We start from the raw sequence: 57,345 nt of genomic DNA on the forward strand, positions 1-57,345 counted from the left end.
CCTGGCCCTTCTCCCCTTCGGTCACGCTCATCTCGACAGCGACGAAGGGCGCATCGACGATGCGGATGCCGACTTTTTCCACAGGAGTAACGAGATAGGTGCGCCCATCCTCGTCCTTGCGCAAAACGGTGGAAAACAGCCTGACCAAGGGCTGCCGACCGATCGGTGTGCCCAGATAGAACCAGGTTCCGTCGGCGCGGATCTCCATGTCGATGTCGCCGCAGAACGGCGGATTCCAACGGTCCACCGGCGGCAGGCCGCGCGCCTTTTCGCCGGTCTGCCCGGCGGCACGCGCAATCAATGCCGCCAGTCCGGCGGCATCGCCGGTTTGCTGAATTTCGGCTTCTGCCATTGTTCCGTCCCGTTTGACCTCGATTTTGCATCGAGACCTTTGATATCTCACGAGATAGTGCGTCGGCGCCGACTTGTCAGCCGTCCGGCAGGGTCTAAATTGGAATTTGGCGACTGAAATCCCGGTATAGGGCGATTCGGTTTAACAACGGGCGACCGGGGAGTACGACCATGACTGTGATGAAGGGCGCGACCGACGCGATCGACGAGAAGGCGATTGTCGCTGCGGCGGAAAGCGCGCTCGCGGAAATCGCCCGGGTGCGTGCGGAAGTCGGAAAGGTCATCTTCGGCCAGGAAAGCGTAGTCGAGCAGACCCTGCTCGCCGTCCTCTCCGGCGGCCATGCCCTGCTCGTCGGCGTTCCAGGCCTTGCCAAGACGAAGCTCGTCGCCACGCTCGGCACCGTGCTCGGGCTCAATTCGAGCCGCGTGCAGTTCACGCCCGACCTGATGCCCTCCGACATCCTCGGCTCGGAAGTCATGGACCAGGATGCAGCCGGCCATCGCTCGTTCCGCTTCATTCCCGGCCCGATCTTCACGCAATTGCTGATGGCCGACGAAATCAACCGCGCCTCGCCGCGCACGCAATCGGCGCTCTTGCAGGCGATGCAGGAGTATCACATCACCGTGGCCGGAGCGCGCAAGGACCTGCCGCAGCCCTTCCATGTGCTCGCCACTCAGAACCCGCTGGAACAGGAAGGCACCTATCCCCTGCCCGAGGCGCAGCTCGACCGCTTCCTGATGCAGGTCGACGTCGGCTATCCCGATCTCGCCGCCGAACGGCAGATCCTGCTCGAAACCACCGGCGTCGGCGAAGCCACCGCCCATCCCGTCATCGATGCCACCCGTCTTCAGCAGATCCAGGGCCTCATCCGCCAGATGCCGGTTAGCGAAAAGGTGGTCGACGCGATCCTGGCGCTGGTGCGCTCGGCCCGCCCCGGCAATGGCAATGCCGCCACCGACAAGAATGTCGCCTGGGGTCCGGGCCCGCGCGCCGGCCAGGCGCTGATGCTCTGCGCCCGCGCCCGTGCGCTTTATGACGGCCGCCTGGCACCATCGATCGACGACATTCTGGCCCTTGCCGAGCCCGTTCTTCAGCACCGCATGGCGCTCACCTTCGCCGCCCGCGCCGAAGGCATGACCGTGCGCGACGTCATCGCCGACCTGGTGAAACAGGCCAGAGGCTGACGAATGGCCACCGTCGGGCACATAGTCTCGCGTACTCCCGCCAGTGAAGTGCTTTCACGTGCGCAGCAGCGTGCCATGCTCGTTCCCGATTGCCTGGTCGAGGCGCGCCGGATCGCCAACACCGTGATCTCCGGCTGGCACGGCCGGCGCAAGCGCGGCATCGGCGAGAACTTCTGGCAGTTCCGGCCCTATTCGGACGGCGAAAGCATGTCGCGCATCGATTGGCGGCGCTCAGCCCGCGACGACCATACCTATGTGCGCGACCGCGAATGGGAGGCGGCGCATACCATCTGGCTGTGGGCCGATCTTTCGCCGTCGATGATGTACAAATCGAAGCTCGGCGCCGTCTCCAAGGAAAGCCGCGCGCTCGTGCTGATGCTGGCGCTCGCCGAGATCCTCGCCCGCTCCGGCGAACGCATCGGCTGCCCGGGCATCATGGAGCCGATCTCGGCCCGCAACGCCGCCGAACGGCTGGCGACCGCAATCATGCTGAGCCCGCTGGCGGAGGGCCTTCCCGAGACCGGGATGATCCGCAGCGCCAGCGATCTGGTGCTGATCGGCGACTTTCTCGATCCGGCGGAAAAGATCATGGATCGCCTGGGTCCGCTGGCCAAGCGCGGCCTGCGCGGCCATGTGGTCGAGATCGCGGACCCCGCGGAAGAGGTATTCCCCTATACCGGCCGCACCGAGTTCACCGACCCGGAGACCGGCTTGAAGCTGACGGCCGGCCGCGCCGAAGTGCTGCGTGATGACTATCAGCGCGCCTATGTCAGCCGCCGCGACAGCCTGGGCGTGACGCTCCGTCATCTTGGCTGGACCTTCAGCCCGCACAGGACCGACCGGCCCGCCTCCGAAGCGCTCGTCGCCGTGCACACCTATCTCTCCGGCATGCCGGGACGCGCGACGCACGGGGGCCAGCTATGAGCAGCCTGCCCTTCCTCTTCACCAACCCCGCCATCCTGGCCGCCCTGGTTGCCCTGCCGGTGATCTGGTGGCTGCTGCGCATGACGCCGCCAAGGCCCGCTGCCGAAGTCTTCCCGCCGCTGCGCATCCTGGCGTCCGTGATGAAGCGCGAGGAAACCCCGGCGCAAAGCCCCTGGTGGCTGACGCTGCTGCGCATGCTGCTGGCCGCCGCTGTGATCCTGGCGATCGCCGATCCGGTGTTCAATCCGCGGCAGAACACGCTTTCGTCCGCCGGCCCGCTCGCGCTCGTCATCGACAACAGTTGGGCGACCGTCTCCGACTGGGATCGGCGGGTCGAGGCTGCCAATGCGCTCATCGACGATGCGGAAGCCAAGGATCTGCCGGTCTCGATCGTCTTTACGACCGACCGCCAGCACGATGCGACGCCGGCCTCGGCCACCACCGCACGAGACCGTCTCGCGGCGGCACAGCCGCAACCTCTTCCGGCCGTGCGCGATCGCGCGCTTGCCGCCATGAAAGCCGCCCTCTCGGGCTCGCCGCCCGGAACGCTCGCCTTCCTCAGCGACGGGATCGAGGCCGGCGACGGCCAGACGATGCGTCAGGTCGCGGAGATCGGTGCTGCCAATGTCCGCCGGATCGAAGGCAATGCGGAAAGCGCCATCGCACTGACGTCTGCAACCAATGAAAACGAGGGCATGCGGGTCACCGCATCGCGGCTGCCGATCGGCGAGCCGCGCGCCTACTACGTCTTTGCCCGCGACGCGCGCGGCACCGCGATTGCCGAAGGTGAACTTCGCTTCGGCGCCGGCGCCACGACGGCAAATGCTCTCCTGAAAGCACCCTTCGAGCTGCGCAACGACTTCGCGCGTCTGACGATCGAGGGGCAGGCAACGGCCGGTGGCATCCACCTCCTCGACGACGGCAACCGCCGCCGCCGCGTGGCGCTTCTCAGCGGCGAGGTTCACCAGTCGCAGCCGCTGCTATCGCCGCTCTATTACATCAAGCGGGCGCTCGAACCGCATGCCGACCTGATCGAACCCAGAGAGGAAGCGATCAGCAAGGCGATAGCCGAGCTTCTCGCGCAAAATCCGTCGATCCTGGTGATGGCCGACGTCGGCCGGCTGCCGGATGAAAGCTATCCTGTGGTGACGCGCTGGCTGGAAAATGGCGGCATGCTCGTTCGCTTCGCCGGCCCACGGCTAGCGGGCGCCCCTGCCGACGACCCGCTCGTCCCGGTCGTGCTGAGGCAGGGCGAACGGTCCCTCGACGGCGCACTCTCCTGGTCGGAGCCGCAGCCGCTCGCTGACTATCCGTCGTCCAGCCCCTTTGCCGGCCTCGAGCATCCGCGCGACGTCCTCGTCAAGCGCCAGGTTCTGGCGCAGCCGACACCGGACCTCGCGGAACGGACCTGGGCAAATCTCGCCGATGGCACGCCTTTGGTCACGACGGCCGAACGCGGGCGTGGCCGCATCGTGCTCTTCCATGTGAGCGCCGATCCGAGCTGGTCGAACCTGCCGATCTCGGGCTCCTTCGTCGACATGCTGCGCCGGTCCATTCAGCTTTCGCGCGCGGGCGGCGTTGCCGGCGACCAGACGAGCAAGGCGCAGACTCTGCCGCCCTATCGACTGCTGAACGCCCGAGGCGAACTGACCACGGAAACAGGCAGCGCCCGTCCGCTCGAGATCGCCCCCGGAGTTCCGCCGACCGTGTCGGCTGACACGCCGCCCGGCCTCTACGGCTCGGAGGAGGGTTTCGTTGCCAACAATCTGCTCCCGGACGGCGGCAGTCTTGCTCCGATCAGAGGCAGTCTCGTCAGCGAGCGCGCGGAAGGACTGGAAGGTGTGCGCCCATTCTCGATCCGCCCCTACCTCTTCGGGCTCGCGCTGATGCTTTTCCTGATCGACACGCTGATCGTGCTCTATATGGCAGGCGGCCTCACCGGGTTGCGCGGTCGTGGAAGCCGTGGCGCCGCCGCGGCCACCGTTCTGGCCACCCTCGGCCTTGCGACGCTTGGCTTCGCGGCGCTCGCCCCCACGGTTGCTCACGCGCAGGACAGCCAGCCGAGCGACGAGCAGACACTGCAGCGGCTCGACACGACCCACCTCGCCTATGTCATCACCGGCGAGGCCGAGGTCGACCGTCTGTCCGAGCAGGGCCTTCTTGGCCTCAGCAATTACCTGACCTATCGCACGGCCCTGGAACCGGGAGCGCCCGTCGGCGTCGATCTGGAACAGGACGAACTGGCGTTCTATCCGATCATCTATTGGCCGGTTTCGGCCACGGCGCCGATGCCGAGCAGCCGGGTGATGAGCCGGATCGACGCCTATATGCGCAACGGCGGGACCGTGCTCTTCGATACGCGCGACCAGTTCTCGTCGCTGACGCCTTCGGCCGCCGGCGACAGCCCCAATGTGCAGCGCCTGCAGGAAATGCTAAATGGCCTCGACATTCCGCCGCTGGAACCTGTGCCCTCCGACCACGTGCTGACGAAGGCCTTCTACCTGCTTACGAATTTTCCCGGCCGCTATTCCGAGAGCCAGTTGTGGGTGGAAGCCGCTCCCAATGGCGCCGAGGAACAGAGCAACCGGCCGGTGCGTGGCGGCGATGGCGTGACGCCGATCATGATCACCGGCAACGACTTCGCCGGCGCCTGGGCTGTGGATGCCAACGGCGCGCCGCTTCTGCCGACGGTACCGCCAGACGAAATGCAACGCGAATATGCCTATCGCGCGGGCGTCAACATCATGATGTATATGCTGACCGGCAACTACAAGTCCGATCAGGTGCATGTGCCGGACCTCCTCCAGAGGCTTGGGCAGTGAGGGCTGATCGATGACTTATGGATTTGCTCCGCTGCTTCCGCTGATGTTCTTCGTGCCGCTGCTGGTCGTCGCGGCCCTGTTCATCGGCTTCGGCCTGTGGCGAAAGATACGTGGCGCCTGGCTGCGCGCCCTCGCCTTGGCGGCACTTGCCCTGGCGATCGCCAATCCCTCCATCTTCGTCGAACTGCGTGACCCGCTCTCGACGATTGTTGCGATTGTCGTCGACCGCAGCCAGAGCCAGCAGAATGGCGACCGCACCGCGCAGACCGATCGTGCGGTCGAGGGCTTGAAGGCGCGACTGGCGGCGATACCGCTGATCGAGCCCCGCATCGTCGAGGCCAAGTCGGATCCGGCGAGCGTGTCGCCGGCGACCAATCTCTTCTCCACCCTTGCCACATCGCTCTCCGACGTCCCGCCCGCACGCATCGGCGGCGCCATTTTCGTGACCGATGGCCAGATCCATGACGTGCCGGATGTCAGCCGCAAGCTCGGCTTCGACGCCCCGGTCCATGGCCTGATCACCGGCAAGCCTGATGAGTTCGACCGGCGCGTCGAGCTCATCAACCCGCCGCGCTTCGGCATCGTCGGCGAAGAGCAGAAGCTCTCCTTCCGGGTTGTCGACGATGGTGCCGCCCCCGGCGGGACCGCGGAAGTCAGCATCCGCCTCAACGGCAACGAGATCGCCCGGGAACGGGCCGAGCCGGGCACCGACGTTCCCTTCAGCTTCAAGGTTCCGCGCGGCGGCAACAACGTGCTCGAATTTGCGGTGGATGCCGTTCCAGGCGAAGTGACCACGACCAACAACCGCGCGGTCCACGTGCTCGACGGTATTCGCGAAAATCTGCGCGTTCTGCTCGTCTCCGGCGAACCGCATGCCGGTGAACGTGCCTGGCGCAACCTCTTGAAATCCGACGCGGCGGTCGATCTGGTGCACTTCACCATTCTGCGTCCGCAGGAAAAGCAGGACGGCACCCCGATCAACGAGCTGTCGCTGATCGCCTTCCCGACCCGCGAACTGTTCGTCGACAAGATCAATGAGTTCGACCTGATCATCCTCGATCGCTACCAGCATCGCGGCCTCTTGCCGATCCTCTACTACGACAACATCGCGCAATATGTGGAGAATGGCGGCGCGCTGCTGATTGCAGCCGGGCCGGAACATGCCGGCGACGACTCGATCGCCGCAACGCCGCTTTCGGCCGTGCTTCCGGCCGCGCCCACGGGCGTGATGAACGAGAAGGCGTTCTTCCCCCGCCTGTCGGAGGAAGGCAAGAAGCACCCGGTCACCCGCGGTCTCGAAGGCTCCGACAGCGAGCCGCCGCACTGGGGCCGCTGGTTCCGCACGGTCGATGTCGACAGGCCGCAGGGCAACACGGTGATGGAAGCCGCCGACGGCAAGCCGCTGCTGGTACTCAACCGCGTGGGCAAGGGCCGCGTCGCGATGCTCCTCTCAGACCAGGGCTGGCTCTGGGCGCGCGGCTTCGAAGGCGGCGGTCCGCATGTCTCGCTCTACCGCCGCACCGCCCACTGGCTGATGCAGGAACCCTCGCTTGAGGAAGAAGCGCTGACCGCGCGCGCCAGAGGCCGGACGCTTGAAATTACCCGCCAGACGATCGACGGCGACCCCGGCCCCGTTTCCCTCGTTTCGCCCTCGGGCCAGAAGCAGGACGTGAAGCTGACCGAGCGCCAGCCGGGTCTCTACTCGGCCGAACTCGCCACGACCGAGACCGGACTGTTCGAGATGACCAACGGCGAACTCACGGCGCTCGCCCATGTCGGCGATCCCAATGCGCCGGAGTTCAAGGCAGCGATCTCGACTGAGGACAAGCTGCGCCCCTGGGCGCAGAAGACCAAGGGCCTGGTGCGGCGTCTCGCCAGCGCCGACGGCCCGCTCGATCTGCCGACGGTGCTGCCGGTCAGAGGCTCGATACGCTCGGCCGACGATCAGCGCCTCTCCATCCGCATGACCGACGAGACCGTGTTGAAGGGCATCAACTCGCTGCCGCTGTTTACCGGGCTTCTCGGGCTTGCCGCCCTGCTCTTCCTGATCTCGGCCACCTGGTATCGCGAGGGACGATGACCGATCAGACCATTGTCGTCAGCGACCTCCGCGACGCACCACATTTCTTTGACTCCGTCGCCGACCGCGTCTGGCGTGCCTGGTGGGAACCGCACGGCTTCCCGCTGGACCACATCACCGGCCTGCTCCGGGCGAGCCTTGCCGAAGACGAGGAGCAACTCTGCCTCGTCGCGCATGCCGGAGATCGCTTCGTCGGCACGGCCTCGGTCATTGCTTCGGATCTCGAAGAGCGGCCGGACCTCACCCCTTGGGTGGCAGCCGTCTGGGTCGATCCACCCTTCCGCAGAGCAGGCGTCGGCGGTGACATCGTGTTGAAGGCCGCCCATGCCGCTCTCGATACCGGCGCAGATACCGTCCATCTCTGCGCCCTCCCCGGCAAGCGTGCCTTCTATGAGCGTCTCGGCTGGCGGCTCGACGAAAGCGACGTGGGCGAAGACCGGCTCGACGTCTTCAGCATGGGCCGCGGCTCGCATCGCCGCGCATCTATCTAGGGATTTCGATGTTTACGGTAACGGACGCGCCTCCGCCCGAGGCGTTGGAAGCGATCGGCAACGGCCTCACCGCCTTCAACGCCGCCGATGTCGGCCCGTCGGAGCGGCGACCACTCGCCGTTCTCGTCGGCGGCTTCGAGGCACAAGGGAAACGCGGCGGGCTGAACGGCTACACCGGTTGGGGCTGGCTCTTCGTGCAATGGCTGTGGCTGCCGGAGGATCTCCGTGGACAGGGCCTTGCCGGCAAACTGCTGCAGGCGGCAGAAGACGAAGCTCGACGCCGCGGTTGCCACAGTGCCTGGATCGACACTTTCAACCCGCAGGCCCGGCGCGCCTACGAACGCCAGGGCTACGCGGCCTTCGGCGAATTGCCGGACTTCCCCATCGGCCGCACCCGGGTCTTCCTGAAGAAATCCCTCGCCACAGGCTAATGTCAGACGGCGAGCGGCAGCTCGAGCGGCGCGGCAAGCGCCAGAGCGTCGTCCCGCCAGCCGATGATGCCGGCAAGGCCCGCGTGTACGCCCTCGGCCATCGGCACGACGAGCACCCGCGCGGGATCGACCGGCCCCGGAAACTCGAGCGCTCCGTAACGCACCTTTTCGAAACCGAGCGGCTGATAATAGGGCGGGTCGCCGACGAGGATCACCGCTTCCGAACCGTTCCGCCGCGCCGCCTCGACGGCGATGCGTACCAGTTCCCGGCCGATGCCCATGTTCTTGTGCGACGGCCGCACGGCGAGCGGCCCGAGCAGATGGCCCTTAATCGAGCCGGCCATTACAGGCGTCATGCGAACCGACGCGATCGTCTCGCCGTTGTCGGCGCAGATGAAAGAGAGAGACCGGTCATGCGGCCCCTGCTCCCGAATACGCGCGGCCGCCCGCGCAAACCGGCCGGGGCCAAAGGCTTCTTCATTGATGATTTCGATGGCGGCGTCATGGGACGCGTCTTCGGTCAGGTAGACGAGATCGTGCTTTTTCATGGGATCGAGAAACCAGGCATGCGGACAGACATAGGGATGGCTTCGCCCGATGAGGGCGTTGGCAGCATCAGCGTCGTCGCAGGTTTCCCGAGAGCATCATCTGTGTGGATTCTTCCAGACACGAAAAAAGTTGTGAGATCGCCGATAGCAGAAAAATGCCCTCTGTCAAAGCCTAAAACGCACTGTTCTGAATTCGCCATCTATCGGACGCCGCCGGAAGCGCTATCTATTGACGCAACGATCACGAAGGAGTTTTCCAATGGGTAGATTGGTGGACGGCGTCTGGCAGGACGTCTGGTACGACACCGTGGCAACGAACGGCCACTTCAAGCGCAGCGCTTCGCAGTTCCGCAACTGGGTGACCGCGGACGGTTCGGCCGGCCCGAGCGGCGACGCCGGCTTCAAGGCAGAGGCCGGTCGCTATCACCTCTATGTCTCGCTCGCCTGTCCCTGGGCACACCGCACGCTGATCTTCCGCAAGCTGAAGAAGCTCGAGGAGCTGATCCCCGTTTCGGTCGTCGATCCGCTGATGCTCGCCCAGGGCTGGGAATTCAAGGACGGCGGCATCGGCACAGGAGACCACCTCTTCGGCTCGAAGGCGCTGTGGCAGCTCTACACCCGCGCCGACGCCAACTATTCCGGCCGCGTGACCGTGCCCGTCCTCTGGGACAAGAAGCAGAATACCATCGTCTCGAATGAATCCTCCGAAATCATCCGGATGTTCAATTCCGCCTTCGATGGCCTCACCGGCTCGACGCTCGATTTCTATCCGGAAGAGCTGCGCGGCGAGATCGATGCCTTGAACACCGACGTCTACAACGACGTCAACAACGGCGTCTACAAGGCCGGCTTTGCCACCACGCAAGGCGCCTACGAGGAAAGCGTTGCCGCCCTCTTCGCTCGTCTCGACAAGCTGGAGGAACGCCTCGCCTCGCACCGCTACCTGACCGGCAGCCGCCTCACCGAGGCTGACTGGCGACTGTTCACGACGCTGGTGCGCTTCGATCCTGTCTATGTCGGTCACTTCAAGTGCAATATCCGCCGCATCGCCGACTATCCGAACCTGCAGGGTTACCTCAGGGAGCTCTACCAGGTGCCTGGCGTGGCCGAGACGGTCGACATGCGCCACATCAAGGAGCACTACTACCGCAGCCACACGACCATCAACCCGACGGGTGTCGTACCGGTGGGTCCAGTGCTAGACCTCACCGCCCCGCATGGGCGTGAGGCTCTGTAGATCGACAATGAAACGGAAAGTCGGTCGTGCCTACCAGTAGCGATCGATAGCAATGCTGCCGGCGAGCTCCGCAAGCCGGCGGCGGGTCGCCGGCGTGGTATCCTCCGGCAGCGCATCGAGCGCGAAGAAGCCACTTTCGGCAATTTCGAGATCGGGCGTCTTCGGCGCGCTCTGCCTGACACCGTCGCAGCGGTAGAAGACGACATGGTCGCGGCGGCTGGTGCGCCGGTTGTAGTAGACCTGGATGAGCACCGGTGGCACCGTCGTCTCCAGATTTCCCTCTTCGCGCAATTCGCGCAGCAAACCGTCGAGCGAGGCTTCGTCGCGGTCGAGGCCCCCGCCTGGCAGATGCCAGCCCGGCAGATAGGAATGGCGCACAAGGAAGACCCGGCCCTCGTCGTCGAAACAGGCAGCCCGCACGCCCATCGTCATGCCGCGCGCCATTGCATAGTAGGCGTGCGCGAGCCGCATCAGGAGCCGCAGATACCAGCGCCGCATCTCCGGTGGCCGATCCTGTTCCAGACGCCTTGCCCTTCCTTTTCCCGGCCGCACGCGATTCATCGGGCGACCTGATTCCCCTCGGCCGGAATATGCGCTAGACGGAGGCGATGTTCAAATTTGCCCATATCTCCGATGTCCACCTCGGCCCTCTGCCCGAGCTATCCCTGAGGGAACTTGCGTCCAAGCGCATCACCGGCTTCGTCAACTGGCACCGCAATCGCAGCCGGCACCTCTTCACCGGCACGCTCGACACCCTTCTTGCGGATATCGAGAAGAAGGACCCTGACCATCTGGCGATGACAGGTGATCTCGTGAACCTCGCGTCGTCGCTCGAGATCAAGGCCGTCACCGAATGGCTGGAGGACGCGGGCAAGCCGGAGAACATTTCCATCGTTCCGGGCAACCATGACGCCTATGTGCCGGGTGCCTACGAAAAGACGACCCGCGCCTGGTATCCCTATATGCGCGGCGACGATGCGCCCGCCCATTGGCATGAGCGGCACCATTGCTTTCCCTATATGCGGGTGCGCGGACCAGTCGCCCTGATCGGCTGCTCGACCGCCGTTGCGACGCCGCCATTTGCCGCCAGCGGATATTTCGGCCAGAGGCAGGCGCGCGCAACCGTCAACATGCTCAGGGCCGCCGGCGAAGCGGGTCTCTTTCGCATCGTCATGATCCATCACCCTCCGATCCGCGGCGCAGCCCCGATGCATAAGCGCATGATCGGCATCCGCCGCTTTGCCGCGACGATCTCGTCAGGCGGCGCGGAGCTCGTCATCCACGGCCACACCCATCTCAACACCGTCTACTGGCTGAAGGGCCCGCAGGCTCCGGTCCCGGTCGTCGGCATCGCCTCCGCCTCGCAGGGCCCGGGTGGTCACAAGCCGCCGGCCGCCTACAACCTCTTCACCGTGGTGGGTGAGCCTGGAAACTGGCACCTGACGCGCGAGCGCTATGCGCTGAACGGCGACGGCGCCACCGTGACGCTCGCCGAAACGACGCGTTTCTGAGGCGACTGGGCGGACCTGCTTCGCAGAATATTCATCGCCCGGCGAATAATTTCCCGCATTCATGCGTCATACCCCGGTCGCGCTGCATGCTGGTGGCGCGCACCGTCTTCTGGCATGCTTCGTGGGTGGATCAGCCGATGGCGGTCTCCTTTCGAAGCGTCGACGACACGCGATCAGTTTGAAACCACGCGCGAGCCTTCGCGGGCATGCGCGAGAAACGGGAGATGGCATGATGTATCGGAAAAACCTGCTTTGTGCCCTGTTTGTGGCCGGCGCAACCAGCTTCATGGCGCAGGCCGTGATGGCCGCCGGCGAAGATACCAGCGAACCGCCCAAGAAGACCAAGACGACCAGCGAGTGCACTGGTGGCAAGGTCTGGGACGCGAAGAAGAATGCTTGCGTCAACGCCAAGAAGAGCGACCTCAGCGACGATATCCTGTTCCAGGCCGCCCGCGAGCTCGCCTATGACGGCCAGTATGAAAATTCCATCAAGGTGCTCGGCGCTGTCAAGGATCAGAAGAGCGCCCGCGTGCTCAACTATCTCGGCTATTCCAACCGCAAGGCCGGCCGCATGGAACTTGGCATGCAATACTACAAGCGCGCGCTGCAGGCCGACGAGAACTACATCCTCGCCCGCTCCTATATGGGCCAGGCCCTTATCGAACAGGGACGCGTCGAGGAAGCCCGCGTGCAGCTCGTCGAGATCCGCGATCGCGGCGGCGAAAACACCTGGGCCTACCGCGCGCTGCTGCAATCACTCGGCGGCGTGCGCCAGTACTGACCGGGCGATAATATGGACGGGCGGCGCCGTGCGCCGCCTCGATCCGAGGTGCCACGGACACGCACCGGGACGCTAGGTCTTCTTCGGCCCGCTTGCCGTCGGCCCGCTCTTCTTGGGCTCGCTTCCCTTCGTCCCGCCTACCGTGGCACCGCTTCCCGCAGTGTCATCAGCAATCGACTTTGCATCGTTCTTCTTCTCCGACCACTCCGGCGGCAAGCCGAGCGCGCCGCCGGCGATGCCACCGAGGCCGGATCCCTTGCCGAACACCGCGCAATCGGGATCGGTGGGCTTGCCGGTCACCGCATAGGCGACGCTGTTCTTGACGTTCTTCATCGACGGCAGCTCGAAATCGGACTTCATCGGGTCGCTCGATTTTTCCAGAAGCGCGCTGAAATCGTCGGAGAAGTCGCCGGCGAGTTCGAATGCATCGGCGGCAGTCGATGCGCGCGAACCATTGGTGAGGATGTTGGCGCCCCGCGCCCATGTCATCCCGGCAATCTGCTTGCCCCTCGTGTCGAAGGCCTCGGCCTCGACTGCAAGGCTTCCAAGACCGATCGGAATCCGCGGAACCGGAACGGGAGCGACCGCAGAGGTGACGGTCGACACACCCGCGACAACGGCATTTGTCGATTTGACCTTGCTGATCACGGAGCGAACGGCCATATCGGCCGGCTTCGATATGGGCACGACATCGAATTGTGCACTCAAGGCTTCGCAGAGCGAACGGTCGATCGCGGTGGCCACCAGCTTCTGCTGCGGATCGCCAAGCTTGTCGAGATCCGCAGTGGCCGCAAAGGTCGTCGGGATCACATGCACTGTCTTCACGTTCTTGGTCGCGGCGGCATCCACCCGATACTTGGTCTTGGTCACCATCCCGTCGCTGGCAACGAAATCCTTGTAGGACGATAGCGATCCGGTTTCGATGACCTGAGCGCTCTGGCATGCGGCGAGCCCCGCAAGCAGAGGAACGACCGCGCCAATGCGTATGGCCACGGCCCCTCGCCGAAACTGGCCCCGGCCCCATCGATCGCCCGTAATCCGAGCGACATTCATTCTCTTGCTACGATGCTGTCCGTTCATTGGTGTGTCCCCGACATCGACCTGCAGTTGTGCGATGAGGTCCGGCCAGATTCGGGCCGAACTTTGACGCGATCTCGGGGCAGCGCTGCAGTTTACGGTAACGAAGCGCGTGGTTAACGGGCGCCGGCAAGCAAAAGCTTTTTGGGAAAAGACGCCATGAAGCAGCAGAATTTGCTTTCCGTTCCGGCGCTTCCCTTGCAGACTAAGGGGCAAATGTTTCATATCATCCGCCTCGTGCCCCACACCGCGAATAAACGCACGATCCGGCACGTTTCATTTGGAAGAGCAATGCGTCCAGCGGCAGAAACGAAGGACTTCAGACGCGACTTGGTCGGCCTCCTGCCCAAATTGCGTCGGTTCGCGATGACGTTGACGCGCAATGCCAATGATGCCGACGATCTGGTTCAGGAAGCCTGCGAGCGCGCGATCACGCGCAGCCACCTCTGGAACGGAGAAGGCCGGCTGGAAAGCTGGGTCTATGCGATGACGCGCAACCTCTGGGTCGACGAGATCCGCAAGCGCAAGGTCCGCGCCGGTAGCGGTACGGTCGACGCACTCGGCCAGGAGGAGCTCAGCATCGAGCCTTCGGCCGAAAAAGCCGTCTACGCCAATCAGTTGCAGAAGATGATCCTGTCTATGCCCGAAGGCCTGGCGAGCGTGTTCCTGCTGGTCAACGTCGAAGGCCATAGCTACCGCGAGACGGCCGACATCCTCGGTATTCCGATCGGCACTGTGATGAGCAGGCTATCGACTGCGCGCCTCAGGCTTGCCGCCATGGTCTCCGAGAATTCCGAAAGGAGGGCCTGACCGTTGCAACAGACAAAGGGGCACGCACTCGAAGTTCGTCTATCCGCCTATATCGACGGCGAGATCGGCGAAGCCGAACGACATGAACTCGAAGCGCTTCTCGCCCGCGACGACGACGCCAAGGCCTTGTTCGAAAAGCTGAAGGCCGGCAGCAGCTTCGGCGATACCGCCTTCGAGGATTTTCTGCATGATCCCGTGCCGTTGGCCCTGGTTCGGCAGATCAAGCAAGGTCCCGGCGCCAGTCCCAAGACCGAGCGCGTGACGGCGACAGCCGCCAGCGTCAGAAACGTACGCATCTGGCCGCGCGTGCTTGCGGCATCGGTGGCGCTCATGCTGCTCGGCGGTTCGGCCGGCTTCCTCATCGGCGCGGCCAACAACGCAGGCCAACAGGCCGAGTTGGCGGCCGCCCGTGGCTGGCTTGACGATATCGCCGACTACCACCGCGTCTACTCGCGACAGAAGGACCATCTCGTCGAGGTCCCCGCCTCCGAAGCACCCAAGATCGAGACCTGGCTTTCAGCCAGCGTTGGCGTTCCCTTCAAGATCCCGCAGCTTGGCGGCAAGGGCCTGACCTTCGAAGGCGCCCGCCTGCTGGTGGCCGACGGCAAGCCCGTGGCGCAGCTGGTCTACCGCAGTGCAGATGGGGAGATCTTCGCGATCTGTTTCCTCAAGAATACGACTGGCCCGCAGCCGGTCGATTTCGACGAGAGCATCCGCGACGATCTCGGCATGGTTTCCTGGCAGAGAGGCGGCGCCGCCTTCGTGCTCGTCGGCCCTTCCGCCCATGTCGGGATGCAGGATATCGCCGAGGCCGCCGCCGCGGCGATCTGACGGCGCTAGTCGAATTTCAGACATGAAAAAGGCCGCACCGGATTGCCGGTGCGGCCTAATTACTTGCTCGCCGATGCTCCGATCAGTCGCGCTTCATGTCCAGGACGCGGTTTGCCGCCGAAACGATCGCTTCGAGCGAGGCAGCAACGATGTTGGTGTTGATGCCGGCGCCGAAGAGCTTTCCGTCCGGATGCTCCATCTCGACATAGGCGATGGCCGCCGCGTTGGAACCGTGCTGCAGCGAGTGCTCGGAATAGTCAGCGACCGAAAGATCGATGCCCAGATAGATCGACAGTGCGTTGATGAAGCCGTCGATCGGGCCTGTGCCCTTGCCTTCGATCCGCTTCACCTCGCCGTTGTCGGTGATCTCGGCAGCGACCACGCGCACGCCCTTGTGCTCGCCCACCGGATAGGTGTGGTGGTCGACAAACTTGATGCGCGCGCCGGGCTGCTCGACATAACGCTCGATGAAGCGCTCGTAGATGCGCTTCGAAGGCAGTTCCTTGCCTTCCTCGTCGGTGATGCGCTGGATGTCTTCACGGAACTCTACCTGGAGGTTGCGCGGCAGGTTGATGCCGTAGTCCTCCTGCAGGATGTAGGCGATGCCGCCCTTGCCCGACTGCGAGTTGATGCGGATGATCGCCTCGTAGGAGCGGCCGACATCGCGCGGGTCGATCGGCAGGTAGGGCACTTCCCACAGCGGCTTGTTGGCGGTCTTGATCGCCTTCATGCCCTTGTTGATCGCATCCTGGTGCGAGCCGGAGAAGGCCGTGTAGACCAGTTCGCCGACGTAAGGATGGCGCTCCGGAATGACCATCTGGTTGGAATATTCGTAGACTTCCTTGATCCGCTCGATATCCGAGCAGTCGAGTTGCGGGTCGACGCCTTGCGTGAACATGTTCAGCGCCAGCGTGACGACGTCGACGTTACCGGTGCGCTCGCCGTTGCCGAACAGCGTGCCTTCGACGCGATCGGCGCCCGCCATCAGGCCCAATTCGGTGGCGGCAATACCGGTGCCGCGGTCGTTGTGCGGATGCAACGAGATGATCAGGCTCTCGCGATTGTCGAGGTTGCGGCACATCCATTCGATCTGGTCGGCATAGATGTTCGGTGTCGCCATCTCGACGGTCGACGGCAGGTTCAGGATCAGCTTGTTGTCCGGCGTCGGCTTGACGATCTCGGTGACCGCGTTGCAGATCTCCAGCGCCACTTCGAGCTCGGTGCCTGTGAAGCTTTCCGGCGAATATTCGAAACGGTAGCCGCCGCCGGCCTTCGCCGCCATGTCGGTGATCATCTTGGCGGCGTCGGTCGCGATCTGCTTGATGCCGGCAACATCCTTGGCAAACACCACGCGGCGCTGAAGCTCACTCGTCGAATTGTAGAAGTGCACGATCGGCTTGTGGGCGCCCTGCAGCGCCTCGAAGGTCCGGGTGATCAGCTCGGGCCGGCATTGCACCAGCACCTGCAGCGACACGTCCTTGGCGACATTGCCCTCCTCGATGCACCAGCGGGCAAAGTCGAAGTCCGTCTGCGAGGCCGAGGGGAAGCCGATCTCGATTTCCTTGAAGCCCATGTCCAGCAGCAACTGGAACATGCGTGCCTTGCGGTCATGGCCCATCGGGTCGACGAGCGACTGGTTGCCGTCGCGCAGGTCAACCGAGCACCAGATTGGCGCCTTGGTGATCGTCTTCGACGGCCAGGCACGGTCGGTCAGCGCGATCTGCGGGTAAGGCTGATACTTCACCGCCGCTTCCGGCATGCCGTTCTTGATGGAATGGGATTTCTGGATCATTGCAGCTTCTCTTCATCACTGAGCGCTCTGGCCGCCTTGCCATACCCGATCGAGGATCGGATTGCGATGGCTAATGCCGCGGCGAGCGCGCCTTTATCCTAAAACTCTTATGGATTCGAGGAGCATCTGCCGGCGTGGCTTTTCGGCCGCCGGGCGCTCCTCAGCGAACCCGGCAACCGCGAGTAAGGCCGAGAAGAAGAAGCGAGGCGAAGGCGCGCAACGGCGCACGATTGTCATCGTGTGCGGCAGGGATCGTAGCGATCCGATATGCGTCGGCCTTGGTCATGGTCAAAGCCTATACACGGCTTGCCGGACCGGAGCAAGCCGCGCAATGCGCGTAGCTCGCAGCAAAAGAGAAGGGCACCGGCGTGAGCCGATGCCCTTAATATCCATTCGGTTCAAGCGAACTCAGATGTCCGCAGCCGAGGAGATGATGCGCGAAACGAGACCGTAGGCCTTGGCTTCGTCAGCCGAGAGCCAATAGTCGCGGTCCGTGTCCTTGGCGATCTTTTCGACCGGCTGGCCGGTCGCCTCGGAGAAGATCTTGTTCAGACGATCGTTCATCTTGATGATCTCGCGTGCCTGGATCTCGATGTCCGAAGCCATGCCGCGGGTGCCGCCCGACGGTTGGTGCAACAGGAAGCGGGTGTTCGGCAGGCAGATGCGGCGCTCCTTCGGGGCGCCGACGTAGATCAGCGCACCGGCAGAGGCGACCCATCCGGTACCGATGGTCCAGACCTTCGGCTTCACGAACTTGATCATGTCGTGGATGCTGTCGCCCGATTCGACATGGCCGCCCGGCGAATTGACGAAGATGCGAATGTCTTCGTCGCTGGCCGCGGCAAGCGCCACCAGCTGCGAGCAGACCTTCTGCGCCAGTTCCTGGTTGATCGTGCCGTAGATGAAAATCGAACGCGACTTGAAAAGGTTCGCCTCCGTTTCCTTGCCAAGCGGCAATTCGGTCTTCTTGTCGTCCTCGTCTTCGTCGTTCATCCGTTTTTCTCCGGCGTCTCATGAATTCTTCAGCCAAAATCAGATAATGCGACTCGGCCACGAAAACAATGCAACAAACGGAAGGGGCAACAAAGCGGCAGCGCGGACTACGCTTATGGTAAAAACTGCTATCGCCAAATGCCGTATAGACAGGTCCGGAAAGGCCAATAAGATCAACCGTGTCAAACAACTACGGGACGGGCCACCTCCCAGGCACCGCCGACCTATGGGGACACGCATGAACAGACGCATCCTGATCGCCGCTGCGGCGCTGGCGGCTTCCGCCGCGCCCGCCTTCGCCCACCTCAATCCGGCAGAGCATGGCTCGTTTGCCGCCGGCTTCTCCCATCCGCTCTTTGGCATCGATCACATCCTGGTCATGGTCGCCGTCGGCCTTTGGGCGGCCCAGATCGGCGGTCGTGCCCTGTGGGTCGTGCCGACAGCCTTCGTCTCGATGATGGCGGCGGGCTTCGCTCTGGCGGTTACCGGTATCGGCCTGCCCTTCGTCGAGCCGGCTATTCTCGCCTCCGTGGTGGCGCTCGGTCTGCTGGTCGCCATGGCGGTGCGCCTCGATACGGCAGCGTCCGCAGCGATCGTCGGCGTCTTTGCCCTCTTCCACGGTCACGCCCATGGCGGGGAACTCGGCAGTGCCGGCGCGCTTTCCTTCTCGGTCGGCTTCATCGCCGCAACCGCCGCGCTGCATGTTGCCGGCATCGGCCTTGGCATCGCGCTTCAGCGTCTCTCCGGCGGCGGCTTGCTGGCCCGCATCCTCGGCGGCCTCACGGCCCTTGCCGGGGCCGCTTTGATCTTTGGCTGATACGCCTCAGCCAAAATGAACAATGGCGGGCCAGGCCCGCCATTCTCGTTTCAGCCGCGACCGCGATAGGTCGGCACGCCCTGGTCCGGCAGCCACAGGCCTTCCGGCGGCTTGCCGGTCTGCCAGAAGACGTCGATCGGGATGCCGCCGCGCGGATACCAATAGGCGCCGATCCGAAGCCAGCGCGGCGAAAGCAGCGAGACCAGCCGGCTGGCGATGTCGATGGTGCAATCCTCATGGAAGGCGCCGTGGTTGCGGAAGGAATGCAGGAACAGCTTCAGAGACTTCGATTCCACCAGCCATTCGTCGGGCACATAATCGATAACGATATGCGCGAAGTCCGGCTGACCGGTCATCGGGCAGAGCGAGGTGAACTCTGGCGCGGTGAAGCGCACCAGATAGTCCTTGCCCCGGTTGCCGCTCGGCACCCGCTCCAGCACTGCCTCTTCGGGGCTCTGCGGCAGATCCACCTTCGCGCCCAATTGCGAAAGGCCGGATACGTCGGTCTTGCTCATTTCCGTGTTGCTCCACTCACCTTGACGCGCACGCCGTGCGCCTTTTCACCTTCCGGCTCCACATGGATCGCGATCCTGGCGCCCGGATGCACATCGCGGATCGCATCCTCGATCCGGTCGCAGATATCATGCGCCTCGCCAACCGGCATCGCCTCCGGCACGACCATGTGGAAATCCACGAAGATCGCAGGTCCTGCCTGGCGGGTCTTGAGATCATGCACGCCGAGCGAACCCTTGGCATTGGCCGCAATTACCTGCTTGATCGCCTCTTCCTCTTCACTCGAAACGGCCCGGTCCATCAACCCGTCGATCGAACGGGAAATGACTCTCCAGCCCTGGAACAGAATATTGCAGGCAACGATGACCGCAAGCAGCGGATCGAGGATCGCGTAACCGGTAGCGATGGCAAGAAGAAGGCCGACGAGCACCCCGGCCGAGGTGACCACGTCCGAAAGGATGTGATGCCCGTCTGCGCTGAGCGCAGGCGAGCGATAGCGCGCGCCGGCGCGGATCAGCACGTAGGCCCAGATCGCATTGATGACACCCGCTATGAAGTTGATCGCAAGTCCGAGCGCCGGCGCTTCGAGGAGCACCGGCGAGAACATTGCCGGCACCGCTTCCCAGACGATGAGCAGTGCCGCGACCACGATCAGCACGCCTTCGATAACGGCCGAGAAATACTCTGCCTTGTGGTGACCGAAGGGGTGGCCCGCATCGGCCGGCTTGGAGGCATAGCCGATCATCAGATAGGCGATGACAGCCGCGATCACGTTGACGGTCGACTCCAGCCCGTCGGACAGAAGCGCCACCGAGCCGGTCAGCCACCAGGCAAGCAGCTTCAGGCCGAGCACGGCGAGCGAGAGTGGTATGCCCCAAAAAGCAAGGCGGAGCACGGTGCGGTTTTCGGTTCCAGTCGTCATTGTCATTCCTCGTGCAGATGCAAACGAGTTGCAAACGCAAGCCCATTCAAACGCAAAACCGCCCGCGCGAAAATTCGCGCAGGCGGTCGATGGACAAGCATATGCTGGATTAAGCGCCGCTTGTCAAAGATTGGATCGGCTGGTTCCCGTTTCTCCGCAGGCAATCGCCTCGAAGGACGGCGCGTCGGCTTCGATTTCGTCGTCATCGACAGCCTTGTCGCCACGGCCAATGAAAAAGAACACGACGGCCGCTGTCGCGACCGTGATCGCGGTCAGTAGAATAAGCAAGGCGCTGAACGCATCGCCATAGGCCTGGAGGAGCGCGGCGTGCGATGTCTCAGGTGCAAGAAGCGCGGCCTGCGCCAGGTTGCCGGTCACGATGCGTTGCGCCATAGCTCCAGCGTTCGCGCCCGCCTCCGCCCCCAGGTTGGATGCGGTAAGCGCGGAGAGGATCGCGGTCACGATCGCCAGCGCGATACCCTCCCCGGCCACCCGTGTTGTACTGAAGATCCCCGTCGCCATGCCGGCGCGCTCGTTCGGAACGACACTGACGGCAAGCCCGTCCATCAGCCCCCAGGGCAGGCTGATGCCAAGGCCGATCAGCAGCAGCGGTGCGAACAACGTGGACGGTTCGGACCCCACCGGAAACCGGCCGAGCCACAAAAGCCCCGCCGCCGACAGCAGCAATCCCACGCCGCAGATCGCCGCGGGCCTGAACCAGCGGGTGAGCAGCCCCGCGGCAATCGGCAGGATCAGCAGCGGCGCGGACATGGCGATCATCATCCGCCCGCCGGCAACGGCACTCATGCCCTCGATGCCGATGAAGCGCACGGGAAGCAGGATGAGCAACACGACGAAGCCATAGGCCGGAGCAGCCGCAAGCAGTTGCACGCCGACGAAGCGCGGATAGCGGAAAAGCGTCAAATCCAGCATCGGCCGCGCGACCGAACGTTCGATCCACCAGAAGGCCAGAAAGAGAAGCGCCGATGCCGCCAGCATGGCGATCACGAGCGGATGGCTCCAGCCGCTTTCCGGACCTTGCAGGATGCCGAAGGTGAGTGCAGTGAGCGCCGCCGTGAAGCTCGCGGCCCCCCTCCAGTCGAGGCCGGCGGCATCGGGATCACGCGTCTCGCGTCAGGAAGACCGCGCCGAGCGCCAGGGACAAGCCAGCCAGTAGCACCACGAGCGCGAAGATTGCCGGCCAGCCGAAGGCCTCGACCATCAGTCCTGAGGCGATCGGCCCGAAGGAAAGGCCAACACCGAAGCTGGCGCCGACCAGGCTGAAGGCCCGGAGCCGCTCGTTCTCGTCGTACTCCTGCGCGAGCGACGCCATGCCGCCGGAAAAGGCCGCTGCCGCCCCGATGCCTTGAAGGGCGCGCAAGACATCGAACCAGACGATGTTGCCGGCGAAGGCGAGACCGATAGAAAACAACAGGAAGGCAACGAGTCCGCCGATAAAGACGCGCTTGCGGCCGAAACTGTCGGCAAGCGCGCCTGCCGCCATCAGCGAACTGCCGAAGGTGAGCATAAATGCGTTGGTGACCCAATTGAGTGCGACGGGATCAGCACCAAGGCTGCGGCTGATCGACGGCAGCGCCACCGCCGGTCCGGTGAAGGTGAGCGGCATTGCCGCCGCTGCACAGCAAACAGCCAGAAGCACGAACCGGCGCCCGCGCTTATCTCGAATTTCTTCTCTCATGCCCCGTTCCATCCGTTCGAGCAAAGGAGATACCCGCGCAGGCCTCACGGAACCTCCGTCCTGACGTCAGCACTTGCGGGGTATCGATTGACGGATGCAGGATAGTTTCGACATAATCTGATAAAAATCACGCCAATGTTCCGATCATACCGGAACAAAACGCTCGAATGGAGAAGCAATGGATCGCCTGAGCGGCTTGACCGCGTTCGTCCGCACGGCCGATCTCGGCAGCTTCGTCGCCGCCGGGCGCGTGCTTGGCCTGTCCGCTTCAGCGGTTGGCAAGGCCGTCACCAATCTCGAACGAGAACTCGGCGTCCGCCTGCTGCAGCGCTCGACCCGCAGCATAAGGTTGACCGAGGAAGGCCGGCTCTTTCACGAGCGCTGCCGCCGCATCCTCGACGATCTCGACGACGCCGAGGCATCGTTGGCCGAAGCGGTGGCCGTGCCGCGCGGACGGCTGCGGGTCAGCGTGCCGATCGTCAGCTACCATCTGCTGTTGCCGGTGCTGCCGGAATTCGTGCGGCGCTATCCCGAAGTCGAACTCGATCTCGACTTCAACGACCGCATCGTCGATCTGATCGACGAGGAAGTGGATGTCGCCATCCGCAGCGGCGTCCTGCCGGACTCGCGGTTGATGACCCGGGCACTGCGCCCCTTCCAGCTTCTGCTCTGTGCTGCCCCGGCCTATCTCGACCGACACGGCACGCCCGAATGCCCGCGCGATCTCGATGGCCACCACGCGATCCGCTTCCGTTTTCCCAACAGCCGCAAACTGCAGGAATGGCCGATCGCCATGCCGTCGGGCGGACCCGAGCCGCAGATGAAGACCGTGCTCAACTGCAACAACATGGAAGCGCTGAGCGGTGCCGTCCTCAACGGACTCGGTATCGGCTGCCTGCCGGATTTCCTCGCGCGCCAACCGCTCAGCGATGGCCGGCTCCGCACCGTGCTCGACGCCTATCTCGACGCCCCCGGGCAGTTCCATCTTCTCTGGCCGTCAAACCGGCACCTCTCCCCGAAGGTCCGCGTCTTTGTCGATTTCCTGAGCGAGCGACTGTTCGCCGATCGTTGCGAGCGCGCGCCGGCCAGCGAGGCGACACGGTAGATACGAAAAAGGTGCCACCCCATCGCGGAAGCGGCACCTTGGTTTGGTCAAATCGTCACCAATGTCCCCGCGCCGGCATCGCCGGAGTGGGAGCGTTCAAGCGATCAGGCCGCCTTGATCTTGGCGCGCTTGGCGAGATGCGCCACCACGTTCTCGATCATCCGCATGCCGGCGTCGCCGCCAAGCGTCATGATCGATTCCGGATGGAACTGCACGGCTGCCACCGGCTCCTTGGTGTGCTCGATGCCCATGATCGTGCCATCTTCGCTTTCGGCGGTGATCATGAAGTCCGCGGGCAGGCTCGCTGGATCGGCAAAGATCGAGTGGTAGCGACCGACAGTCACTTCCTTGCCGAGACCGGAAAAGACGATGCCCGGTTCCAGCACGCGGATGCGTGACGGCTTGCCGTGCATCGGGACCGCCAGTTGGCGCAGATCCCCACCATAGGCTTCAGCGAGTGCCTGCAGGCCGAGGCAGACGCCGAAGATCGGCAGGTCACGCGCGCGCGCCTTCTTGATCGTCGCCTTGCAGTCGAAATCCCTGGGGTTGCCCGGTCCGGGAGAAAGCACGACGAGATCCGGTTTGACGCGATCGAAGATCTCTTCCGCCACCGGCGTGCGCACCGTTGTCACGGTCGCCCCCGTCTGGCGGAAATAGTTGGCCAGCGTATGAACGAAGCTGTCTTCATGATCGACGAGCAGGATGTTGACGCCAGCACCGACCGCCGCGACATCGCGACCGGCCTTGCCGGCGTTGGCGGATTTCGCGTCGCGAATGGCTGCGATCATGGCGGAGGCCTTCAGTTCGGTTTCGGCTTCTTCTTCTTCCGGGTTTGAATCATAGAGCAGCGTCGCCCCTGCCCTCACCTCGGCGATGCCATCCTTGATGCGGATCGTGCGCAGCGTCAGGCCCGTGTTCATGTCGCCGTTAAAGCCGACCATGCCGATGGCGCCACCATACCATGCGCGCGGGCTCTTCTCATGGCTTTCGATGAAACGCATGGCCCAGAGCTTCGGCGCGCCGGTGACCGTGACGGCCCAGGCGTGGCTGAGGAAGCCGTCGAAGGCATCCATGTCGTCGCGAAGGCGCCCTTCGATGTGGTCAACCGTGTGGATCAGGCGCGAATACATCTCGATCTGGCGGCGGCCGATGACCTTGACGGAACCCGGCACGCAGACGCGGCTCTTGTCATTGCGGTCGACATCCGAGCACATCGTGAGTTCGGATTCGTCCTTCTTCGAATTGAGCAACTTCAGGATCTGTTCGCTGTCGGCGATCGGATCGTCACCGCGCTTGATCGTGCCGGAAATCGGGCAGGTCTCGATGCGGCGGCCGGAAACGCGCACGAACATTTCCGGCGATGCGCCGACCAGATACTCCTGGTTTCCGAGATTGATGAAGAAGGAATAGGGCGACGGATTGATCGCCTTCAGCCGGTTGGAGATCTCCGAAGGCTTGCTTTCGCAGCGCTCGAAGAACTTTTGGCCCGGCACCACCTCGAACAGATCGCCGCGACGGAAGCTCTCCTTCGCCTTGACGACGAGCTCGGCATATTCGCCCGGGCGATGGTCGCCATGCGGCGGAATGCTGTCGACCGTCTGGAACGGCTCTGGCGCGATGTCGTCCGCCTTGCCTTCGGTGGTCTTTCCCTCCTTGGCAAAGTCGTAGCGGTCGATCCACGCCTTGGCGGCGTAGTGGTCGACGACGAGGATCTCGTCCGGCAGGAACAGCACCATGTCGCGCTGGTCGTCCGGACGCTTGAGCTTGAGCTCGATCGCATCGAACTGGAAGGCAAGGTCGTAGCCAAACGCGCCGTAGAGACCGAGGCTCGCATCCTCGGCCGAATGGAAGAGATTGGTGACGGCCCGCAGCACGCTGAACACCGTCGGCATCTTCGAGCGCTCTTCTTCTGTGAACACGCGGTCCGGCGCGTTGATCGTGAGATCCAGGCGACGGCTGGTCGAAGCGCCAAGCGTGATGTCGGAGACGGTCTTCAAGTGTTCCGCGATGATCGACAGCAGCACTTCGCCGCGACCGTTATAGGCTTCGATCCAGAGCGAGCGGCCGAAGGAGGAAATGCCGAGCGGCGGATCGACGACGGCCGTGTCCCAACGGGTGTAGCGGCCGGGATATTCGTAGTTGGAGGAAAACACCGCGCCGCGGCGTTCGTCGAGCTTGTCCACATAGCTCGCGATCGCCTGGCCATAGGAGGCCTCGCGCCGCCTGCGCGTCACCGTAATGCCGCCTTTGGTGGTGTAGCTCTCCGCGCCGTCCTCGAGAATTACCGTTGCCATTCGCCTCGCTCCGTAAAAGCCCGGTCCTTGAGCGGCCCAAACATGAAAAAAGCCGCCTCGACATCTCCGGGCGGCTTCATCTCTCAATCACGCATGACTGGTCAAGGCCGCTTCAGCGAGCCCACCACCAGATCGAAATGTTGCGTGCGTTTTCCATGGGCGAAAGTGTTAGCGTGGGTTCCGGCGGTGCGCAAGCGGGAAAACGACGGCGAATACGGCGGTTGCGGCAAAAAAAAGAGGCGGTTCTCTCGAACCGCCCCGACTGGAGTTGGACTGATACTATCAGAACTTTGCCTTCGCCGTAACCAGGAACGTGCGGCCACGGCCCGTATCGATCGTGCTGCCGGCAATCGTGCTCGACGACGGCGTGTAGGTCTTGTCGAAAAGGTTCGTCACCGTTGCTGTCACCTCCAGGCCGCTCTCGAACTTGTAGTTCGCGAAGAGGTCGACGAGGCCGTAGCCCGGAACGTTCGGCGGCGTCCGGTTGATCTCGCCGACAAAGGCGTTCGATACGGCATAGAGACGCGTGCCGACCGTCAGGCGCTGGTCTTCGAGGAAGCGGGCGCCGAGCGTTGCGCTGAGGATATTGTCAGGCAGGTAGCTCTGGACGCCAAACCCGTTGACCTGCGACGGCAGGTTGCTGTCGGTGTAGGTGTAGGCGAGATCACCGAAGACATAACCGGCATCGTAAGCCGCCTGGAGTTCGAAGCCCTGCACCGTCGACGTGCCGGGATTGTTGACGAAGAAGATCTGGCGGCCGCCGCCGAGCAGGGCTGCGGTGATGTAGTTGTCGATGCGGTTGTGGAAGTAGTTCGCCTTCAGGCGCAAGCTGTCGCTCGGATCCAGCAGCCCGTCGAAGGAGAAGTTGGCACCGATTTCCCAACCCTTCGAGATTTCAGGCTCGAGGAACGGGTTGGGGAAGAACGACTGGCCGCTCGGCCCCGGGTGCGTGCCGCCGGCGAAGGTCTCGTTGACGGTCGGCGAGCGCGAGGTCTCCGCATAGGTCACATAGGGCTGGAACCAATCCGTCGGGTTGAGCGCGACGGTGATGCTCGGGTTGAGGCGACCCTCGGACTTGTCGACGGTGTAGGGGCCAGCCAGCAGGCCGATCGGGTTGCCGGCGACGACGGCACCCGAGCCATCGAGGCTGAAGTGATCCCACCGCAGGCCAGCCGTCAGGTCCAGCATGCCGTAGGTGAAGGTCGTGTTGCTGAAGACGCCGGTCGTGGCGTTGGTGCCGCTGCCGTTGACGCCAGCGCCCGGCCGTGCCGTGCTGTTGATGACGTTGTAGTCGTCACGGAAGTATTCGACGCCGTAGTTCGCCTTGACGGCAACGTCGCCGAGATCGAACAGCGAGGTGTTCGAGATATCGAAGCCCTTGCCCGTGTCGGTGATCCGACGACCGGCAGCGGTACCGCCTCCGCGAACATCGGTGTCGTAATTCATCTCCAGCCGGTTCCAATAGGCATTGGCGCGGAAGTCGATGAGCTCGTTGTCCGGCGTGTAGGAGTAGCTCGCCGAAACGGTCTGGTTCTTCACGTTCTGGAAGTAGGAGTTCGCGAAGAAGTCGTTGTCGTAGGTAATCCCGGTGAGCTTGAAGGTGTGGTCCTTGTCGGGCGTCACCTCAAGCTTCAACAGGCCCGAAAGCAGGTCCTCCTCGGTATAGGGCACCTGCACGCCATTGCCGTTGTCGTAGTTGCCGGGATCGGCCTTGCTGATGCCGCCGAGCACCGAGAACACGTCGTTGAAGCGGTAGGCGCCGATCAGCGATTCCGACCAGCCGGCACCGTTGGTGCCATAAGTGGCCGAAGCGATGCCGCCGTAGTTCTTGCCGTCCTGGATCAGGTCTTCGACGTCATAGGTCTTGAAATTGACCGTACCGGCCAGCGCACCGCCGCCGACACCAGTCACGGCGCCGCGGGTGACGTCAATCTCGGACAGGAATGCCGGATCGAAATAGGCAAAGCCCTGGGCTTCATGGCCGGTGAAGCGGAAGTTCTGTCGCACGCCGTCGATCATCATGTTGACGCGGCCGGAACCCTCGAAGCCGCGGATGTTGACCGCGACGCCGGGGTTCTGCGGGTTGTTCGCGGTCGAAGTGCCGGGAACGCCACGCAGCAGGTCGTCGGTTTCCTGCCCCGATTGCAGATCGATCTGGTCTGTCGTGACGACGCTGACCGGGCCTGCCTTGGCATAGGGGTCAGCGGTGCGCGAGCCCTTGGCGACGATCGGCGACAGGTAGGTCTCGCCTTTCTTGGTCTCCTCGGCCTTCTTCTCTTCCGGCTTTGCCTTGGTTGTCGCGCTCTGGGCGAATGCGACGGTAGCGAATGAAATTGCAAGAGTTGTCGTGCAAGCCAACAGGGCCTGGCGACGATGCCGGGTGAGCATGGACCAATCCTTTGAGGTTCGAGGCCGGGCTTGCTGTTGAGCGGCAAACTCAAGGGGCTGGCTGGGCGCGTTCTGGGCGTTGCGACATGGCGTCGCCTCATTTATGCCGCATAAAAAACATGAGTGTATTTGTCAACATACAAAGATCCTCCCCACAATTTATGGGGTCGTGCCAAACTGAGGCGTTGCCAAACTGCAACGCTTTTGCCGGAGGGCTGGTACGGGAAGGGCATGGTGTCTGTGGGTTTCCACCCACCTCCCGCGCTAACCTATGAGAATCGATCACGATTATGATTTGGGTCAGGGCGCTCCAATTCACCGTGATCGCATGCAACCAGATCCGCTTCCGTGCGTTCCCTCCGCTCAGAGCCCGTCTTGCGGGCAGCGAGAAAGGAACCGGATGCGTCGCTCTTTCCCCTTGATCCTGCTGTCACTCCTGATCCTGACGGGCGCAAGCCTGCCGAAGTCCGGCCCTATCCCGACAGAAAAGCCGCCGATGGATGCGGGAACGGAAGAGGCTGTCCCAACGCCCGACAGGAAGCCGGTGGCGCCGCCTGACGACAGCAAGGGCGAGGCAGCGAAAAAGCCGGCGGCAGCAGACGAGCAACCGGCAACGGACAAGAAGCCCGCGGCGGACGAAAAGGAACAGCGCGCAGACGAGAAGAAAGATGCCAAGCCAGCGCCAGTCGTCTATCCGCCGGTCGAGACCGAGGATCCCGCCGACTATGCCAAGTGTCTCACCGACCTGAAGTCACTTGGCACGACGTTCGTCGAAGCCAAACACATCGATGACGGCAAGGGCTGCGGCATCGACAAGCCCCTGGAGGTCACCAGCATCCTGCCCGGCGTCACGCTTGCGCCCAAGGGGCTGATGCGATGTGAAACGGCGCTGGCACTGGCGCGTTGGACGAAGGAAACCGCCCAACCGGCGGCCGAAGTTGCCTTCAACGCCAACATCAAGATCAAGGCGCTCAACCAGGCATCGACCTATATCTGCCGCCTGCGCAACAACGCGACGTCTGGCAAGATTTCCGAACATGCGCACGGCAATGCCGTCGACATCGCGTCCTTCAGCCTGAGCGATGGGACGACGATCGCCATCCAGCCGCGCGACGAGGATGGCACGATGGACGGCGCCTTCCAGCGCGCGGTCACCGCGTCTGCCTGCCTCTACTTCAAGACGGTGCTTGATCCCGGCAGCGACGCGGCCCACGAAACCCACCTGCATCTCGACGTCATCGAGCGCCGCAACGACTATCGCTACTGCCGCTAGGCAGGATCTCCCCGGCCGCGCCCAAGATCAGCGTTGTCGTAACCAAGCGCGACAAACTCGCCCTCGAAGCGGCCGGCCAACACGGCGCCGTCAAGCAGGTCGGCAACGACGACGGCCCGTGCCCTACCCCGCCTTTTCAGCATCCGCAGGAAAGTTGGCCATTGGCCAGCATCGGCGAGCGACGAGCGCGCGGAGAAAGCACCGGCGACCGGTTTCAGGTAATCCATGCGATTGCTCTGGATCACCAGACGCGCCGCCACGCCGCCGTTGCGCAGCCGCACATGCAGGAGCGACCAGGCCGACAGGATCGTGAGTGCCGAAGCGCTGCCACCGAACACCGTCTCGCGGTGGTTGATGTTCGGCGCCAAGGGAGCCGAAAGCAGGATGCGGTCGTCCGCCACCTCCTCCACCTGGACCTGCATCGCGGCCGATAGCGGAATGTGGGCGTGAAGATAGGCCTGCAAATCCTGGGGCGTCATCTCGGTTTCCATGGTCCCTTCTGCTGCGCGTAGGGTCTTGCACGACGCGCGACATTCGCGTCCGATCAATGCACGAGACCTTATGTCCTGGCCAGAGCAGCAGGCCGCGTCCGATCGCCTCTTGCCAACGCTCCACGACCGGCGAAGATACCGGTTCGCCCGTCTTGCAGGACCGCACACCGGCTCCCAAATACAGGCGCGAGGAAAATGCACCCGTTTTGCGCCCAGTCTCAAGGAAATTTGTCATGGCATTGACGATGTACCAACTCTCCATTCCCGCCCTCGTTCGCGGCCTTGGTGTCCTCACCAGGCTGCTCGACAAGGCCGAGGCTCACGCGCGCGACAACGGCATCTCCCCCGACGATCTCGTCAATGCCCGGCTGGCGCCGGACATGCTGACGCTTGCCGGCCAGGTGCAGCGCGTCAGCGATACGAGCAAGGGCCTGGTCGGTCGGCTGACCTCGATCGAAGTGCCCCGTTTCCCGGATGAGGAAAAGACCTTGGATGAATTGCGCCAGCGCGTCGCCAACACCGTCGCTTTTCTTGAAACGGTGGCCCCCGCCGATATGGAGGACAGCGCCGCTCGCGAAGTGATCCTCAATTTCCCGACCCTGAAAGTGACGCTGACGGGTGAGGAGTATCTCCTGAAGTTCGTTCTTCCGAATTTCTATTTCCACCTCACCACCGCCTACGACATCCTGCGCCACAAGGGCGTCTCGATAGGCAAGGGTGATTTCCTCGGCCTCACGGCCTAGTTTCCGCTCCCAAGGCAAAAAAGTGACAACGCCGCGCATCCCACAGGACGCGCGGCGTTGTTACAATCAGGCCGGTCGAAGAGCCAAGGCGCGTGTCGCCACGCAAACGCTCAGGATCTCGTGCGTTGCGATGAACGCGCATGCGCGCCCTAGAACAGCCCCTCGATGTAGCCTTGTTCGTTCAGGAAAATCTTCTCCGACGACGGCACTTTGGGCAGGCCGGGCATGGTCATGATCTCGCCGGTGATGACCACGATGAAGCCGGCGCCGGCAGCAAGACGCACCTCCCGGATCGGTACCGCATGGCCGCTTGGCGCGCCGCGCAGGTTCGGATCGGTCGAGAAGGAATATTGCGTCTTCGCCATGCAGATCGGCAGTCGGCCGTAGCCCTGCTCCTCCCAGGTGCGCAACTGGTCGCGCACCGTCTTGTCGGCAATCACCTCGCTCGCATGGTAGATGTCCTTGGCGATCGTCTCGATCTTGTGGAAGAGCGACATGTCGTCAGGATAAAGCGGCGAGAACTGCGAATGGCCGGCTTCCGCGAGTTCCGCAACCTTGCGCGCCAGTTCCTCGATACCAGCTGACCCTTGCGCCCAATGCCGGCAGAGCACTGCTTCGGCGCCAAGCGTTGCGACATAGTCCTTGATCGCCTGAATCTCGACATCGGTGTCGGAGGTGAAGTGGTTGATGGCGACGACGACCGGCACGCCGAACTTTTTGACGTTCTGCACGTGGCGCCCGAGATTGGCGCAGCCCTTGCGCAGAGCCTCCAGGTTCTCGCGGCCGAGATCGTCCTTCTTGACGCCGCCGTTCATCTTGATCGCCCGGACGGTCGCCACGATCACCGCGGCATCCGGCTTCAGCCCGGCCTTGCGGCACTTGATGTCGAAGAACTTTTCCGCGCCGAGATCGGCACCAAAGCCGGCTTCGGTCACCACATAGTCGGCAAGCTTCAGCGCCGTCGTCGTTGCGACCACCGAATTGCAGCCGTGGGCGATGTTGGCAAAGGGGCCGCCATGGACGAAGGCCGGATTGTTTTCGAGCGTCTGGACGAGGTTCGGCTGCATCGCATCCTTCAAGAGCACCGTCATCGCGCCATCGGCCTTGATGTCGCGGGCAAAGACCGGGCTCTTGTCGCGACGATAGCCGATGATGATATTGCCGAGCCGTTGCTCGAGATCCTTCAGGTCCATCGAAAGGCAGAGGATCGCCATGACCTCGGAGGCAACTGTGATGTCGAAACCGGTCTCGCGCGGATAGCCGTTGGCGACGCCGCCGAGCGAACCGACGATGCTGCGCAGCGCGCGGTCGTTCATGTCCATCACCCGTCGCCAGGCGATGCGGCGGATGTCGATATTCTGCTCGTTGCCCCAGTAGATGTGATTGTCGATCAGCGCCGCGAGCAGATTGTGCGCCGAGGTGATCGCATGGAAATCGCCGGTGAAGTGGAGGTTCATGTCCTCCATCGGCACGACCTGCGCATAGCCGCCACCGGCGGCACCGCCCTTGACGCCGAAGCAGGGGCCGAGCGATGCCTCGCGGATGCAGACGATCGCCTTCTTGCCGATGCGGTTGAGCCCGTCGCCGAGACCGACGGTCGTTGTCGTCTTGCCTTCGCCGGCCGGCGTCGGGTTGATCGCCGTCACCAGAATCAGCCGACCGTTCTTCTTCTCGCGCTGGCGCGCGATGAAGTCGGCACCGATCTTTGCCTTGTCGTGGCCGTAAGGCAGCAGATCCTCGGGCGGTATTCCGAGCGCCGCCCCGATCTCAAGGATCGGTTTCTTCCTGGCCGCGCGTGCTATTTCGATATCTGACTTCACCTCCGTCATGGCATCTCCCCTCCCCGGGATCGCTTCTTGTTCGCGCCATTGGAGGCGCGTTTTGGTAATCATGCAAGGACGGCCGTCGAGACCTTGCCGCGGCCGTCCGCCTGGTCCCGTTTATCGGGCGAGAATGTCACGCATTTCGACGATGTTGGAGCGGACCCTCAGCGTATAGAAGCCCATCGTCGCCAGATGCGTCGGCATGATCCAGCCGGCTTCCTCACCGTTGGAGATGATCCATGGCTGGATGCGGAGTGCTGCGCGCAGCTGCTTGATCGTTTCCGTCCAGATCGGCAACAGACCACGCTGGGCGACGACATTGTCGAAGTCCGCACCGGCCGCCGAAAGGATGCCGTAGTAGCCGTAGAGCTGGCCATAGGCGAACCAGAAGCGATCGTCGGCGCGCGTGTCGAACCAGCCGCCATTGTGGTTTTCCGAGCGCTCGCGCAGGATCGCCGAGGTGTTGCCGAGGTCGTTTGCAACCCGGTCGAGGAACTCGACGAGGTTGTCGGAACGGCCGTCGAAGATAGCCTCACACTTGCTGAGCGAGGTGTTGAAGGAACGCAGGTCCTTCATCGCCGCGCGATAGAAGCTCGGCGTCGGGGTCTTCGGGCCGAACGGGTTGAGCCCGAAGTACCAGGTTTCCTCGTCGAACTGCATGTTGCCGCGCGCCCGCTGCAGGTCGTTGTTGATGCCTGAGGTGCCGCGCACGCGACCGAGCGAATCCACGAGTTCCACCGAGGTGCGGCGGATCGCCTGGTTGATGCCGCGCTGGAACGACGCCTTGTTGTCGAGCCAGGGCGTGTCGTCCCAGTCGAGCCCGAAGAAGCCGAGCTTGTAGAGCAGCATCGACGAGATCCAGGCGTTCTCGTTGACGTTGAAGTCGATGAGGTCGGCCGTGACATCGACGATTGCCGAGGTCTGGCAGACCGTGCCGGCCGGCAGTTGCACGACGGCCAGCGCTTCCGGCGTCGATTCCAGCGGCTGGGCGCCCGTGGAGGCAAGGTTGTTGGCCGTGCCGCCGGTCGTCGATTGTCCCGTAGTTGCGCCCGGCCCGCTCATCGGCGAACCGGCAGGCACCTTGCGCTCGGACAGCTTGTAGCGATCGACATAGTCTTCGCTGAAGTTTGTCCAGGCCTGGGTCTGCCAGATGAAATAGCCATAGAACAGGATCAGGCCGAGTAGGATGATGCCGATCGGTCCTTTGATGATCCAGCTGCGCTGCCGATACCAGTTGCCGATCGCGACGAAGGGCCACAGCAGCCAGGCAACGGCGAGCCCGATGCCGCGGCCGATCGCGGTAAAGACACGCTGGAAAAACGCAACGATCGGATCGAACATGTCCTATTCCTCTCTGAGGCCGTAAAGCTTGTGGCGGAAAGCCGCCTTGTCTTTGAGATATGAACCCGTCAGCGTCGCCACAACATAGGCCTTGAAGCTTTCGCTATAACGCTCGTAAGCATCATAGAAGCCCTGCTTGTCGAAGACGAAGCGGGAGACGAAATCGCGCGGGACGAGCTGGGATATCAGCCGGTTGACGAGCCATTGATCGGGATGGGCGGGGGCTGCGCGAACCAGCAGGAAGCGGTTCGCCGGCGCCACGTCCTGCATCTTGATCGTGCCGGTCGCAGAGACGGTGCGGATCATTTCCTGCAGAAACGGATAGGTTCCGTCCCCGGCGACGATGGCCGCGTTGCGGTGCATCCAGGTCTGCAGCCAGATACGGTCGGCGTTGGCAAGGTCGGCCGTCGGGTCGCTCTCGTTGATCAGCCCGCGCACGACCATGTCGGCGCGATGCTGGTAGAGCCCGGAGTCCTCGACCCAGGAGGCCTGCGGCAGCTGCAACCGCTTGGTCGAGGCGAGGAAATCGTAGATGCGGGCGTAATCGTTGATGGCGATGTAGCTTACCTGCCAGGGCCGCGACCGGCGGAAGCCGGGGACCGAAGGATCGCAGATGACGGTCGTCGTCTTGCCGTCGAGAAAGATGTAGACCCCACCGAAATGGTTGGCCCAGAAGGCTTCATGGCGGAAAACGAGCTGATCCGGCACCAGCGCGTTCTGCCGGATGTCGCCGGTGAGCTTGGCAAGCTCGACCATGCGGTTCAGCATCTCGTCGTCGGCCCAGGCGGTCGGCACCTTCTTCAGCCGGTCGACCAGGCCGCGCAGCTCCGCCGCCTTGCCAAGCATGTCCTCGGCCGAAAGCACCCGGAAGCGCACCTCGTTGATCGACAGCAGATCGTCGATATCGTCGACGATCGAAACCGAATCCTCGATCTCGCCGTAGAGCGCATCCTTGATCGTGACGGCATTGATCGCGCGGCTGTTGGCGTTGAAGAACTCGTGCATCAGCGCGGCGGTGTTGGAAAAGCTCGTATGCACGACCGGCAGCTCCGCCTGCTCCGGCGTCATGATGATGAAGCGGCGGTTCACCCGGTTCGGATCGAGATAGTCGCGGTCGCCAAGTTCCTCGGCGATCTCGGGCGAAAACCCGGTCATGTCGATGCTGAACTGTGTCAGCGCGGTCGGTCGCAGGCCGAAACCTTCGAGCGCCTTGTTGTAGCGCGCGATCAGATGCGGCTCCGAAATATCGAGCAGCCGTCCATAGATCAATTCGGCTTCAAGCAGGCGTTTCATCGATCAGTTCTTCCCACCATCACCCCTGCCACCGGCCGTCGCGTTTCATGGCCTCGATCTCGCGGATCGCCTTTTCGCGCTGGCGCTCGCGGCGGATGATGTCGGTGACGGCGGCATCGTCCGACTTGTCGGTGTAGCGGAACTCGCTGTCGGCGTACCGGTTGATCTCCTGCAACACCATCTCGATGGTGATCGGGCCGCGCAGCGCCTCGATCATCGCTTTCTTCTCGTCGTAGCCCTTGTGCATGAAGGAGCCGGCATCCTTGAACCAGTCATCCGGCAGCTCGACGTCCATTGCTCTCAGTTTGATCGCATCGGTGATGTTCTTGATTGCCCGGCCGGTAAAGCGGGGCTCCGCCTCCTTGATCATGTGCAGATAGGCACCGACATCGGCGAGCGAGGCAATCGCCCCCTTCTCCTTCTCGTAGCGCTCCCAGACGGCAACGAGGCCATCCTCTTTCGGCCGCGCATGCTCGGCGTAGGACTGAGCAACCGCGCGCTTGATCTCCTGCCCCTCGAAAAGCTGGTGCTCGCCGAGCGGGATCTTGTGGTTCTTGCCGACGAGCAGCGCAAAGATGTCGATATAGTCGTCCTCGGTCTGCGGCCCGTCGACCAGCCAGCGTGCACCGGCGCGTTGGCGCAGCGCATCGTCGACATTTTCCGGATAGTTCGAGAACATGCCGAAGGTGCAGTTGCCGCGCACCACAGTGGACGCACCGGCAAAGCTCTCCATCAGCACCGCCGTCACCTCGTGCTGGCCGGCAGACGCGCGATCGTCGGAACGTTTCGCCGCCACCTGGTCGACATCGTCGATCGTGCCGAAGCCGATCGCCCGCGGATTGATGACGTTGTTGACGAACTCCTTGCAGTTCTGGCCGGACTTGCCCTGATAGGAGGAGATCTGGTCGACGCCGAAGTTTTCGTAGTGGAAGGCGTAGCCGGCGATCTCGCAATAGTCGTTGAGCATGCCGGCGAGCATCTGGATCAGGATCGTCTTGCCGGTGCCCGGCATGCCGTCGCCAATAAAGGTGAAGAGGAAGCCGCCAAGCTCGACGAACGGGTTCATCTGCCGGTCGAAGTCGTAGGCCATCAGCATCTTGGCAAGCTTCAGCGCCTGGTACTTGGCGATGTGGTTGCCGATGATCTCCTCGGGCTTCTTGAAAGTCATGACCAGCGGCTTGCGCTTCTGGCCGGGTGCCACGTCGAAACCGTTCAGTGTGAAATCATCCTGGTCGAGCCGGATATGCACGTTCTCGAAGCTCTGCAGGCCGGTGAAGCGTGCCTTGCGCGCGATCAGCCCCTCGATCGCCACACGCGAGAAGGCGCGTGCCCGGGCGGTCAGCGCCAGATCATCGGGTGCACCCGCGATGCCGCTGTCGAGCGCCGCCACGAGGCTCTTCAGCGCATCCTGTGGCGTATCGAATAGAAAGTCGGGCTCGACCGCATCGTCGACCGGCTCGCCCTCGCCGGCAAGCGTCGCGCCGAGATAGGCGGCAAGCGTGAAAGCGGCGACGTAAGCGGACGCCGAAAGCAGCGCCTTGAACTGGGTCGCCTCGTCTCCGCCAAGCGGCGACGTCGCGTTCCTCGCCTGCAATTGCTCGAGGCTCGTCTGTCGGGCGAGGACGTCGGCAACGGCCAGCGCCACCTGGATGCCGCGGCGCGTGCGGTAAAGCACCGCATGCTGGGCCGGCGACAACATCGGGTCACCGTGGCGCACCGCCTGGATCGTCTTGGTCAGTTCCACCTCGCGCGTGCGGCGCTGGCCGCCGGTCGAAACCGTGGACACGAATCGGCGACCGGTACCTGCAAGCGAGGTGCCGGCCGAGCCCTCGTCCCGCTCCAGGATGATGAGCTTCGTCACCAGCCCCTGCGCCACCGACTGATGCCTGGCGATGTCGTCCTCGTGCAGCGTCGTCAGCCCCGTACTGAGTGTCATCGTCAAACCTCGCTCACGACCTGGTTGCCGGAAATGACGTGGACCTTGTAGTCGCCGAACACCTGTTCCACCTCACCCGCCGCATAGAGCGCCTGATAGGCGTCGTGCGGCACCAGCGCATGCTTCTCATAGGAGGACACACCCATGCGCGTCGCTTCCAGATTGGCGGTATCGATGTGGAACTCCTCCTGCGCCGGCGTCGTCGACCAGAAGCCGCGTTTGGCCGGACGTTCCGATTTCGAGAAGACCTCCTGCACCGTCCAGGTCAAAAGCCAGGCGTTCTCGGTCTTGCGTACCTTCGAGAGGATATCGTTGATGCGCGCATTGTTCTCGGTTATCCCGGCCGAGTAGAACGGCCCGAGCACGATGCGCCGCAGCTGCTTCGGGTGCAACTCGTCGAAATCCTTGTCGAGATTGGTGGCGATCGTCACCGGCGTCAGCGAATAGCTGCTGTTCTTGGAGGCAAAGTCGTCGAAGCGGCTGGCAAGCTCGGGATTGAGCAGGCCGCCGACCGGCAGGGGGATCTCCACCTGCGGATTGAGCTTGCCGTCGTCGGTCACCAGCATCTCGACGATCTTTTCCGACGAATCCTCGATCGTTGCCATGTAGACCATCGGCAACGTGCTGGCGCCATCAAAGGCGCCCCAGTTGACCACGTAATAGGGCCGCATCGTCTTCGAATTGACCGCAACGCGGATGGTCTCCGGCAGGATGAAGGGCGAAAAGATGTCACCCTTGCCGATCTGCTCCAGATAGAGCCGCTCGGCCATGCGCGCCTGCAAAGCCTCGGGAAAAGCCTTCTGCCTCAGGATGAAATCGACCATTTCATCGCGCAGCGCATCGGCCGAGGGAATGTCGGCGAGGCGCTTGGCTGCGGTCTGGCGATCGTTTTCCAGCTCCAGCACGTTCTGGAACACCGGAAAGCCGCTTTCGGCGCGCGAAATCCGGAACTGGTCGACAAAGCCGATCCTGTTTTCCCAGCAGTCGATCGATGCCTTCAGCCGCCCGAGATAGGGTACGATCACCTCACCGACGACGGTGTTGCGATAGAGCGGCGAGTTGCGATCGCCGAGAAAGAGTTCGAGCCCGGCGAGCGCCGCGTGGATAGACGCGAAATATTGTGCGACAGCGGATGAAGCCGCGACTTTCATGCAAATCCCCGTGGCGCGTGCCAGACGGCAAACTCGGTTCGGATCATGCGCCTGCCGATCACTGCTTCACGTAGTTGGCAGTGTTGTGCTTGTCCATGACAGCCTGGAAGCGGCGGGCAAAAGCGTCGTCCGCCAGCTTCTTGCGGCGCTGGATATCCTGTGTCGAAAGCATGTTCTTTTCATGCATTTCGAGGAGATCGCCGATGTGGCGCTGCGCTGCGGCGCCGATGCCGGCCATCGTCTCTTCGGCCGCGGTGTCGACCTGGCTGCCGAGCGTGTTGATCTTGTGGGCGACATCCTGCTGGGCGGCGGTCTTCAGCGAATCTTCCAGCGCCTTGTAGAGCACGATGCGCTGCTCGGTATCGATCGTCAGCTTGTTGATCAGCGTGTTCTGCGCCGCGATCTGGTTGTTGAGCGAATCGACGAAGGTCTGGAACATCGAGGTGTAGCGCTCGAGCGTCTGGCTCTCGGCAAGCAGCTCCTGCTCCTTGGCCTGCTTCTCATTGTATTCGGTCGCAAGCGCCGAGCGCTCGCCTTCGAGCTCGGTGCGGACCTTCTGCTCGGTCGAGGCGGCGATGCGGTTTTCGATGTCGAGCAGCAGCGGGTTCAGCTCCTCGATCCGCTTCTGCACCTCTTCAAGGTTCGCCATCGTGCCCTTGCGGCGCTCGATTACCTGGATCAGGCTCTGCTCGGAGGTCTTGTAGCGCTGGTCGAGGATCGACTTCTGTTCCTTGAGGATGCCGACGATCATGTCGGACTTCGACAAGAGCTCCTGCAGATTGCCGGCAAGCGACATGTTGCGCACGCGGTCGGTGCGCATGCGCTGCATCTTCTGCTTGGAGAAGATGCCGATGAACTTCTCGTAGCCGGTATAGTTCTTCATGCTCTCGAATTCCGAGCCGAAGACGTTGGTCGCATCCTCAAGCCCGATGATCAGGTCGGCGATGTTGGCTTCCATCACCTTCTGCTGGTTGATTACGTCCTGGATGCGGGCGTTCTCGATGTCGAAGTTGACGTCGCCAAGCTTGGTCTCGGCCTTGGCGAACTGCTCCAGCACGACGCTCGATTGTTCGAGCTTGCCGCGCATCTGGTCGACGACGCCCTTCGTCTTCTCGATCTCCGCGTCAAAGTTCTGAAGAGTCGCCATGTCCTGCCCCTCGATCCACCGTGGCGCGATCCGCCAGCTCAGCCAAATTATTCAGCCTTCGATTGCAGTTATATAAAGGGTGTTTATGGACAGAGAACAAGTCTGCAGCCGCGGCTTTTTTCGATCAAGCGTTGCAGCGAAGTGCTTGAGATATTGAAGGCATTGCCTATTTGGCGGCCGGTGGCGCCTTGAGATAGGCGATCACGTCGGCAATGTCCTGAGGCTTCTTGAGACCGGGAAAAGTCATCTTGGTGGCGCCGACCATCGCCTTGGGGCTGAGCAGATATTCGCTCAGCGTCGCCTCGTCCCAAACATGGCCCTCGGCGCCGAAAGCTTTCATCGCCGCCGAATAGCTGTAGTCAGGGATCGATGCCACCGGCCGGCCGACAACCCCCATGAGGCTCGGCCCGACGCGATTGACCGGTTCGCTCGCCGTATGACAGGCCGCACATTTGCGGAACACCGCCGCCCCTGCGGTCGCATCGCCACCTGCGTGCGCCGCTGGAGCGCCGAGACAGAGGCAGAGAACAAGACGGGAAAACAGGCGCGACATCGGAAGACCTCTCGAAGGGAAGATCAGGCCAGAATGGCATCGCGAATGCGGCAGTTTCAAGCGCCAGGACGCCGCACTATTCGCAGCGCATCGTGTCTTCCCAGTGGCGTCGGCAATAGGAGACATATTTCTCGTTGCCGCCGACTTCGACCTGGGCACCCTCGCGTACAACCTTGCCTTGGCCATCGAGGCGCACCACCATTGTCGCCTTGCGGCCGCAATGGCAGATGGTTCGCACCTCGCGCAATTCGTCGGCGAGCGCGAGCAGCGCCATCGAGCCCGGAAACAGCTTGCCCTGGAAATCTGTGCGTAGACCATAGGCCATGACGGGAATGCCGATCCGGTCGGCGACGCGGGCGAGCTGCCAGACCTGCGTCTCGTTGAGGAACTGCGCCTCGTCGACGAAGACGCAGGCGATCTCGCCCTTACCATCGCCGTGGAGCGTCTCGATCAGCGTGAAGAGATCGTCGTCGCCGTGAAAGGGGATGGCATCAGCGCCAAGACCGATGCGCGAGGAGATGCGTCCAACCCCTCCCCGATCGTCATGCGCGGCGATCAGCATCACCACACGCATGCCGCGCTCCTGATAGTTGTAGGAGGCCTGCAACAGCATCGTGCTCTTGCCCGCATTCATCGTCGCATAGCTGAAATAGAGTTTGGCCATCTTCACCGCGTCCGGTTTCCGTCTTCCGGGTAATGACGAGGCTTGTCCCGGAAGGCCAGAGCGTGTTTGCAGCACCCACAGTTTTTCGCCGGACTAGACCATTTCGTGGACATTGCGACATTCAGCGTCGCATCGTGCACCCCGTTAGCATATTGACGCAATACACTTCCTTCGACATCAAAGCGCTTGAATTCGCTATCCAATGGTGTTTGGCTAAAACAATAATAGAGGTAGGGGAACGACAACGATGAAAAAACGACTCTCTCTCAAACTGATGCTGGCAGGCGCCGTTTCGGTCGTCGCCCTCACCGCTCAGCAGGCTGCAGCTGCCGAGCCGGAAAGCTGTGGTACGGTGCGTTTCTCCGACGTCGGATGGACGGATATCACTGCAACCACCGCGACCGTCTCCACTGTTCTCAAGGGCCTCGGCTACGAGACGGACATCAAGGTTCTCTCGGTTCCGGTCACCTACACGTCGCTCAAGAACAAGGACATCGACGTCTTCCTCGGCAACTGGATGCCGACCCAGGAGAACGACGTGCGCCCCTATCTCGACGACAAGTCGGTCGAATCCTTCGGCCCGAACCTGGTCGGTGCCAAGTACACGCTGGCGACCAATGCCAAGGGCGCCGAGCTTGGCATCAAGGACTTCAAGGATATCGCCGCCAAGAAGACCGAACTCGACAGCAAGATCTACGGCATCGAGCCGGGCAATGACGGCAACCGTCTGATCATCGACATGGTCGACAAGGACACGTTCAGCCTCAAGGGCTTCGAGGTGGTCGAATCGTCCGAGCAGGGCATGCTGGCGCAGGTCGCCCGCGCCGAGAAGGATGGTTCGCCGATCGTCTTCCTCGGATGGGAACCGCATCCGATGAACGCCAACTTCAAGCTGACCTATCTTTCGGGCGGCGACGACATCTTCGGCGCCAACTTCGGCGGCGCGGAAGTCTTCACCAACGTGCGCGCCGGCTACACGACCGAGTGCCCGAACGTCGGCAAGCTGCTCACCAATCTGAAGTTCTCGCTCCAGATGGAAAACGAAATCATGGGCAAGATCCTGAACGATGGCAAGGAGCCGGACAAGGCTGCGGAAGAATGGCTGAAGGCCAATCCGACCGTCGTCGACCCGTGGCTTGCCGGTGTAACCGCCAAGGATGGCGGCGATGGCCTAGCCGCGGTCAAGGCCGCCCTCGGCCTCTGATCGGCATCAAGGCGGGGAAAAACCCCGCCTTTTTTCACCGCGTCATGCGCTCCTTTTTGACCTGACGAGACGGATTTACCTTCGTGGAATATCTGACCGATAACCGCATCCCCATCGGCGGCTGGGCCAAGGCGTTCGTCGACTGGCTGACGACGAACTTCGAGCTGTTCTTCGACCAGCTCGCTCGCTTCCTCTCCGGCGTTGTCGCCGTGCTGCTCTGGATCCTCCAGACCCCGCACCCGCTGATCGTCGTCGCCGTCATCACGGCGGCTGCCTGGTGGTTCCGCCGTTCGATCGGCGTAACGCTGTTTACCGGCCTCGGCCTGCTGCTGATCATCAACCAGGGCTACTGGAAGGAAACGACGGAAACGCTGGCTCTGGTGCTCGCCGCCAGCTTCGTCAGCATGGCCGTCGGCGTTCCGCTCGGCATCGCCGCCGCCCGTCGCGCCTGGGTCTATGCCATCATGCGGCCGATCCTCGACCTGATGCAGACGATCCCGACCTTCGTCTATCTCATCCCGGCGCTGATCCTGTTCGGCCTCGGCATGGTTCCGGGTCTGATCGCCACGGTTATCTTCGCAATCCCGGCGCCGATCCGGCTCACCCGCCTCGGCATCATCTCGACGCCGCCGTCGCTGGTGGAAGCTGCCCAGGCCTTCGGCGCGACGCCCGGCCAGGTGCTGCGCAAGGTAGAGCTGCCCTTCGCCATGCCGCAGATCATGGCTGGCCTCACCCAGACGATCATGCTGTCGCTGTCGATGGTGGTCATCGCCGCGCTCGTCGGCGCCAACGGCCTCGGCGTCCCGGTTTTGAGAGCCCTGAACTCGGTGAACGTCGCCAAGGGCTTTGAAGCCGGCCTCTGCATCGTCATCCTGGCGATCATTCTCGACCGCCTTTTCCGCTCGTCCGACGAAGGAGAAGGCGCATGACCACCGCCGTCGTTTTCAAGAATGTCGACATCATCTTCGGCAACAATCCGCAGGTCGCCCTGCAGATGGTCGACCAGGGCAAGACCCGCGACGAGATCGGCGCCGCAACCGGCCTTGTGCTCGGCGTTGCCGGTGCGTCGCTCGAAATCACCGAAGGCGAGATCCTCGTGCTGATGGGGCTTTCGGGCTCCGGCAAGTCGACCCTGCTTCGCGCCGTCAACGGCCTCGCTCCCGTGGTACGCGGCGACGTCGAGGTAAAGACGTCGAACGGACCGCTCAACCCCTATCGGACCAATGCGAAATCGCTGCGCGACTTCCGCATGCATACGGTCTCGATGGTGTTCCAGCAGTTCGCGCTGCTTCCCTGGCGCACCGTGGCCGACAATGTCGGTTTCGGCCTCGAGCTTGCCGGCATGCCGGAAGCCGAGCGCAAGGCGCGCGTCGGCGAACAGCTCGACCTCGTCAACCTGACGAAATGGGCGGGCCGAAAGGTCAACGAGCTTTCGGGCGGCATGCAGCAACGCGTCGGCCTCGCCCGCGCCTTTGCCACCGGCGCACCGATCCTTCTGATGGACGAGCCGTTCTCGGCACTCGACCCCTTGATCCGCACCCGATTGCAGGACGAACTGCTCGAGTTCCAGCGGCGGCTGAAAAAGACGATCATCTTCGTCAGCCACGATCTCGACGAGGCATTCCGGATCGGCAACCGCATCGCCATCATGGAAGGCGGACGCATCATCCAGTGCGGCACGCCGCAGGATATCGTCAAGAATCCAGCCAACCAGTATGTCGCGGATTTCGTTCAGCACATGAACCCGATCACCATGCTGACCGCCAAGGACGTGATGCAGACCGGTGTCCAGCGCGGCGCGACGGTCGCCGGCGTCACGGCCACCGCCAAGCCGACGACACCGCTCGTCGACATTCTCGACGCCATGTCCCGCCAGCCGGGCAGCATCGGCGTCGTCGATAACGGTTCGGTCGTCGGCACCATCGATGCCCAGGATATCGTTCAGGGATTGACGCGGCACCGCAACAAAAGTTGACGAAATCGCTCAGCAAGCCAATAAAAGCCCGGAGGATCGCTCCGGGCTTTTCGTTACTGCATGGTTCCCTTGAATCCTCACCGAGTTGAGGAACAAGGCATGCAGTCGTTCAAAGGTCGTTGTCGGTCGTGATGGCATGGCAAGAAAGGTTCAAAGACATGAGCGACAAGCCGAACGTATTGCGCGACACCGACGACGAGGCTCGCACTCTGGCCCGCACGCTTCTGAGGGGCGCACGCAGCGCTTCGCTCGCCGCCATCGAGCCGGAGAGCGGCGGCTTTCCCTTCGTCAGCCGAGTTCTCGTCGGCATGGATGTCGACGGCGTTCCCGTCATCCTGATTTCCAGGCTCTCGACTCACACCCAGGCACTGCTTGCCGACAAGCGCGCTTCGCTGCTCACGGGCGAGCCCGGCAAAGGCGATCCGCTCGCCCATCCCCGTCTCACGGTGCAGTGCATGGCCGAACAGATTGCCCGCGACAGCGAAGCCCATGCGCGCATCCGCGAACGGTTCGTCCGTCGTCACCCAAAGTCGAAGCTCTATGTGGATTTTCCCGATTTCGGTTTCTTCCGGCTGAAGCCGTTGCGCGCCAGCCTCAATGGCGGCTTCGGCCGCGCCTATGTGCTGACGGCTGAAGATCTGATGATCGACTCGCCCGCTATCGAATCGCTGGCAGCCATGGAGGCGAGCGCGATCGAACATATGAATTCCGATCACTCCGACGCCGTGCAGAACTATGCCGTAAAGCTCTGCAACACACCGGAAGGCAACTGGAAGATCGTCGGCATCGATGCAGCCGGTCTCGATCTTGCCGATGGAGATCGACTGAAACGCCTTGAATTTCCTGCGCGGATCGAAGACAGTTCCAATTTACGGGCAATTTTGCGTGAACTTAACGGTTAATCGCGGGAGAACTACCCCCATTTCTTGCAGTGGGTGGTTGCCCTTTTATGCATCACGACTAATTATCGTGCTTCGTCAACCATAACTACGTGTGATGTAATTTTCGCATGGAGCACGCAATGCAGCCACTTTCGCCTGAAAAACACGATGAAGCCGAGGTAGCAGCCGGTTTCCTCTCGGCCATGGCAAACCCTAAGCGCCTTCTCATCCTCGATTCCCTCGTCAAGGAAGAGATGGCAGTCGGCGCATTGGCCAACAAGGTTGGGCTGAGCCAGTCGGCTCTCTCCCAGCATCTTTCGAAGCTCCGTGCCCAGAATCTCGTCAGCACCCGCCGCGATGCGCAGACGATCTACTATTCGAGCTCATCCGACGCAGTCATGCGGATTCTAGGCACGCTCAACGAAATCTACGGCGACGAACAGAACGTCACCGCAGAAAAGACTCTGGTCCGCAAATCGGCCTGATATCCGGTCCGTTCTGCGGACCCGTTCGAACAGCCCCACACGAGAAATCGCGCGGGGCTTATTCTTTTCCAGGATATCGCGACAAGCCCGCGAGGCCGCCAGCCTCCCCTGCCGTTTACCGGGCCTTGAGACTTCCGCGGCACGATGCGCCGCGACAGATCAGCCTGAGCAGCGGACACTAGGGAATGCGCGACAGGGTCCGTTGGGGCATCGCCGGAACCGGCACAATCGCAAACAGCTTCGCATCGGATTTCCGGTTCGCCGGAAATGCGATGCTTGCCGCCGTTTCCTCCCGCAGTGCCGAGAACGCCCAGGCTTTCGCCGCGCGCTACGGCGGCATCCGCAGCTATCACGATATCCGGGCCCTGGCGGCCGATCCTGATATCGATGCCATCTACGTCGCCTCACCCAATGCGATGCATCGCGACCATGCCGCCCTGGCACTTGCCGCCGGCAAGGCGGCGCTGGTCGAAAAGCCACTGACCGCATCCGTCGCTGACGCGCGCGCCCTCGCAGGAGCAGCTGCCGCCAGCGGCACCTTCGCGATGGAAGCGCTTTGGACCTGTTTCCTCCCGGCGATAGCAGAGACGCGCGCGCTTCTCGGTGAAGGCAGACTCGGGACCATCAGACATGTCCGGGCGGAACTTGCCTATGCGAAGCCGTTCGACGCAAACAGCCGCTTCTTCGATCCAGCACTGGGCGGCGGTTCGCTGCTCGATCTCGGCATCTATCCGATCGCGCTGTGCCTGAGCCTGTTCGGCCAACCGAAGTCCTTTGGCGGCAGCTGGAAAAACGCGCCGACCGGCGTCGATGTCTCGGCAGACGCCCGCCTGGTCTATGACGGCTTTGATGCTCATCTCGGGTGCGGGTTCGATCGCAACGGCCACAATCACTTCGTCATCGAGGGCGAGCGCGGCACGCTCGTCATCGACGCGCCATTCCTGAAGGCAAGCCGCCTGTTTGTCGCCACCGGCGCGCCGGCGCGCAAGCTGATGACATCGGCGGGGCAAACGCTCTTCAAGGTGGCGCGGCGGATCCCCCTGCCCGGTCTCAAGCGCTTCGACCATGCGTTTCCCGGCAACGGGCTGCAATTCGAAATCGAGGCCGCCAGTGCAGCCATTCTCGAAGGTCGACGCGAGCATGCGCTGATGCCGCTATCGCGCAGTATCGAAGCGCTGGAGATCATCGAGGCGATCCGGGCCAAGGCGCCGGTTGCCTGAACCACTTGCCCCGATACGTGCGGGACGTGCCTCTAGAGATCGAGCGGACGATAGTCCCGCCAACCGCTGTTCAGCGCAAGCACGACCTCGGTCAGATGCCGCGCCGTCGCGCCGGAGAAGAATGGTGTTTCGCCGCGCTCGATCGCATCGGCCTGGACTGCGATCCCCCGCACGAAATCGATCTGCGACGGAAAGGCCGGAAGGGCTGGCCCGGAGGATGCCTTGGGGTAGCGCGCCTTCGTTCCGGGATAGACCCGGACGGGCAGCTTTCGCCCCAACTTCCACTCCAGCCAGTCAAGACCGCGATGCATCAGCGAGCGCTTCGCGCCGAACGCCTCGACGTGAACGGGCGAGCGATTGTCCCAGAGATCGCGAACGACGATCGTTCCGCGGTCGCCGATGATCGTCAGCGAACGGTCGCGCGGCGCCGCCAGGCCACAGGTGACACGCGCCGTCACGCCCGAGCGGAACGTAAGGCAGCCCACCGAGAAATCAGGACCGAGCGCCAGCGTCTCCGTCCCCGGCCCCTTGTCCGGGAAGGTCAGGGCCGAGACGGCACTGACCTCGGCGACCGGCCCGAAGAGCGAGACGAGCCAGCTTGCGGCATAGCCCGCATGTTCGAGCGTGCAGCCAACCTCGAATTCGTGCACGCCCGGCCAGCGTGCGCCTGAGCGACTGCGCCAGGTGTGCCAGTTCGCCTTGAAGACAGGGCCATCCTCCATCTCGGCATAGACGAGCCGCGGCGTGCCGATCGTCCCTGCTGCAAGCAGGCTCACGCAAAGCGCCTGTGCGTCGCTGAGGCCGTTGGCCGGCGCGCCGGCAAGGACCAGCGCGTGTTCGCGGGCAAGCGCGACCAGTTCGCTCGCCTCCGCCACCGTCATCGCCAGCGGTTTCTCGCAGTAGACGTGCTTGCCGGAAGTGAGAGCGGCGAGGTTGACCGTGTAGTGGCTTTCCGGCGTTGTCAGGTTGACGACGATCGACACAGCCGGATCGGCAAGCACTGCTTCCAGCGAGGCATAGGACGAAACCTTCCAGTAACGCCCAAAGGCGTCGAGACGCTCCGCATCGCGATCCCAGACGCCGACGAGCCGAAGCTGCGGATGGTTGGCAAGCGTGGTCATGTAGTAGTCGGCGACGAAGCCGGTTCCGACGAAAGCTATTCCAGTCACGCTCTCACTCTCCTATCGGGCGTCGGCAAGGAACGAGGCGACGTAGACGAGCGGCGCATTCCAGTTGATGGCAATTTCATTGGATCCATAGGCTTCGATGTCGTCGGCATAACAGGTCTGCGGCGCACATCCCTTCAGGTGTTGCCGCGCCACATCATCGACGAAGGTGGAGTTGGGACCACCGGCAAGAGAGCCCGCTGGCGGACCAGGCAGCTGCGGATCGCGCTGGTGCGCGTACCAGCGACTGTGCTGGTTCCTGGGCGCGCGCGCGCCATAGCCGGTGACATAGGATAGCGCCATGGCATTGCGGCCGAGAATATAATCCATGCCCTCGCGCACACCATCGAGAAACCCCTTCTCGCCGGAGAGGTCGAAAGCGGCCGACATAACGATGATGTTCTGCAGCATCAGCTGGTTCGATCCCCAGTCGTAGCGTCGGCCCGCAGGCCGGTAGACGACACCGAAGGGCTCTGCCTGCTGCAGCGACAGGAAGTGCCGCGCGGTCGAAACCACCGCGTCTCGCATCAGTTCACGGTCATCGTCCGGCAAGCCCGTGCCAAAAAGCGCCAATTGCAGCCGTGCGAAGCCGGCGACGTTGCGCCAATCAAAGGCGCCGCCAGAAGACAGCGTATCCGCTGTCCAAAGCGGCGAAGCCCGCAGCACCTTGAGATAGGCTTCGTCACCGGTCGTCAGATAGAGCTCGGTCGCCGCCCAGAAGAGTTCGTCCGAAGTGCTGTCGTCGTCATAGTCACCACCACCGGCCAGCCCGTCCGACTTTGGCGCCAGCAGCGCTGGATTGGCATTGGCCGCCACCCAGGCCTTGCGCGCGGCGGCGAGCAATCGTGCCGAGAACGTCGGATTCTGATCGGCAAAAAGCCGGGCGCCCTGGGCCGTGACGGCGGCGACGTCGAGCGTTGCCGCCGTCGACGGACGGTGGAGCGCCCGCGGTTGCGGATCATCGCTTGGCAGCATAGGCGCTTCGGTCCAGGCGGTGTCGTGAACCTTGTGGTGCACCATGCCGGCAAGCGGCTCGCCATCCGGAACCATCATGCGCAGCAGGAACTCGAGCTCCCACCGGGCCTCGTCGAGAATGTCCGGCATGCCGTTGCCGCTTTCAGGAATGCGCGAAAGACCGTCGCGCGTCACTGGCGAACCCGCCGCATAGACATGCCCACGCTCGTAGGCAGCAAGCAGTTGAGCCGCGGACAGCGCGCCGGTCACAGCATATTTGCCGTGGTCGCCTGCATCGTACCAACCGCCCGAAACGTCCAGCCGATAGGAACAGGACCAGCCGCTGTAAAGCGTTGCGGCCTGTTTGCTGTCGAGGCACGGTACCGCCTTGTCGCCCTGGTTCGGCGCAACGCCGACATGGCCCGCCGACCGGGCGTAGGCCTTACCGGCGATCGACGCCTTGATCTCGATGCCGCTTCGCTGTGGATAGAACCAGGAGAGCGCATCGACGCGCAGCCGATCGTAGAGGTCGTCGCCGATCGAGAATCGATCACTCGCCCAATCGCCGGACACGAGGCGATAGCCGTCACCGGCCGTTGCGAAGGATGAAAAATCCGCGACCTGCGTTTCGACGCCCGCCGTCGGATCGAAACCGCTGGGTTGCGTCTTGCCCTTGCCGACGACCTTGTCCCTGGCGTCGAGCAATTGGAAATCGATGGGGTGCTTCGTATCGGCAATGAAGGTCGCGCGCTTCGGACCGGCGGTGAAGTAGCCAAGCTGATTGACGCGAATGGCAGGCCCTTCGCTCGCGCGCCTCGCCGCCTGCGAAACAGCACCGGTCGCGACCAGCGATACGTCGTCAAGACAGACGCGGCCGGCTTCCTCGCCCCCGAGCGGCAGCACGAATTGGACTTCATCCGGTTCTATCGCCTCGAACTCGACGGAGAACGGGCTGCCGCCCGGCGACCCCACCGTCGTGAACTCGGCAACGGAAGTCCAGGGATCAGCAGCCCGCTGCACCCTTGCCGCGATCGCGCGTGCCGGCTTGGCAGCGACCCTCAGCGACAGGCGATAGATGCGCCCGGGCACCAGCCTCAAACCATTGACCCCGATGATCTGCCGCCAGACTTCTCCCCCGCTTTGGGTCTCTACGCAGAGCCGCCCACCCTCCCGCTCGAGGGTCAGCCCGTCGCTCGCCCAGAACGTGTCTTGCCCCTTTTCGAAGTGGCCGTCGGCAATCAGCTCGGCTGCGACTGCCGGGCCTGGCAGGAAGAGCGCAGCAATTGCCGCGTGTACTATCCCGAACCTCGACACGTCCCAGCTCCCAATTGGTCAGGCCGGGCCGCAGGCGCATAAGCCCATTCACAGGCGGCCATGGACCCGGCAAGGCATGGCAACGCAGCGTTGCCGCAAACAAGTTAAGCTAGAGAAAATTTCCGGCGCGGCGACAAAAATTCGCCACCCCGAAGGCCCTCTGTGCGAGCCTGCCGAGGCTTGACGCGTCCCGGGGCGCTGATAGTTTGACCAAAGGGTAAAAAATGCGGGCGGCGAACGCCGCCTGACGAAGAACAGACCGAGGAGAACTGGAATGTCGAACCGCCTCAACACCCCGAACGATCTGCGCGCCTTCTGGATGCCGTTCACCGCGAACCGGCAGTTCAAGAAGGAGCCGCGGATGTTCGTCGGCGCCAAGGACATGCACTACACGACCCATGACGGCCGGACGGTACTGGACGGCACGGCGGGTCTGTGGTGCGTGAACGCCGGCCATTGTCGCCCGAAGATCACCGAGGCGATCCGTGCACAGGCGGGCGAGCTCGACTATGCGCCGGCCTTCCAGCTCGGCCACCCCAAGGCCTTCGAACTGGCGAACCGCCTGGTCGACATCGCGCCCGAGGGCATGAACCATGTTCTCTACACCAACTCCGGCTCGGAATCGGTGGATACGGCGCTGAAGGTGGCACTCGCCTATCACCGCGCCAAGGGTGACGGCTCGCGCTTCCGCCTGATCGGTCGCGAGCGCGGCTATCACGGCGTCAATTTCGGCGGTATCTCGGTCGGCGGCATTGTTTCGAACCGCAAGATGTTCGGCACGCTTCTGACCGGTGTCGACCACATGCCGCACACGCACCTGCCGGCCCAGAATGGCTTCACCCGCGGCGAGCCGGAACATGGCGGCGATATCGCAACCGAACTCGAGCGCATCGTCACGCTGCATGACGCGTCCACCATCGCCGCCGTGATCGTCGAGCCTGTGGCCGGCTCGACCGGCGTGCTGATCCCGCCGAAGGGCTACCTGCAGAAACTGCGCGAGATTTGCACCAAGCACGGCATCCTGTTGATCTTCGACGAAGTCATCACCGGTTTCGGCCGCCTCGGCACGCCGTTTGCCGCGCAGTATTTCGACGTCAAGCCCGACATCATCACCACCGCCAAGGGCCTGACCAACGGCGTCATCCCGATGGGCGCGGTCTTCGTCACCTCCGAGATCCATGATGCCTTCATGAATGGCCCGGAGCACATGATCGAGTTCTTCCACGGCTACACCTATTCGGGCAACCCGATCGCCTCGGCCGCCGCCCTTGGCACGCTCGACACCTACAAGGAAGAAGGCCTGCTGACGCGTGCAGCCGAGCTTGCTCCCTATTGGGAAGAAGGTCTGCACTCGCTGAGAGACTGCCCGCATGTCATCGACATCCGCAATCTCGGCCTGATCGGTGCGATCGAACTGCAGCCGATCGCCGGCGAGCCGACCAAGCGCGCCTTCTCTGCGTTCCTGAAGGCCTACGAGAGTGGGTTGTTGATCCGCACGACAGGCGACATCATCGCGCTGTCGCCGCCGCTGATCATCAGCAAGGCAGAAATCGACGAGCTCTTCGGCAAGCTGCGCGCCGTTCTCAAAAGCAACATCTGATCCAGTCGCACGCCGACCGCCAAGGGCCCTTTCCCCGGCAACGGGGGAAGGGTTACTCTTATCTGCAACACTGAAACTGCGTCCCGCCGAATTCGCATCCGGGCACGCGCATGGACCGGAGTAGCCCACATGTCCGAAGCACTGGAACGCCATATCGATCAGGGCGTCGGACGCGAGCCCGCGGATATCGTCCTGAAGGGCGGACGCTTCTTCGACCTCGTCACCGGCGAACTCGTCGCCTCCGACATCGCAATCTCCGGTGACCGCATCGTCGGCACCTTCGGCAGCTATGAGGGCCGTGAAGAGATAGACATCACCGGCCGCATCGTCGTGCCGGGCTTCATCGACACGCACCTGCACATCGAGTCCTCGCTCGTCACGCCGCACGAATTTGACCGCTGCGTCCTGCCGCTCGGGATCACCACCGTCGTTTGCGATCCGCACGAGATCGCCAACGTGCTCGGCACCGAGGGCATCCAGTTCTTTCTGGATTCGGCAGAGCAGACGATCATGGATATCCGCGTCCAGCTCTCCTCCTGCGTGCCGGCAACGCATCTGGAAACCTCGGGCGCTGACCTGCCTATCGAGCGACTTCTGCCCTTCCGCGACCATCCCAAGGTCATCGGCCTTGCCGAGTTCATGAATTTCCCCGGCGTCGTGCACAAGGATCCGGTCTGCCTTGCCAAGCTCGAGGCCTTCCAGGGCGCGCATATCGACGGCCACGCGCCGCTGCTGTCGGGCAAGGACCTGAACGGCTATCTCGCCGCCGGCATCCGCACCGACCATGAATGCACCTCGGCTGAAGAAGCCATGGAGAAGATCCGCAAGGGCATGCACATCCTCGTGCGCGAGGGTTCCGTCTCCAAGGATCTGCATGCGCTGATGCCGATCATCACCGAACGCCTGTCACCCCATCTGGCGCTCTGTACCGACGATCGCAATCCGCTCGACATCGCCGAGCAGGGTCATCTCGATCACATGATCCGCACGGCGATATCAGCCGGCGTCGAGCCGCTGGCAATCTACCGCGCCGCCTCGATTTCGGCCGCCCGCGCCTTCGGCTTGCGCGACCGCGGCCTGGTCGCGCCCGGCTGGCGCGCCGATCTCGTGGTCATCGACAGCCTGGAGAATTGCAAGGCCGAGACGGTGTTTTCAGGTGGTCGCCGCGTCACGGACGAGCTCTTTGCCACCCGCAACCCGGTGGCACCCGTTGGGCTCGACAGCGTCAAAGCCGGCCAGGTCCATGCCAGCGCCTTTGGCATCCCTGTCACCGATGGCGACACCTCCGTCATCGGCGTGCTGCCCGGCAAGATCATCACCGAGCACCGCCGCTACCGCCTGCCGGCTGTCGGCAACCAGACCGGCGTCGACCTCGCCCGCGATATCATCAAGGTCGCGGTGATCGAGCGCCACGGCGTCAACGGCAATCACGCCAACGGCTTCGTGCAAGGCTTCGGGCTGAAGAAGGGCGCGATCGCCTCGACCGTCGGTCACGACAGCCACAACATCTGCGTCGTCGGGGTCAACGACGAGGACATGGCGATCGCCGCCAATCGGCTGGGCGAGATCAAGGGGGGCTTCGTCGTCGTCGAGGACGGCCAGGTGACTGGCGAAATCGCCCTTCCGGTGGCGGGCCTGATGAGCCTCGAACCCTACGAGTCCGTGCGTGACACGCTGCACCATCTGCGCCACGCCGCCTTCGCGCTCGGCGCGACGCTGGAAGAGCCCTTCCTGCAGCTCGCCTTCCTGCCACTGCCGGTCATCCCGCATCTGAAGATTTCCGATCGCGGACTGGTCGATGTCGACAAGTTCATGTTGATCGGGTGACTTCAGGCAGCACTCAGTTGTCGGCCGCAGCCGGCGCCAGCTCCTTGCGGAAATAGACGACGCGCTCCGTTTCCTCGAAGCCAAGCGCCATATGCAGGCCCTGGCTCCTGAGATTGTCGGTCGCCGTGTCGGAGGCAAGTTCCTGGCATCCTTGCGATGTGGCCCAGCGCTCGACCGCGGTGATCAAGGCGCGCGCCACACCGCGACGGCGAAAGCCGGGCAACACATAGATCCCCTCAAGGAAACCGACAGGGGAGGTTTCGCAGCCATTGACATAGTCCCGGCGGATCGAAGCTTCGGCAAAACCGGCGGCGACGCCGGCCTGGTCTTCGCAAAGGAAGGACGCGTAGCGCTCGCTCTCGGCAAGGCAGGATTCCACCTCGGCGCGATGCTCGGCTTCCGGCGTATCCGGCCACAGCGCCAGACGCATCTCGACCCAGCGGCCGATGGTTTCACCATCCATCAACAAAACGCGCATCAGAGTTTTCCCGAGAAGGCCGACAGTCCGGCGAGCTGGATGCTACCGGCTTCGAGGCGCGCCGGATATCCGGGCAATTCCAGGGGTTGCACCGCAGCCGGCGGCAGAAACGCTTGCGGCTCGCGGGTGAGGTTGAAGACGAAGAGCAGGCGTTCGCCATCCTTTTCGCGAACGAAGGCCAGGAGGTCGCTGTTGCTGTCGAGGAAACGCATCGCGCCATCGCGCATCACCGACTGCGAATTGCGGAAAGCGAGCGTTGCCCGGTAGTGGTTAAGGGTCGTATCCGCGCCCGTGGCCATGGTGTCCACCGCCAGGCGGCGATGTTCTGCCGGCACTGGCAGCCACGGCTTGCCGCCAGAGAAGCCGGCATTGGTTGCCCCTTCTTCCCAGACCATCGGCGTGCGGCAGCCGTCGCGGCCCTTATACGAGGGCCAGAAGCGGATGCCATAGGGATCGCGAAGATCCTCGAAAGAGAGCTCGGCCTCCGGCAGCCCCAGTTCTTCGCCCTGATAGAGGCAGATCGACCCCCGCAGGCTGGAAAGCAGCGTGATCGCCAGACGCGCCACCCTCTCCCGCTCCGCTTCGGTTTGGGCAAAACGGCTGACATGGCGCGTCACGTCGTGGTTGGAGAAGGCCCAGCAGACCCAGCCGTCGGTAACGGCCTTCTGGAAATTCTCGACGCAGCGGCGGATATGGGCCGCGGTGAAGTCCGGGCCCAAGAGGTCGAAGGTGTAGCACATGTTGAGCTTGTCGCCGCCGCTGGTATAGGCGGCCACCGTCTTCAGCGAGCGGGCGCCGTCGCCCACCTCGCCGACGGTCATGCGGCCTTCGTAGCGGTCGAGCAGCGCCCGGAAGCGCTGGAGAAAGGCGATGTTTTCCGGCTGGCTCTTGTCATGCAGATGGTCCTGCATGCCGTAGGGATTGACGTCGGGCGCATCGTTGCTGGTGGCGTCGGGATCGGGAACAAGCGGCGGGTTGTCGCGCAGATGCTTGTCGTGGAAATAGAAGTTCACGGTGTCGAGCCGGAAGCCATCGACCCCACGGTCGAGCCAGAAGCGCGCGGCATCGAGCACCGCGTCCTGAACATCAGGATTGTGGAAGTTGAGATCCGGCTGCGAGCCGAGGAAGTTGTGCATGTAGTACTGCTTGCGCACCCCATCCCACTCCCAGGCGGGGCCGCCGAAGATCGATAGCCAGTTGTTGGACGCCGTGCCATCCGGCTTCGGATCCGCCCAGACATACCAGTCGGCCTTGCCATTCGTGCGGCTGGAGCGGCTCTCGACGAACCAGGGATGGCGATCGGACGTGTGTGAGATCACCTGGTCGATGATCACCTTGAGGCAGAGACGGTGGGCTTCGCCAAGCATTTCGTCGAAATCGGCGAGCGTTCCGAACATTGGATCGACGTCGCAATAGTCGGAGACGTCGTAGCCCATGTCGGCCTGCGGCGAGGTGAAGAACGGCGACAGCCAGATCGCATCGACGCCGAGAGAGGCGATATGCGGCAGCCTGCGGGTGACGCCCTTGAGATCGCCGATGCCGTCGTCGTCGGTATCCTGGAACGAGCGTGGATAGACCTGATAGATCACCGCACCGCGCCACCAATCGTCACCCGATACCTGCCGAGACGCCATGTAAGCCCCCTGAAGACGGTCTGTCGCGCAAAGGTGTAGCGTTGCCCGGCGCCGGAGTAAACGCCATTCACCGCCACGCACGGATCGCCACCAAACAGCCGGAAACTATCTCTTGCCGTAAGCGGCCGCGCCCCTTATCCCGTCTCAGGCGAAATCTTGTGAGGAGGAAAGTCGTTGGCCAGAAAGATGCTTGCGATCGGGGAGTGCATGGTCGAGCTCATGCAGGCGGAAGGCGGGCTCTTGCGCAAAGGCTATGCCGGCGACACCTTCAACGCCGCCTACTATGCGCGGCTGTTCATGCCTGCCGACTGGACCGTCGCCTATTGCTCCGCCGTCGGCACCGATACGGTCTCCGACGAGATGCTCGCCTTCATGGGGGAAAAACAGATCGACACGTCGAACGTCCGCCGCATCGAAAACCGCTCCGCCGGCCTCTACATGATCCACCTGAAGGACGGCGAGCGCAGCTTCTCCTACTGGCGCTCGCACTCGGCCGCCAAGCTGCTCGCCGACGATGCGGACCATCTGCGACGCGCGATCGAAAGCTCCGACCTCATCCTCTTCTCGGGCATCACACTGGCGATCCTTGCCCCCGATGCGGTGGAAACGCTGCTTTCGGAACTGCGCCGTGCCAAGGCGGCCGGCAAGCAAGTGGTCTTCGATCCGAACATTCGCCCGCGGCTCTGGGACGATGCCGCGCGCATGCGCAGCGCGCTGACGGACGGTGCCCGCGCCGCAAGCCTGGTGATGCCGAGTTTCGACGATGAGATCACCCATTTCGGCGACGCCTCGATCGAGGTGACGATCGCGCGCTACAAGGGCCTCGGCGCCACCAATGTGGTCGTCAAGGATGGGGAAAAGGGTGTGACGCTCGCCTTTGGCGATGCCCCGGTTCAACACGTGCCGGCGACGCCGGTCGAGCGTGTGGTTGACACCACAAGCGCCGGCGACAGCTTCAACGGTGCCTTCGTCGCACGGCTGGTCACAGGCGATCAGCCGCCGGAGGCAGCCGCCTTTGCGGCGAGCGTCGCCGCCGGTGTCATTGGCCATCACGGAGCGCTGGTCGCCCGGGAAAAGCTACCTGCCGCCTGAGCGGCAGGATCGCGTTGCTGGATATAGGATGCGGGCGGAAAACCGCACACGCTTTTCCTCATCCCGCGCTCAGCGCCGCTTCTTCGCCTTGGACTCGAAGGGATTGTCGCCCGAACGGAAATGCATGCGGATCGGCACGCCCGGCAGGTCGAAATCGTTGCGCAGTCCATTGATCAGATAGCGCACGTAGGATTCCGGCAGAGCGTCGGGGCGCGTGCAGGAGATCATGAAGCCCGGCGGGCGGGCCTTCACCTGCGTCATATACTTCAGCTTGAGGCGGCGGCCGGAAACGGCCGGTGGCGGGTGCTGAACCTGCTGCGATTCCAGCCAGCGATTGAGCCGCGCGGTGGAGATGCGGCGGTTCCAGGTCTTGTCCGTCTCGATGATCGCCTGCATCAGCCGGTCGAGGCCGTAGCCGGTATGGCCGGAAATCGGCACGGCGCGAATGCCGCGCGCCTGCGGCAGCAGCCGCTCGGTCTTTTCGCGAAGATCGGCCAGAACCGCCTGCCAGTCCTCGACCAGGTCCCACTTGTTGAAGGCGAGCACCGCAGCCCGGCCTTCGCGCAAGACGAGGTCGACGATCTGCAGGTCCTGCTTCTCGAAGGGAATGGTCGCGTCGAAGACGATGACGACCGTTTCGGCAAATCGGATGGCGCGCAGCGCATCGGCGACCGAGAGCTTTTCCAGCTTCTCCTGCACCTTGGCCTTGCGACGCATGCCGGCCGTATCGAACATCTTGATGGTGCGGCCGCGCCAGTCCCACTCGACCGAGATGGAATCGCGGGTGATGCCGGCTTCCGGTCCCGTCAGCAGGCGGTCTTCGCCCAGGAAGCGGTTGATCAGCGTAGACTTGCCGGCATTCGGACGGCCGACGATCGCCACGCGCAGCGGCTTGGTCTCGTCATAGGCAGTCTCGGCCTCTTCCTCTTCGCCATCTTCGTCCTTGAACGTCGGGCGCAGGTCGATATCGGTCTCGGCAACGTCGTCTTCCGGCGGGAAGGCGCGGTCTTCGCCGATCGCGGCGACGATCGCATCGCGCAGATCGAGCATGCCCTGGCCGTGTTCGGCCGAGATCGGGCACGGCTCGCCGAGGCCGAGCGTGAAGGCATCGTAGAAGCCGCCGTCGGAGCCGCGCGCCTCGGACTTGTTGGCGACCAGCACCACCGGCTTGCCGCGGCGGCGCAGCATTTCGGCGAGCGTCTCGTCGGCCGGCGTCAGGCCGCCCTTGGCATCGACCAGAAACAGCGACAGATCCGCTTCGTCGATCGCGGCCTCGGTCTGCGCCCACATGCGGCCCTGCAGCGTGTCGGGTGCCGACTGCTCGAGGCCGGCCGTGTCGATGATGCGGAAGCGCAGATCGATCAGCTTGGCGTCGCCGGGCCGCCGGTCGCGGGTAACACCCGGCGTGTCGTCGACGAGCGCCAGCTTCTTGCCGACCAGACGGTTGAACAAGGTGGACTTGCCGACATTGGGACGCCCGACGATGGCGACGGTGAAG

52 protein-coding genes (3 of these 52 running past the window's edge) are annotated in these 57,345 nt (G+C 63.3%); 25 read left to right on the top strand and 27 right to left on the bottom strand.

The genetic code is table 11. The features are described from left to right. Positions 1-352: the 5' portion of a DUF1285 domain-containing protein gene (locus tag LAC81_RS13035; RefSeq protein WP_223725129.1), read on the bottom strand. 272 nt of this gene lie to the left of the window's left edge; 352 of the gene's 624 nt are visible here — the first part of the coding sequence; its start codon is at positions 350-352; its stop codon lies beyond the left edge, outside the window. A gap of 170 nt (positions 353-522) precedes the next feature. On the opposite strand from LAC81_RS13035, the gene LAC81_RS13040 reads away from it, so the two are divergent. From LAC81_RS13040 to LAC81_RS13065, 6 genes are read left to right on the top strand one after another with little or no spacing between them, the layout of a single operon-like run. After that, complete coding sequence (locus tag LAC81_RS13040; protein WP_223725130.1) at positions 523-1,536, top strand: AAA family ATPase; 1,014 nt, start codon at positions 523-525, stop codon at positions 1,534-1,536. Positions 1,537-1,539: 3 nt separating this feature from the next. After that, entirely contained in the window at positions 1,540-2,460 is a 921-nt protein-coding gene (locus LAC81_RS13045) for a DUF58 domain-containing protein (protein WP_223725131.1), read from the top strand. Next, positions 2,457-5,282: a DUF4159 domain-containing protein gene (locus tag LAC81_RS13050; protein ID WP_223725132.1), complete on the top strand. Its 2,826-nt coding sequence runs from the start codon at positions 2,457-2,459 to the stop codon at positions 5,280-5,282. Before LAC81_RS13045 ends, LAC81_RS13050 begins: the two co-directional genes overlap by 4 nt. A gap of 10 nt (positions 5,283-5,292) precedes the next feature. Beyond that, a complete protein-coding gene (locus LAC81_RS13055; protein WP_223725133.1) occupies positions 5,293-7,362 on the top strand; it encodes a hypothetical protein in 2,070 nt (689 codons plus the stop codon). After that, positions 7,359-7,853: a GNAT family N-acetyltransferase gene (locus LAC81_RS13060; protein ID WP_223725134.1), complete on the top strand. Its 495-nt coding sequence runs from the start codon at positions 7,359-7,361 to the stop codon at positions 7,851-7,853. The genes LAC81_RS13055 and LAC81_RS13060 overlap by 4 nt, the downstream gene beginning before the upstream one ends. A gap of 8 nt (positions 7,854-7,861) precedes the next feature. Beyond that, entirely contained in the window at positions 7,862-8,284 is a 423-nt protein-coding gene (locus LAC81_RS13065; RefSeq protein WP_419195773.1) for a GNAT family N-acetyltransferase, read from the top strand. Between the two features lie 2 nt (positions 8,285-8,286). Here LAC81_RS13065 and LAC81_RS13070 read toward each other — a convergent pair whose 3' ends face one another. Continuing rightward, entirely contained in the window at positions 8,287-8,832 is a 546-nt protein-coding gene (locus LAC81_RS13070; RefSeq protein ID WP_223725135.1) for a GNAT family N-acetyltransferase, read from the bottom strand. Between the two features lie 259 nt (positions 8,833-9,091). Here LAC81_RS13070 and LAC81_RS13075 point away from each other — a divergent pair, with 259 nt between their 5' ends. Next, entirely contained in the window at positions 9,092-10,069 is a 978-nt protein-coding gene (locus tag LAC81_RS13075; protein ID WP_223725136.1) for a glutathione S-transferase family protein, read from the top strand. 30 nt (positions 10,070-10,099) lie between these two features. Here the strand turns inward: LAC81_RS13075 and LAC81_RS13080 are convergent, their stop codons facing one another. Beyond that, complete coding sequence (locus LAC81_RS13080) at positions 10,100-10,567, bottom strand: NUDIX domain-containing protein (protein WP_223725137.1); 468 nt, start codon at positions 10,565-10,567, stop codon at positions 10,100-10,102. Between the two features lie 110 nt (positions 10,568-10,677). Between LAC81_RS13080 and LAC81_RS13085 the strand changes: the two genes are divergently transcribed. Together LAC81_RS13085 and LAC81_RS13090 are read left to right on the top strand one after the other, a co-directional pair. After that, positions 10,678-11,580, top strand: coding sequence for a metallophosphoesterase family protein (locus tag LAC81_RS13085; RefSeq protein ID WP_223725138.1), 903 nt, complete (start codon positions 10,678-10,680; stop codon positions 11,578-11,580). Between the two features lie 229 nt (positions 11,581-11,809). Next, entirely contained in the window at positions 11,810-12,361 is a 552-nt protein-coding gene (locus LAC81_RS13090; protein WP_223725139.1) for a tetratricopeptide repeat protein, read from the top strand. A gap of 72 nt (positions 12,362-12,433) precedes the next feature. Here the strand turns inward: LAC81_RS13090 and LAC81_RS13095 are convergent, their stop codons facing one another. Beyond that, positions 12,434-13,354 (bottom strand): DUF3313 domain-containing protein, encoded by a 921-nt coding sequence (locus LAC81_RS13095; protein WP_223725140.1) that lies wholly within the window; start codon positions 13,352-13,354, stop codon positions 12,434-12,436. 375 nt (positions 13,355-13,729) lie between these two features. On the opposite strand from LAC81_RS13095, the gene LAC81_RS13100 reads away from it, so the two are divergent. Both LAC81_RS13100 and LAC81_RS13105 read left to right on the top strand, forming a co-directional pair. Beyond that, a complete protein-coding gene (locus tag LAC81_RS13100; protein ID WP_223725141.1) occupies positions 13,730-14,248 on the top strand; it encodes an RNA polymerase sigma factor in 519 nt (172 codons plus the stop codon). A gap of 3 nt (positions 14,249-14,251) precedes the next feature. Then, positions 14,252-15,079 carry an anti-sigma factor family protein gene (locus tag LAC81_RS13105; protein WP_223725142.1) on the top strand — a complete coding sequence of 276 codons (828 nt, stop codon included), beginning with the start codon at positions 14,252-14,254 and terminating at the stop codon, positions 15,077-15,079. A gap of 82 nt (positions 15,080-15,161) precedes the next feature. Here LAC81_RS13105 and leuA read toward each other — a convergent pair whose 3' ends face one another. Then, positions 15,162-16,871, bottom strand: a complete 1,710-nt coding sequence (gene leuA / locus LAC81_RS13110) for a 2-isopropylmalate synthase (RefSeq protein WP_223725143.1) — start codon at positions 16,869-16,871, stop codon at positions 15,162-15,164. Between the two features lie 408 nt (positions 16,872-17,279). Beyond that, positions 17,280-17,864, bottom strand: a complete 585-nt coding sequence (locus LAC81_RS13115) for an ATP-dependent Clp protease proteolytic subunit (protein WP_113535503.1) — start codon at positions 17,862-17,864, stop codon at positions 17,280-17,282. Between the two features lie 238 nt (positions 17,865-18,102). On the opposite strand from LAC81_RS13115, the gene LAC81_RS13120 reads away from it, so the two are divergent. Beyond that, positions 18,103-18,681: a HupE/UreJ family protein gene (locus LAC81_RS13120; RefSeq protein ID WP_223725144.1), complete on the top strand. Its 579-nt coding sequence runs from the start codon at positions 18,103-18,105 to the stop codon at positions 18,679-18,681. 50 nt (positions 18,682-18,731) lie between these two features. Here LAC81_RS13120 and queF read toward each other — a convergent pair whose 3' ends face one another. The 4 genes from queF to LAC81_RS38420 form a co-directional block, all read right to left on the bottom strand. Further along, complete coding sequence (queF, locus tag LAC81_RS13125; protein WP_113535505.1) at positions 18,732-19,196, bottom strand: preQ(1) synthase; 465 nt, start codon at positions 19,194-19,196, stop codon at positions 18,732-18,734. After that, a complete protein-coding gene (locus tag LAC81_RS13130) occupies positions 19,193-20,116 on the bottom strand; it encodes a cation diffusion facilitator family transporter (protein ID WP_419195774.1) in 924 nt (307 codons plus the stop codon). Before LAC81_RS13130 ends, queF begins: the two co-directional genes overlap by 4 nt. A gap of 123 nt (positions 20,117-20,239) precedes the next feature. Next, positions 20,240-21,124, bottom strand: coding sequence for a hypothetical protein (locus LAC81_RS38415; RefSeq protein ID WP_328716215.1), 885 nt, complete (start codon positions 21,122-21,124; stop codon positions 20,240-20,242). 112 nt (positions 21,125-21,236) lie between these two features. Then, the gene (locus tag LAC81_RS38420) at positions 21,237-21,815 is read right to left on the bottom strand and encodes an MFS transporter (RefSeq protein ID WP_328716216.1); all 579 of its coding nucleotides are present in this window, start codon (positions 21,813-21,815) and stop codon (positions 21,237-21,239) included. Between the two features lie 178 nt (positions 21,816-21,993). On the opposite strand from LAC81_RS38420, the gene LAC81_RS13140 reads away from it, so the two are divergent. After that, positions 21,994-22,920 carry a LysR substrate-binding domain-containing protein gene (locus LAC81_RS13140; protein WP_113535508.1) on the top strand — a complete coding sequence of 309 codons (927 nt, stop codon included), beginning with the start codon at positions 21,994-21,996 and terminating at the stop codon, positions 22,918-22,920. A gap of 104 nt (positions 22,921-23,024) precedes the next feature. On the opposite strand, the gene LAC81_RS13145 is transcribed toward LAC81_RS13140, so the two are convergent. The 3 genes from LAC81_RS13145 to LAC81_RS13155 all read right to left on the bottom strand — a co-directional run bounded on the left by LAC81_RS13145 (position 23,025) and on the right by LAC81_RS13155 (position 27,602). Then, the gene (locus LAC81_RS13145) at positions 23,025-25,214 is read right to left on the bottom strand and encodes an anthranilate synthase (RefSeq protein ID WP_113535673.1); all 2,190 of its coding nucleotides are present in this window, start codon (positions 25,212-25,214) and stop codon (positions 23,025-23,027) included. A 112-nt stretch (positions 25,215-25,326) separates the two neighbouring features. Then, the gene (gene trpLE / locus LAC81_RS13150; RefSeq protein ID WP_178385070.1) at positions 25,327-25,371 is read right to left on the bottom strand and encodes a trpE operon leader peptide TrpLE; all 45 of its coding nucleotides are present in this window, start codon (positions 25,369-25,371) and stop codon (positions 25,327-25,329) included. A 125-nt stretch (positions 25,372-25,496) separates the two neighbouring features. Further along, complete coding sequence (locus tag LAC81_RS13155) at positions 25,497-27,602, bottom strand: TonB-dependent receptor domain-containing protein (RefSeq protein WP_223725146.1); 2,106 nt, start codon at positions 27,600-27,602, stop codon at positions 25,497-25,499. Between the two features lie 400 nt (positions 27,603-28,002). Here LAC81_RS13155 and LAC81_RS13160 point away from each other — a divergent pair, with 400 nt between their 5' ends. Further along, on the top strand, positions 28,003-28,875 hold the full coding sequence (locus tag LAC81_RS13160; protein ID WP_223725147.1) for an extensin family protein: 873 nt from the start codon (positions 28,003-28,005) through the stop codon (positions 28,873-28,875). Here LAC81_RS13160 and LAC81_RS13165 read toward each other — a convergent pair. After that, entirely contained in the window at positions 28,872-29,366 is a 495-nt protein-coding gene (locus tag LAC81_RS13165) for a thioesterase domain-containing protein (protein ID WP_223725148.1), read from the bottom strand. The genes LAC81_RS13160 and LAC81_RS13165 overlap by 4 nt on opposite strands. A gap of 233 nt (positions 29,367-29,599) precedes the next feature. Here LAC81_RS13165 and LAC81_RS13170 point away from each other — a divergent pair, with 233 nt between their 5' ends. Beyond that, entirely contained in the window at positions 29,600-30,109 is a 510-nt protein-coding gene (locus tag LAC81_RS13170) for a DUF1993 domain-containing protein (protein ID WP_113535512.1), read from the top strand. 149 nt (positions 30,110-30,258) lie between these two features. On the opposite strand, the gene LAC81_RS13175 is transcribed toward LAC81_RS13170, so the two are convergent. From LAC81_RS13175 to LAC81_RS13210, 8 genes are all read right to left on the bottom strand, one after another. After that, positions 30,259-31,938 carry a formate--tetrahydrofolate ligase gene (locus tag LAC81_RS13175; protein ID WP_223725149.1) on the bottom strand — a complete coding sequence of 560 codons (1,680 nt, stop codon included), beginning with the start codon at positions 31,936-31,938 and terminating at the stop codon, positions 30,259-30,261. Between the two features lie 111 nt (positions 31,939-32,049). Continuing rightward, a complete protein-coding gene (locus LAC81_RS13180) occupies positions 32,050-33,273 on the bottom strand; it encodes a DUF2333 family protein (protein WP_223725150.1) in 1,224 nt (407 codons plus the stop codon). Between the two features lie 3 nt (positions 33,274-33,276). Beyond that, a complete protein-coding gene (locus LAC81_RS13185; protein ID WP_223725151.1) occupies positions 33,277-34,566 on the bottom strand; it encodes a DUF6638 family protein in 1,290 nt (429 codons plus the stop codon). Between the two features lie 19 nt (positions 34,567-34,585). Further along, positions 34,586-36,502, bottom strand: coding sequence for an AAA family ATPase (locus LAC81_RS13190; protein ID WP_223725152.1), 1,917 nt, complete (start codon positions 36,500-36,502; stop codon positions 34,586-34,588). A 2-nt stretch (positions 36,503-36,504) separates the two neighbouring features. Then, entirely contained in the window at positions 36,505-37,653 is a 1,149-nt protein-coding gene (locus tag LAC81_RS13195; protein WP_223725153.1) for a hypothetical protein, read from the bottom strand. A gap of 58 nt (positions 37,654-37,711) precedes the next feature. Continuing rightward, positions 37,712-38,800 carry a hypothetical protein gene (locus LAC81_RS13200; protein ID WP_223725154.1) on the bottom strand — a complete coding sequence of 363 codons (1,089 nt, stop codon included), beginning with the start codon at positions 38,798-38,800 and terminating at the stop codon, positions 37,712-37,714. Between the two features lie 166 nt (positions 38,801-38,966). Continuing rightward, a complete protein-coding gene (locus LAC81_RS13205; RefSeq protein WP_223725155.1) occupies positions 38,967-39,353 on the bottom strand; it encodes a c-type cytochrome in 387 nt (128 codons plus the stop codon). Between the two features lie 76 nt (positions 39,354-39,429). Then, the gene (locus tag LAC81_RS13210) at positions 39,430-40,017 is read right to left on the bottom strand and encodes a thymidine kinase (protein ID WP_113535520.1); all 588 of its coding nucleotides are present in this window, start codon (positions 40,015-40,017) and stop codon (positions 39,430-39,432) included. Between the two features lie 247 nt (positions 40,018-40,264). Here LAC81_RS13210 and LAC81_RS13215 point away from each other — a divergent pair, with 247 nt between their 5' ends. From LAC81_RS13215 to LAC81_RS13240, 6 genes are all read left to right on the top strand, one after another. Then, positions 40,265-41,221, top strand: coding sequence for a choline ABC transporter substrate-binding protein (locus LAC81_RS13215; protein WP_113535521.1), 957 nt, complete (start codon positions 40,265-40,267; stop codon positions 41,219-41,221). An 83-nt stretch (positions 41,222-41,304) separates the two neighbouring features. Next, positions 41,305-42,150 carry a choline ABC transporter permease subunit gene (choW, locus tag LAC81_RS13220; RefSeq protein ID WP_113535522.1) on the top strand — a complete coding sequence of 282 codons (846 nt, stop codon included), beginning with the start codon at positions 41,305-41,307 and terminating at the stop codon, positions 42,148-42,150. Continuing rightward, a complete protein-coding gene (choV, locus tag LAC81_RS13225) occupies positions 42,147-43,196 on the top strand; it encodes a choline ABC transporter ATP-binding protein (protein ID WP_113535523.1) in 1,050 nt (349 codons plus the stop codon). The genes choW and choV overlap by 4 nt, the downstream gene beginning before the upstream one ends. A gap of 158 nt (positions 43,197-43,354) precedes the next feature. Next, entirely contained in the window at positions 43,355-44,098 is a 744-nt protein-coding gene (locus LAC81_RS13230; RefSeq protein WP_223725156.1) for a HugZ family protein, read from the top strand. Between the two features lie 119 nt (positions 44,099-44,217). Beyond that, complete coding sequence (locus LAC81_RS13235; protein WP_113535525.1) at positions 44,218-44,562, top strand: ArsR/SmtB family transcription factor; 345 nt, start codon at positions 44,218-44,220, stop codon at positions 44,560-44,562. 185 nt (positions 44,563-44,747) lie between these two features. Continuing rightward, positions 44,748-45,782 (top strand): Gfo/Idh/MocA family protein, encoded by a 1,035-nt coding sequence (locus LAC81_RS13240; RefSeq protein WP_223725157.1) that lies wholly within the window; start codon positions 44,748-44,750, stop codon positions 45,780-45,782. Positions 45,783-45,814: 32 nt separating this feature from the next. Here the strand turns inward: LAC81_RS13240 and LAC81_RS13245 are convergent, their stop codons facing one another. Further along, positions 45,815-46,903, bottom strand: a complete 1,089-nt coding sequence (locus LAC81_RS13245; protein ID WP_235693175.1) for a Gfo/Idh/MocA family protein — start codon at positions 46,901-46,903, stop codon at positions 45,815-45,817. Between the two features lie 60 nt (positions 46,904-46,963). Next, the gene (locus LAC81_RS13250; protein ID WP_223725159.1) at positions 46,964-49,216 is read right to left on the bottom strand and encodes a glycoside hydrolase family 9 protein; all 2,253 of its coding nucleotides are present in this window, start codon (positions 49,214-49,216) and stop codon (positions 46,964-46,966) included. Positions 49,217-49,490: 274 nt separating this feature from the next. Here LAC81_RS13250 and LAC81_RS13255 point away from each other — a divergent pair, with 274 nt between their 5' ends. After that, positions 49,491-50,816: an aspartate aminotransferase family protein gene (locus LAC81_RS13255; RefSeq protein ID WP_223725160.1), complete on the top strand. Its 1,326-nt coding sequence runs from the start codon at positions 49,491-49,493 to the stop codon at positions 50,814-50,816. 129 nt (positions 50,817-50,945) lie between these two features. After that, the gene (ade, locus tag LAC81_RS13260; protein WP_223725161.1) at positions 50,946-52,643 is read left to right on the top strand and encodes an adenine deaminase; all 1,698 of its coding nucleotides are present in this window, start codon (positions 50,946-50,948) and stop codon (positions 52,641-52,643) included. 13 nt (positions 52,644-52,656) lie between these two features. Here the strand turns inward: ade and aac(6') are convergent, their stop codons facing one another. Both aac(6') and LAC81_RS13270 read right to left on the bottom strand, forming a co-directional pair. Continuing rightward, positions 52,657-53,121, bottom strand: coding sequence for an aminoglycoside 6'-N-acetyltransferase (gene aac(6') / locus LAC81_RS13265; RefSeq protein WP_223725162.1), 465 nt, complete (start codon positions 53,119-53,121; stop codon positions 52,657-52,659). Beyond that, positions 53,121-54,755: an alpha-glucosidase family protein gene (locus LAC81_RS13270; protein WP_223725163.1), complete on the bottom strand. Its 1,635-nt coding sequence runs from the start codon at positions 54,753-54,755 to the stop codon at positions 53,121-53,123. Before LAC81_RS13270 ends, aac(6') begins: the two co-directional genes overlap by 1 nt. A 174-nt stretch (positions 54,756-54,929) precedes the next feature. Here LAC81_RS13270 and LAC81_RS13275 point away from each other — a divergent pair, with 174 nt between their 5' ends. Beyond that, positions 54,930-55,847, top strand: coding sequence for a sugar kinase (locus LAC81_RS13275; protein ID WP_223725164.1), 918 nt, complete (start codon positions 54,930-54,932; stop codon positions 55,845-55,847). Between the two features lie 69 nt (positions 55,848-55,916). Here LAC81_RS13275 and der read toward each other — a convergent pair whose 3' ends face one another. Further along, positions 55,917-57,345: the 3' portion of a ribosome biogenesis GTPase Der gene (der, locus tag LAC81_RS13280; protein ID WP_223725165.1), read on the bottom strand. The gene runs 5 nt beyond the window's last position; only the last 1,429 of its 1,434 coding nucleotides appear in the window; its start codon lies beyond the right edge, outside the window; its stop codon occupies positions 55,917-55,919. Then, on the top strand, positions 57,331-57,345 hold the beginning of the coding sequence (locus tag LAC81_RS13285) for a hypothetical protein (RefSeq protein ID WP_223725166.1). 297 nt of this gene lie beyond the right edge of the window; 15 of the gene's 312 nt are visible here — the first part of the coding sequence; it begins with the start codon at positions 57,331-57,333; its stop codon lies beyond the right edge, outside the window. The two genes, der and LAC81_RS13285, sit on opposite strands and share 20 nt — an antisense overlap.

The sequence above is a fragment of the Ensifer adhaerens genome (assembly GCF_020035535.1).
In the GTDB taxonomy this organism is placed as follows: Bacteria; Pseudomonadota; Alphaproteobacteria; order Rhizobiales; family Rhizobiaceae; genus Ensifer.

What these genes read in the sequence shown, in the direction of transcription:
- LAC81_RS13040 (WP_223725130.1), top strand. Translation starts at nt 523, where the DNA reads ATGACTGTGATGAAGGGCGCGACCGACGCGATCGACGAGAAGGCGATT.
- LAC81_RS13045 (WP_223725131.1), top strand. Translation starts at nt 1,540, where the DNA reads ATGGCCACCGTCGGGCACATAGTCTCGCGTACTCCCGCCAGTGAAGTG.
- LAC81_RS13050 (WP_223725132.1), top strand. Translation starts at nt 2,457, where the DNA reads ATGAGCAGCCTGCCCTTCCTCTTCACCAACCCCGCCATCCTGGCCGCC.
- LAC81_RS13055 (WP_223725133.1), top strand. Translation starts at nt 5,293, where the DNA reads ATGACTTATGGATTTGCTCCGCTGCTTCCGCTGATGTTCTTCGTGCCG.
- LAC81_RS13060 (WP_223725134.1), top strand. Translation starts at nt 7,359, where the DNA reads ATGACCGATCAGACCATTGTCGTCAGCGACCTCCGCGACGCACCACAT.
- LAC81_RS13065 (WP_419195773.1), top strand. Translation starts at nt 7,862, where the DNA reads ATGTTTACGGTAACGGACGCGCCTCCGCCCGAGGCGTTGGAAGCGATC.
- LAC81_RS13070 (WP_223725135.1), bottom strand. Translation starts at nt 8,832, where the DNA reads ATGAAAAAGCACGATCTCGTCTACCTGACCGAAGACGCGTCCCATGAC.
- LAC81_RS13075 (WP_223725136.1), top strand. Translation starts at nt 9,092, where the DNA reads ATGGGTAGATTGGTGGACGGCGTCTGGCAGGACGTCTGGTACGACACC.
- LAC81_RS13080 (WP_223725137.1), bottom strand. Translation starts at nt 10,567, where the DNA reads ATGCGGCGCTGGTATCTGCGGCTCCTGATGCGGCTCGCGCACGCCTAC.
- LAC81_RS13085 (WP_223725138.1), top strand. Translation starts at nt 10,678, where the DNA reads ATGTTCAAATTTGCCCATATCTCCGATGTCCACCTCGGCCCTCTGCCC.
- LAC81_RS13090 (WP_223725139.1), top strand. Translation starts at nt 11,810, where the DNA reads ATGATGTATCGGAAAAACCTGCTTTGTGCCCTGTTTGTGGCCGGCGCA.
- LAC81_RS13100 (WP_223725141.1), top strand. Translation starts at nt 13,730, where the DNA reads ATGCGTCCAGCGGCAGAAACGAAGGACTTCAGACGCGACTTGGTCGGC.
- leuA (WP_223725143.1), bottom strand. Translation starts at nt 16,871, where the DNA reads ATGATCCAGAAATCCCATTCCATCAAGAACGGCATGCCGGAAGCGGCG.
- LAC81_RS13115 (WP_113535503.1), bottom strand. Translation starts at nt 17,864, where the DNA reads ATGAACGACGAAGACGAGGACGACAAGAAGACCGAATTGCCGCTTGGC.
- LAC81_RS13120 (WP_223725144.1), top strand. Translation starts at nt 18,103, where the DNA reads ATGAACAGACGCATCCTGATCGCCGCTGCGGCGCTGGCGGCTTCCGCC.
- queF (WP_113535505.1), bottom strand. Translation starts at nt 19,196, where the DNA reads ATGAGCAAGACCGACGTATCCGGCCTTTCGCAATTGGGCGCGAAGGTG.
- LAC81_RS13130 (WP_419195774.1), bottom strand. Translation starts at nt 20,116, where the DNA reads ATGACGACTGGAACCGAAAACCGCACCGTGCTCCGCCTTGCTTTTTGG.
- LAC81_RS38420 (WP_328716216.1), bottom strand. Translation starts at nt 21,815, where the DNA reads ATGAGAGAAGAAATTCGAGATAAGCGCGGGCGCCGGTTCGTGCTTCTG.
- LAC81_RS13140 (WP_113535508.1), top strand. Translation starts at nt 21,994, where the DNA reads ATGGATCGCCTGAGCGGCTTGACCGCGTTCGTCCGCACGGCCGATCTC.
- LAC81_RS13145 (WP_113535673.1), bottom strand. Translation starts at nt 25,214, where the DNA reads ATGGCAACGGTAATTCTCGAGGACGGCGCGGAGAGCTACACCACCAAA.
- LAC81_RS13155 (WP_223725146.1), bottom strand. Translation starts at nt 27,602, where the DNA reads ATGCTCACCCGGCATCGTCGCCAGGCCCTGTTGGCTTGCACGACAACT.
- LAC81_RS13160 (WP_223725147.1), top strand. Translation starts at nt 28,003, where the DNA reads ATGCGTCGCTCTTTCCCCTTGATCCTGCTGTCACTCCTGATCCTGACG.
- LAC81_RS13165 (WP_223725148.1), bottom strand. Translation starts at nt 29,366, where the DNA reads ATGGAAACCGAGATGACGCCCCAGGATTTGCAGGCCTATCTTCACGCC.
- LAC81_RS13170 (WP_113535512.1), top strand. Translation starts at nt 29,600, where the DNA reads ATGGCATTGACGATGTACCAACTCTCCATTCCCGCCCTCGTTCGCGGC.
- LAC81_RS13175 (WP_223725149.1), bottom strand. Translation starts at nt 31,938, where the DNA reads ATGACGGAGGTGAAGTCAGATATCGAAATAGCACGCGCGGCCAGGAAG.
- LAC81_RS13180 (WP_223725150.1), bottom strand. Translation starts at nt 33,273, where the DNA reads ATGTTCGATCCGATCGTTGCGTTTTTCCAGCGTGTCTTTACCGCGATC.
- LAC81_RS13185 (WP_223725151.1), bottom strand. Translation starts at nt 34,566, where the DNA reads ATGAAACGCCTGCTTGAAGCCGAATTGATCTATGGACGGCTGCTCGAT.
- LAC81_RS13190 (WP_223725152.1), bottom strand. Translation starts at nt 36,502, where the DNA reads ATGACACTCAGTACGGGGCTGACGACGCTGCACGAGGACGACATCGCC.
- LAC81_RS13195 (WP_223725153.1), bottom strand. Translation starts at nt 37,653, where the DNA reads ATGAAAGTCGCGGCTTCATCCGCTGTCGCACAATATTTCGCGTCTATC.
- LAC81_RS13200 (WP_223725154.1), bottom strand. Translation starts at nt 38,800, where the DNA reads ATGGCGACTCTTCAGAACTTTGACGCGGAGATCGAGAAGACGAAGGGC.
- LAC81_RS13205 (WP_223725155.1), bottom strand. Translation starts at nt 39,353, where the DNA reads ATGTCGCGCCTGTTTTCCCGTCTTGTTCTCTGCCTCTGTCTCGGCGCT.
- LAC81_RS13210 (WP_113535520.1), bottom strand. Translation starts at nt 40,017, where the DNA reads ATGGCCAAACTCTATTTCAGCTATGCGACGATGAATGCGGGCAAGAGC.
- LAC81_RS13215 (WP_113535521.1), top strand. Translation starts at nt 40,265, where the DNA reads ATGAAAAAACGACTCTCTCTCAAACTGATGCTGGCAGGCGCCGTTTCG.
- choV (WP_113535523.1), top strand. Translation starts at nt 42,147, where the DNA reads ATGACCACCGCCGTCGTTTTCAAGAATGTCGACATCATCTTCGGCAAC.
- LAC81_RS13230 (WP_223725156.1), top strand. Translation starts at nt 43,355, where the DNA reads ATGAGCGACAAGCCGAACGTATTGCGCGACACCGACGACGAGGCTCGC.
- LAC81_RS13235 (WP_113535525.1), top strand. Translation starts at nt 44,218, where the DNA reads ATGCAGCCACTTTCGCCTGAAAAACACGATGAAGCCGAGGTAGCAGCC.
- LAC81_RS13240 (WP_223725157.1), top strand. Translation starts at nt 44,748, where the DNA reads ATGCGCGACAGGGTCCGTTGGGGCATCGCCGGAACCGGCACAATCGCA.
- LAC81_RS13245 (WP_235693175.1), bottom strand. Translation starts at nt 46,903, where the DNA reads ATGACCACGCTTGCCAACCATCCGCAGCTTCGGCTCGTCGGCGTCTGG.
- LAC81_RS13255 (WP_223725160.1), top strand. Translation starts at nt 49,491, where the DNA reads ATGTCGAACCGCCTCAACACCCCGAACGATCTGCGCGCCTTCTGGATG.
- ade (WP_223725161.1), top strand. Translation starts at nt 50,946, where the DNA reads ATGTCCGAAGCACTGGAACGCCATATCGATCAGGGCGTCGGACGCGAG.
- LAC81_RS13270 (WP_223725163.1), bottom strand. Translation starts at nt 54,755, where the DNA reads ATGGCGTCTCGGCAGGTATCGGGTGACGATTGGTGGCGCGGTGCGGTG.